The organism is Klebsiella sp. YJ, from assembly GCF_002108615.1.
In the GTDB taxonomy this organism is placed as follows: Bacteria; Pseudomonadota; Gammaproteobacteria; order Enterobacterales; family Enterobacteriaceae; genus Klebsiella; species Klebsiella planticola.
In genome coordinates this window covers 115,344-172,750 of sequence record NZ_MTEG01000013.1, presented here as the reverse complement: position 1 = coordinate 172,750, position 57,407 = coordinate 115,344, and the positions used below count along the sequence as shown (strand labels likewise).

Here is a 57,407-nt window from a genome sequence, read left to right as displayed (position 1 = left end):
TCGCCTTGCGGCTATCCGTTGGCATCTGAAGCTGCCGACTTTTGCTCTCGACGATAACGGGCGCTAAACGGGGAAATTGCCCCGGCGGAGAAGAGCTACCGGGGCGAGAATCCAGTGCGGGAATCAGACGCTGAATGAAGACCCGCAGCCGCAGGTGCTTTTCGCATTCGGGTTGGTCACGATAAAACGCGAGCCTTCCAGGCCTTCAGTGTAGTCGACGGCACCGCCGACCAGATACTGCAGGCTCATCGGATCGACCACCAGGCCTACACCCTGTTTTTCGATGGTCATATCGCCTTCGTTAACCTGATCGTCAAAGGTGAAGCCGTACTGAAAACCACTGCAACCACCACCGGTGATATACACACGCAGTTTCAGGTTTGGATTGTCTTCATCTGCAATCAGGAATTTTACTTTTTTGGCTGCAGCTTCAGTAAACTCCAGCGGCAACGCTACGTCATCACTCATTTTATGCTCCCATTGATACTTCTGACCGGTTAAAGAATAACCCGACCTTATGAGCCATTATCTAATACCCTGGTAAATCGTTCAAGTATTCTCCCCGGCAACCTGCTGCGCTTTTGCCGCCTGTTCTGCGGCCTGCTTCGCCAGCGTGCGCTCCAGGATCGTGGAATACAAAGGCTTACCGCCAAGGAATTGCGCCAGTAGTGTTGCGCCAAGACAGGTAATAATCATTGGCAAAATGAGCTGATAGTTATCGGTCATCTCCAGCACCAGCACAATCCCGGTCAGCGGAGCGCGGATTGACGCCGCCAGCAGGGCCCCCATTCCGGCAATCGCAAAGGTCCCGGCATCCAGATGATAGGCCGGCAACATCGGCGTGACCGCCATCCCGAAGGCGGTTCCCAGCAAGGTTCCCAGCGCCAGCATCGGCGCAAAAATGCCGCCGGGAGCCCCGGAGGAGAAACAGAGTAATGTGGTTATCACGCGGGCGATAAAGATAAACAGCAGCAGTCCCACGGAAAAGTTGCCCGCCGCAGCAATCGGAATCAGGTTAAAGCCGCCCCCCGCCGCCGCCGGTTGAATCAGCCCGAGAACGCCGCACATCCCGCCGATTAACCCGCCGATTAGCACCCACTTCTTCGTATTGCCGCCATGAATACGCTGGAACATATCCTGGGTGCGCAGCACCAGGCTATTAAACAGCGGGCCAACGCAGCCAAAAATCATCCCCAGGATCAGGTACAGCCACAGCGTATTCACCGGCGCATCGCTCAGCTTGCCGACCTCAATAATCGCCGATTCGCCATTAAAGATACGGAACACAATGCTCGACATGATCACGCCGGTAAAGACGGCTTTAATCGAAATCAGGTTGTAGCGAAACTGCGGGCGCATCTCTTCGATAATGAATAAAATCCCCGCCAGCGGCGCGTTAAATGCCGCAGAGAGCCCCGCCGCAGCCCCGGTGGCCAGCAACGTGTGGCGCGCTTCGGGGCTGCGCATGCGGAAAATATCCAGCACCATTCGCCCGACGTTGCCGCCCAGCTGTACCGTTGGCCCTTCGCGACCGAGCACCATGCCGGCGCCCAGCGTCCCCATCCCGCCGATAAATTTCACCGGCAGCACTCGCCACCAGCGAACCGGACGCAGCTCTTCCAGCGCCCCTTCGATCTCCGGTATGCCGGATCCCCCCGCCTCCGGCGCGAAACGGCGCACCAGAAAATAGCCCACCATCGCCAGCAACGCAGATAAAATAAAGGCCAGCGGCCAAATCAGGAACCCGTGATCCGCCACCTGCACCAGCGAACCGATGCGCATGTTCTGCACCCAGTTGACGCTCTTTTCAAAGGCGACCCCCACCAGCCCGGCCAGCGTGCCGACCACGGCGGCCATCAGCAGCACCGCCAGCGGCGTTTTGTCACGTTGAACTAATCGACGTACCACATCGCCACGACGCAAGCGCACGATTTGTTTTGCTTCAAAAGTAGAGGCTTCTGTTTTCATACTCTTATCGTCAATAGTCATACAAATACGAAGGGGACATTTTAGCCTTCTGAACGTCCTACGTCGCGGGAAAAATGCACCGGCTGCGCTTTGTTTCAATTGGGCAAAACTTTCATAACTATCCTGGAATAACTTAGAATAACCAGCAAAACATTTATCACGAACCAGGATCATGGCAATGAGCAAATCTGAAACACTCTATAGCGCCGCACGTGAACTCATCCCCGGCGGCGTGAACTCGCCGGTCCGTGCCTTTAGCGGCGTGGGCGGTACACCGCTGTTTATCGAACGCGCCGACGGCGCCAGACTGTACGATGTCGACGGTAAAGCGTATATCGATTATGTCGGCTCCTGGGGACCTATGGTGCTGGGCCATAACCATCCGGCCATTCGCAACGCGGTGATTGAAGCCGCGGAACGCGGCCTGAGCTTTGGCGCGCCGACGGAAATGGAAGTCAAAATGGCGGAGCTGGTGACCGAACTGGTCCCCACGATGGATATGGTGCGGATGGTGAACTCCGGTACCGAAGCAACCATGAGCGCCATTCGCCTGGCCCGTGGCTTTACCGGCCGTGACAAAATCATCAAGTTTGAAGGGTGCTATCACGGCCATGCCGACTGTCTGCTGGTGAAAGCGGGCTCCGGCGCGCTGACGCTGGGCCAGCCGAACTCACCGGGCGTACCGGCTGATTTTGCTAAACATACCCTGACCTGTACCTATAACGATCTGACTTCCGTTCGCGCCGCGTTTGAGCAGTATCCGCAAGAGATTGCCTGCATCATCGTCGAGCCGGTAGCCGGCAACATGAACTGCATCCCACCGCTGCCGGAGTTCCTGCCGGGCCTGCGGGCGCTGTGCGACGAATTTGGCGCGCTGCTGATTATCGATGAAGTGATGACCGGCTTCCGGGTGGCGCTGGCGGGCGCGCAGTCATACTACGACGTAGTCCCGGATCTGACCTGTCTGGGCAAAATCATCGGGGGCGGCATGCCGGTCGGCGCATTTGGCGGTCGTCGCGAGGTGATGGATGCCCTGGCCCCGACCGGCCCGGTGTATCAGGCCGGAACCTTGTCTGGTAACCCGATAGCCATGGCGGCCGGTTTTGCCTGCCTGACCGAAGTCGCGCAGCCGGGCGTCCACGAAACGCTAACGGATTTAACCAATCAGCTCTCTCAAGGGCTGCTGGATGCCGCACGCGAAGCGGGCATTCCGCTGGTGGTGAATAATGTGGGCGGCATGTTCGGCCTCTTCTTTACCGATGCCGAGACGGTCACCTGCTATCAGGATGTGCTGAAGTGCGACGTTGAACGCTTTAAGCGTTTCTTCCATCTGATGCTGGAAGAAGGCGTCTATCTGGCGCCATCGGCGTTTGAGGCCGGCTTTATGTCGATAGCCCACACCCCTGATGATATCAACGATACCATCGCCGCCGCCCGTAAGGCGTTTGCGAAGCTGTAATGCAATGCCGGGCGGCGCAAGCTTGCCCGGCCTGTGTTTGTGTCGCCCCGCTAAGCGAAACGCCAGCGGGGAAAATTATCGGCTCTGTTTCCTCAGCAGATAAATAAAGTACGGCGCGCCGATAAAGGTCGACAGCAGACCTGCGGGGATCTGATACGGAAACATCATCATTCGCCCGCACCAGTCGGCAAAGACCAGCAGCAACCCACCAATCAGCCCGGCCATCACCATCTGCGGCATCGTCCGGCGGAATCCCATCATGCGCGCAATATGCGGCGCCATCAGGCCAACAAAACTCAGCGGGCCAATAGTCAGCGTGGCGGCTGCCGTCAGGCCGGCGGCCAGCAGCAGCAGAGCGACCCGCGACGGCGTCAGCGCCATGCCTACCGCGCGAGCGGCTTCCCCCCCCAGCGGCAGAATCATCAGCCAGCGCCGACACAGCGGCACCAGAATCAGCAACAGCACCATCGCAATCCCGCTGCGCACCACCATCTCCGGCGTGGCGCTGTAGGTCGAGCCGGAAATCCACGTCAGAATCTGCGCCATTCGCGGATCGCCGCTGGCCTGCAGCATCATCAACAGCATAGTGAAGGCGGTGCTGAGCGCCATCCCCGCCAGCAGCATCCGGTGCGGTGAGAAACCGCCGCGCCCGGCAGCAACCAGGATAACCAGCAGCGTCGCCGCCGCCCCCAGGCTACCGGCAGGCAGCAGCCAGCCGAAAGCGTTGCCGGGAACGAAAAACAGCATCAGGACAATACCAAAAGCCGCGCCGGAGCTGATGCCCAGCACTTCCGGGCTGGCCATCGGGTTACCGGTCAGACGCTGGATAATACAACCCGCGACCGCCAGCATCACCCCGGCAAACAGCGCGGCGAGCACCCGCGGCCAGCGCCACGGCATCAGTTGATCCAGCAGCGTGCCGCTCGCCCAGTGCCAGCTCTGGGCATCTCGGCCAAAGGCCAGCGCCACGAGGAGCGCCAGCAGCAGAATCAGCAAGCCGCCAAACGCAAATCCCCGTACGTTTTGCCGTTCCACCAGCACTTTATCGCCGGCATTCATCACCGGCGCACTGATGCTGCGCAAGCGCGGCAGCAGCCACAGCAGCAGCGGCGCGCCGATCAGCGCCGTTACGGAACCAGTGGACACTTCCCGCCACACCCGGGTCAGCCACAGAATAATTTGGTCAGACAGCCAGAGAATGAGCGCGCCAATCACCGCCGCCAGCAGCAGTCGCGACAGCAGACGACGCGCGCCGAGCATTTTCGCCAGCAGCGGCGAAAACAGGCCGATAAAACCGATAATCCCCACCGCATTCACCAGCATCGCGCTGATCACGATAGCCAGCGTCAGCGTGGCCAGGCGCGCCAGAGAGAGCGCCAGTCCGAGATTACGCGCCACGCCATCATCCAGCCCCATCAGCGTGAGGGGGCGCAGCAGCAGCAGCGTTAAAATGAGGCCACCGAGCAGCTGCGGCCACAGCCGTTGCACCACGCTCCAGTCGGTTTGCGTCAGCGTACCGGTGCTCCACAGGAACATACTTTGCAGCTGATCGTGATGGAAAATGACCATTAGCTGGTTCAGCGCCCCGCAGTACAGACTGACCACCAGACCGGCCAGAATCAGGGTTACCGGCGACAGCCGTTTTCCCCACGAGACGCCGAAAACCAACGCCCCGACAAGACAGGCCCCCGCCAGCGCGGCGAACTGCGAAGCCAGAACGCCGGGAATCGCCCACAGCGTCGTCACCGTCATCCCCAGCTGAGCGCCGGTCGCGACCCCGAGGGTGGTCGGTTCCGCCAGCGGGTTGCGCAGCACCTGCTGGAACAGCACGCCCACCAGTCCGAGCCCCGCGCCAACCAGCAGCGACACCGCCAGTCTCGGCAGCAGGCTGTAGTGGAACAACATCTGCGCGATATTGTCGATATCCGGCTGCCACAGCGCCTGACGCCACTCGTGCTGCGGCAGCGCCGCCTGGAGATTGAAGAAGCTGAGCGCAAACGCGGCAATCGCCAGCACCGTCAGCAGCAGAGCCGCCAGAGGAGACAGTCGCGATCTCATGCCTCACCTCCCTGAGCATCCGCCAGTACGCGGGCAAAATGCATCGCCGACAGCGTCGCGCCGTAGAACCAGACCGCCGGCACGCGCTGGAAGCGCCCTTCGCGGACAAACGGCATCGCCTGCCAGAGCGGCGTACTCATCAGTTGGCTCATTTCGGCATGATTACCATGATCAAAGCAGATAACATCGGTCTCTTTGTAGGCGGCCAGCCGATCGATACCGACGCTGACGCTGCCCCAGAAGGCGGTTTCACCGCGCCAGGCATTTTTAATCCCCAGGCGATCGAGCACCTCCTGGAACAGGCAATTATTGCCGAAAACCAGGACATGGCGGGGATCGAGCAAGGTGATCATCAGCAGCGGACGATCGCCTCGACGGGCGAAACGCGGGCGCAGGTTCTCCATCAGCGCATCAAATTCCGCCAGATGGCGCTTCGCCGCCTGCTGGCGGCCAATCAGCTCGGCCATCTCGTTGAGTGACTGCTGCGCCATCAGCAGCGGTCGTTTACCGTCGCTGAAGGTGAATCCCCGCCCCGGGGCAATACGCGCCAGTTTCTCTGGCGACGGCCCGTATCCGGCCGACCAGACGATAAACGACGGTTTCATCTGCGTCAGCAGCTCGAGATTCGGCTCCGTACGCAGCCCGACATCAATCACCGAGGAGGGCAGCGCCGGTTCATTCACCCACAGGTTATAGTTCGGGATATCGGCCACGCCGTAGGGCGTCACGCCAAGCGCCAGCAGGAGTTCTGCCGGCAGCCACTCCAGCGCCACAATACGCTGCGGATCGAGGGTTGCGGCCTGGGCGCCGCGCATCTGCCACAGCAGGGGTGACAGGGCCATCGCCGCCAGCAGACGGCGACGGGTTATTAAAGGCGTCTTTTCCATCAATAGACAAAGCTTACCGGCGCGCTACCCGCCGGATGCGGCAGAATACCCATCGGAATACCGTAAATTTGCTCCAGCGTTTCGCTGCGCATCAGCTGCGCGGGCGTTCCCTGAGCAATCATCTCACCACCGCGTAACGCGACCAGATAATCACAGTAACGGGCAGCCATGTTGATATCGTGCAGGACGGCGATCACCGTTAACCCGCGCTGTTGACTCAAACGATGCACCAGTGCCAGGACATCAACCTGATGGGCGATATCCAGCGCCGAGGTGGGTTCATCCAGCAATAAACAGCGGCTGTCCTGCGCCACCAGCATGGCAATCCACGCCCGCTGCCGTTCACCGCCGGACAGGCTGTCAACCAGCCGGTGCGCCAGCGGCTTAAGACCGACCAGCGCAATCGCCTCTTCCACTTTCTCGCGGTCGGCGGCGCCAAAACGCCCCAGCGCGCCGTGCCACGGATAGCGGCCGATTGCCACCAGCTCACGCACCGTCATCCCTTCCGCCGGCGGTAACTGCTGCGGCAGGTAGGCCACTTTACGGGCAAAGGCTTTGCTGCTCCAGCTGTCCAGCGGCTGCCCGTCCAGCAGCACATCGCCTTCCGACGGCGGCTGATGACGGCCGAGCATTTTCAGCAGTGTGGATTTGCCGGAGCCATTATGGCCAATCAGCCCCGTCACTTGTCCCGCCGGGAAAGTTAAGGAGAGAGGATGCAGCAGCGTACGGCCAGGTACGCGGAAGGTAACGCGATTCAACGAAAACGTGGTATCAGAGTGCGGAGAGTTTTCCTGCATAGCGGCGACCTGGTGAACGGCGCGGCGAACCGCGCCCGGTAAGTGATTAGAAGCGGAAGGTTCCGGTCGCAATAACCTGACGTCCTGCGCCCCAGTAGCACGCGTATTCGCTGTAGCAGCTGGATACGTACTCACGATCGAACAGGTTGTTCACGTTGATCCCCACAGACGATCCTGGCAGACCAAAACGCGCCAGATCGTATTTCACCGTGGCATCCATCAAGGCATAGCCAGCCACGTTGAAGGAGTCGTTTTTCTTCCCGGTGTCCGTATCATTTTTGTAGTAGCTCACCGTCGAGCCGATATAACGCGCCCCGGCCCCAACCGTCAGACCGCTCAGCGCGCTCTCGTGGAAGGTATAATCCGCCCACAGCGACGCCATGTTGCGCGGAACTTCCGCCGGACGTTTGCCTTTGAATACGGTGTCTTCGGTGTACTCCGCATCGGTATAGCTATAGGCCGCCGTCAGGTTGATATTGGCATTGACCGCCGCTTTTGCTTCCAGCTCAAAACCGCGCGAGCGAATTTCACCTGTTTGAACGCTATAAATTCCGTACGGATCGTTGGGATCCGCGGTCAGGTTTTTGTCTTTGGTCAGCTGATAGACTGCCGCGGTCACCACCACCGGCATATCTTTCGGGACGTATTTCACGCCCGCTTCATACTGCTCGCCGCGGGAAGGATCGAACGGCTTGCCTTCGCGGGAAGAGCCGGAAACCGGTTCGAAGGACTGGCTATAGCTGAAGTACGGAGAAATTCCGTTATCGAACAGATAGTTAATACCGCCACGCCAGGTAAACTGCTGATCGTGGTTTTCCGCGAGATCGTTAGAAGAGCGCGTCAGGGTTGAAGCCATGGCGTAATCATAGCGGCCGCCCAGCGTCATCACCCATTTGTCCCACTCCATCTGGTCCTGAGCATACAGGCCGGTCTGCTCCATGCGGTTCAGCACCGCGTAGGGGAAGTTCACGTTGACGTTCGCATCACCGTATTGCGGGTTGCTCATGCTGATTGAATCGGCAGAACCGTATTCAGCATTCACATCGTTACGCATGCGCGAATAATCAACGCCGGTCAGCAACGTATGGTTGACCGCGCCGGTGGCAAAGTCAGACTGCAGCTGCGTATCAACGGTGAACGTATTGAGATGTTCATCAGAACGCACATAGGCGCGGTTGATTTGGCCCGGAGCCGAATAGCCGTTACCGTAAACGGAGCGATACAGCGTCTTCACGTCGGCATAGCGCAGGTTCTGGCGCACGGTGAAGGTGTCATCGAACTGATGCGAGAAGCTGTAGCCGACCATCTGCTGACGGCGGGACATCTTGTTATCCGGCTCGCCTTCGTTGTAATCAGTCGGCAGCTTATGGGCGTTGCCGTTGGCGTCGTAATACGGCACCACGGTCCCTTCGCGAGGCAGCCAACCGTAGTAACCGGCATACGGATCGTTCTGGAAGTTACTGAGGAAAGTGAAGTCGGTTTTATCATCCGGACGCCAGCTGAAGGAGGGCGCGACCGCGTAGCGAGTTGATTTCGCCATCTGCTGCTGCGCATCCTGACTGCGGCCTAAACCGGTCAGTCGATATGACCACACGCCGTTATCATCGATGGCATCACTGAAGTCAAAACCGGTCTGCCACAGATTATCGGTACCCATTTTGAACTGAATTTCTTTCAGCGGTTCGGTCGTCGGACGCTTGCTCACCATGCTGACGATACCGCCAGGGTTGCTGTTGCCGTACAGCACCGATGTTGGTCCACGCATCACTTCCACGCGCTCAAGGAAGTAAGGGTCCATCGACACTTCTGAATAGTTATTCCCCTGCAGCTTCATGCCGTCCAGATACTGGTTGGTATTGACCGTTGTGGAGGTCGTGAAGCCGCGAATGGTCACCACGTCATAGGTGGTAGAGCTGCCGCGGGTGGAGAAGACGCTCGGCGTATAGGACAGCGCCTCTTTTACCGTCGTCGGCTGCTTCATGTCCATCTCGGCGCGGGTGACGACGGAGACAGACTGTGGTGTTTTTTCAATCGGAGTATCGGTTTTGGTCGCCGTTGCCGAATGTTTCGCAGCGATCGTGGGCGCCGGCCCCCAGGCACTCTCTTGGGTGGCCGGTGCCGCGATAACGGTGATGGTTTCTTCTTTTTTCGGTTCAACTGCTGCCTGCGCATAGACAGACATGCCGCTAACCGCCGTGGCTACTACGACTGCGATTTTACGCAGCGAGTGATTTGGCTGAGCAGTTTTTGGACGCGCCATGGGTATATCTCTGATGAAAGTGAATGATAACGTAAACGAGAATTATTATTATGACCGTTGCATAATAGGCGAAACGCAGAATACAAGGCAAGTGGTATGCCCCGCGCTGGAGACTGAAGGACGAAATAATAACCAGGCAGTTATTGTGGGGTTAAGTGACTGTTAAGTAATGTGCAGAAATAAAAAAGCCCCCTGATACATCTGTATCAGGGGGCCTGGTGACGACGATCAGTTACCGCCGAACATATCCTTAATCCAGCCTGCTACGCCATCGCTCTTTTCCTGCTTCGCGGGCTGTTGCTGCTGCTGTTGCTGCTGCGCCGGCTGCTGCTGCCCGGACTGATTGAACGGATTGTTCTGCTGTTGCTGCTCCAGCTGCTGCTGTTGCATCTGCTCGCCCTGGCGACACAGCGCATCCGGCGTGGTTGTCCAGACCGGAAGCGAACGCATCCCCCCGCTACATACAAAGTTGCCATTGCTGTCCACGCCCATATCCACCACGTCTTCCGGTGCCGTCAACACCAGCGGCGTCGGCGTCTGGTTAGCCAGATAGCGCTGGTAAATAGACATGGCGCCGCTGGCACCGTAGAGTTTCGTCGGCTGGTTGTTATCGCGACCCACCCAGGTAATGGTCACCTGACCGCCGTCAATACCGGCAAACCAGGTGTCGACGTTATTGTTGGTGGTCCCGGTTTTCCCTGCCAGATGCAGGCCCGGATACTTCGCGCCAAGCTGACGACCGGTACCACGCTGCACAACCTGCTGCATGGTCCACAGCGTCATGTACGCCGCCTGCGCCGGCACCGCACGCTCTGCCTGCGGATAGCTCTGATACAGCACGGTACCATCTTCGGCGATGACCGAACGCAGCGCCGAAAGCGTCGCGCGGTTACCGCCGCTGGCGATGGTCTGGAACGCCTGCGCGACTTCGATCGGCGTCAGGTTCAGCGCCCCGAGAATCATCGCCGGTACCGGGTGCAGCTGATCTTTCGGCGCCCCCAGTTTGACCCAGGTGTCGGTTATCGCCGGCAGGCCCAGCGCCATCCCGAGGTTAACGGTCGGCACGTTCATCGAGCGCGTCAACGCATCCACCAGCATCACCTGACCGCTAAAGCGACGATCGTCGTTCTGCGGAGACCAGGTCTGACCGTTTGGCAGACGGATGGTGATCGGGGCATCGGCAATCGAAGTATTCAGGCGATACTGGTTCGGCAAGCTTAGCGCCGTCAGATAGGTCGCCGGCTTGGCCAGAGAACCGATTGAACGGCGGGCCTGCATCGCGCGGTTGTAACCGGCAAACTGCGGCTCCGCACCGCCGACCATCGCCCGCACTTCACCCGTAAAGCGGTCAACCACCACCATCGCGGTTTCCAGATCCGGTAGCTTACGCTGTTTCTTCAGGGCCGGAATGCCGTCGGTCGCCGCTTTCTCTGCCGCATCCTGCGCAACGGAGTCAAAGGTAGTAAAGATCTTCACGCCGGAGAGATCTTTCACCTTATCGCCCAGTTTCGCCTGCAGCTCCTGACGAACCATCTGCATAAATGCCGGCTGTGGAGAGATCACGCCGCCGCGCGGCTGCACGCCCAGCGGACGCGCGCTCAGCATGTCATACAGCTCCTGATCGATCACGTTCTGCTGCTGCAGCAGACGCAGTACCAGGTTGCGTCGTTCCAGCGCCAGCTTCGGATTACGCCATGGGTTGTAAATCGATGCGCCTTTCACCATCCCGACCAGCAGCGCCTGCTGATCGAGGCTGAGTTCTTCCACCGGGCGGCCAAAGTAATAGAGGCTCGCCAGCGGGAAGCCGCGAATTTCGTTGTCGCCGCTCTGACCGAGGTATACCTCGTTCATATACAGTTCAAGGATACGATCCTTGCTGTAACGCGCATCAACGATCAGCGCCATATAGGCTTCGTTCGCTTTACGCCAGTAAGAACGCTCGCTGGAAAGGAACAGGTTTTTCACCAGTTGCTGGGTCAGAGTACTGGCCCCCTGCACCGTGCGCCCGGCCGTCAGGTTCGCCAGCACCGCACGACCAATCGAGTACAGGCTGATCCCGTCGTGTTCATAGAAGTGACGGTCTTCGGTCGCCAGCAGCGTATCCACCAGCAGATCCGGGAAACCGCTGCGCTTCACAAACAGACGCTGTTCGCCATTTGCCGACTGCAGCATGGTGATCAGCCGCGGATCGAGACGGAAGAAGCCGAACTGACGGTTGTTCTCCATATTCTCAATCGTTTCCAGATGATCGCCGTCAAAGGTCAGACGCGCGCGCACCTGCCCTTCTTTACTATCAGGGAAATCAAACGGACGACGGATCATCTCAATGCTGTTGGCCTGCACGGTGTACTCGCCCGGGCGCGTCATTGCGCTGACCTGGCGGTACTGCGTGGCATTCAGCAGACGAACCATTTCATTTTTGCTGATCTGCATATCCGGTTCGAGGTTCACCATACGGCCATAGACCGCCGCCGGAAGCTCCCAAACTTTGCCGTCGATACGGCTACGGATTTTCTGATCGAGGTAGACACCGTAAGCGGCAACCAGCACCGCGACCACGATCCCTAGCTTGAACAGTAGCCATAGCCAGGTACGTTTACGCCGAGGCTTGTTACCTTTGCCTTTTGCTTTCTTCGGCATCGGCTCTTCATCCTCATAATCATAATCATCATCGTCGTAATCATCGTCGTAGTCCTCATCCCGGACCCGACGACGAGTCACTTTTTGTTTTGCCGGACGCGAGGGCTTTCCCTTACGTCCGATAGGCTCGCGGTCATCTCCCGCCATGCTTTTTCTCCGCAACTTTCAGGCGTAAAAGCCTGATTCTCAATACTTCCTCTTGAAAGAGGAAGAAGATATCTCTCAAATTCACGCCCGGAGGTCTCAACCCGCAGGCCACTACCTCGGTATCACAGCGCTTCGCGTCACAGGGCGCGGTCATGATGTATGCTTATGCACTCCTGGAGAATTCATAATATAAATCATCATGTTACACACATCGCCTGACGAGAATTTTGGGACATAGCACAAATAGTCCAGGTGACACAGGATAGCACTAAACCGGGACAGGCTTAACCAGCATTTTACTCCCTCACGACGTAACAAAAGCGAAAATATTATGTTTTTTAATAACATAAAAAATATCCTTCGCCGTTCATCGTCGCAGCGGTCTGCCTGAGGACCTCTGCAGCGATAAAAAACAAAAACCTCAGCGCTGGTTGAATATTATATTGTGAGTGTGACAACAAATATTCTGGTAAGAAGTAAAGAGAAACATTAAGCCATTTGACGATAAAAACGGGAGCGCCTTAACAAATATCTATAATAATATTTCCTGATGACAGCATGGAAATATTTGTTAAACTGTCCTCCAGTTAACCCGATCTGTTTAATATATTATGCGAACTTCCATTATATTTCCGCTGCTCATGATTGCCGTTCTCGCGGGTTGCCAGCAGAACCGTTCGTCTACGCTCAGCCCCACTATCAGCAACGAAGCGCAGCTGGAACAGCTCTCTTCCGTCGCCGCCGGCGCGCGTTATCTGAAAAACAAATGCAGCCGTAGCGATCTTCCTTCCGATGATGCTATCGACCGCGCGGCATGGAATGTCGGTAAAAAGAGAGGATGGGGTAATATTGATTACGCCACGCTCAGCCAGCGCAGCACGCAAATGTATCAGCAACTGCAGCAGGACAGTACGCCGGAAACCACAAAATGCAGCCAGTTTAATCGCCAGCTGGCGCCATTTATTGATAGCTTACGCAGTCAATAAAATGACGAAATAGCCCTACTGTTTTTTATTTCATACCGCTTTATTCCCCTTGAGGGCTATCTTCAATAATGCCTCCCGGCCAGTCGTCGAGAGCGGCAAGGGTAAATGTCTTACCGTTAAAACTGAACAGCGTGACATCCTGCTGAATTTGCTCAATCACCAGATTCGGCAGCGGCGACTCCCCCTCTTTCCAGGACTGACCATTTAAAACGATGCTGCGTTTCTCCGCCGACGACGCGTAAACATGCGCGCTATAGCGCAGCGCGGGCAGATTATCTTCATCAACGATAGCCTCGGGCTTCGCTTTCACTTTCTCAGGTTCCGCAGCGGCTACCGGCTTCGCCTCTTTTTGCGCTGAGGAAGCCATTGGCACCAGTGCCGCATGCGCCACCGGCACAACCAACGCTGACGTGACAGGGGGATTGCGCCACTGCTCGCCAGCAAACCAGCCGAGGGCAATCAGCAGTGCGGCATAGACTGGCACGATCGGATACGGCACCTGCACCATGCGTCCGATCACCACCGGCGGTTCGCCCTCATGCGCAATGGACGCGGGCAAACGGCACGCTTTGTCATCAGAAACGATCACGCTCTCTCCTTTCCCCATAAAACAATAGCCCGGCAACGTCTGCCGGGCTATCAGGCTCCCTTCGCAGAGAGCGGCACAAGCCCCGGCGTTACTTACTGCTCACCGGCAGCCCTGTCCCCTGGACATCGCCCTGAGGTTTTTCCAGTACCGCCACGGACCAGGCTGGCAGGGTAATCGCGCCATTGGCCGCAATCTCCACGCCGCTCGCCAACGATCCGTCACCGGCTGCCTGCTGGATTGTGCTCAGCTGCAGATTGTCGCCGGTGAAGTCATTGAGAGTCCGGCTCTCGGATGCGGCGTTGATCGCTACCACCAGTCCATCAACCCGGCTATCGAGACTCGCCCCTGCCTGCACGCCATCATCGATAGTCATGATCAGCAGACCAGCCTGCTGATCCGGCCCGGTATTACGGAAATCCACGCGCTTCATCACCGCACTGCCGTCACCTAAGGTGAACAGCGGGGAGGATTTACGCAGCCCGGTCAGCTCCCGGTAGAACGCGGTCATCTGCTTCAGCTCCGCTTCGCCAGGCGTGGCAACCATCTCTTTAACGCGAGAAATCACGTCATAGTTGCTGCCGTCATCGCTGATGCGCGGCATCCCGACATTAAAGTTATTGTCCTGCATGGCATAATCCACGCGGTTAAACCAGTCGCCGGAATCGTAGGAGTCGCGGGTAAAGGATTTCGAGCGCAGCAGTTCAGAACCCTGCTGGTCGAAAGCAATCCCCTGCCCCAGCATCACCGTCGCCAGCGATACTGCCTGCATCCGCACGCGCGTATTCAGGTCAGCCTGCTGCGCGGCCTTGTAGGTAATCATGTCCCACAGCGTCTGGTTGTCGTGCTTCGAAACATAGTTGACGACTTCCGTCGGGTCAGCGGCATAGCCGCCAGGCGCGCCGTTATAGTCAATTTCGCTGCCTTTCTTCACCGCACCGTCTTTATCGATCAAGATAAAGTCGGCAAGGTTACCGGCCATCCCCAGACGAGTCAGATCGGCCAGGTGATGAACCTGGTCGTCGTTCAGGGTGGTCAGCTCGTTTGGCAACACGCCCGCGCCGCTGCCAACCCCCTGGTTTTCACGCAGCGCATCGCCGGAATCGAACGGGCCGCCGCCGCGCACGGCGTCACGCAGACGATCGGAGAACGTACCGATGCCGGTGCCTTTCAGGTTGATCTGCGAGGCGATTTCAAAGCGATCGCTCTGGTTAGAGTCCCAGCCTTCGCCGAAGAAGTAGATATCCGGGTTCAGGGCCTTAATGCGATCCCACGCCGAGAGAATTTGCGCTTTCGGGTGATAGCCCATCAGGTCGAAGCGGAAACCATCGATTTTATAATCCGTGGTCCACACCGCCAGCGAATCGGCAATCAGCTTCGCAAACATACGATGCTCAGGCGCCGAATCCGAACAACAGGTGGCCGACTCAACGCTGCCGGTGCTTTCATTCAGACGCTGATAGTACCAGGGGACTATCTTATCCAGCACTGACGTACGGTCAGTCGGTCCCGCGGCATTGGTATGGTTGTACACGACATCCATAATGACGTTCATGCCCAGATCCTGCTTGATCGCCTGAATCATGGTGCGAAACTCTTTGATGCGCGTCGTGCCTTCCGGGTTGGTCGCGTACGAACCTTCCGGCACCGTATAGTGGAACGGATCGTAACCCCAGTTAAAGGAGTCGGTCTGCGCCACCAGGGTGTTCAGCGCCTGAACCTGCGGATTGTCCTGACTATCGCTCTGCTTCAGCTGATTGAGCACCTCTTCAACGGTGGAGCCGCTGGTGCAATACCCGGCAAACTCGCTGCTCTTCACCGCGCTATTAACTTCGCACAGGTGGCTGAACGACTGCTGGATATCGGCAACTTTATCGCTGAACTCGTTGACCGTCGCCAGATCGAAGACCGGCAGCAGCTCAACGTGCGTGACGCCTGAAGCGGAGAGCTTCTTCAGATGCTGCACCATATTGCTGTCGCCGGCGGTCAGCGCAAGGTATTTACCGCGCAGTTCAGCCGGAACGGTTTGATCCCAGGCGGAGAGATCGCGAATGTGCGATTCATGAATCGTCATTTTCGCCAGATCGGCTTTGGTTTTCTGGGCATGCGGCATCGTCAGACTATCCCAGCCTTCTGGCTTAAGATCGCTGTCGTTGAGGTCAACGACCTGACTGTATTCCGAGTTAGTGGATAAGCTATGGGAGTAGGGGTCGGTCACTTCATACTGTTCAACCTGGCGCGACTGCGGATGGTAAACCGTCAGCGCATAGCGATAGAACGCCCCTTTCAGGTCGCTACCGCCCTGCCACGTCCAGGAACCCGATGTGCTGTCACGGGTCATCGGATGGCTGGCCAGCACTTTTTTATCCGCGCTGTAGAGCACCAGATCGACCTGCTGCGCGGTGGGCGCCCACAGGCGGAAATTGACTCCGCCGTCGCTCACCTGCGCACCGTAGTTCAGCGCTTCCGCCGCCGGCGCATAGGTGTCATCCAGTACGCCCGCCGTCTGCACCTGGGTGGCGGAAATCAGGATCCCGTCCTCGGCGGCGGCAATGGCTACCGTTTCCCCCTGCAGCAACTCATCCGTTTTGGCGTCATCCGGCAGTTTAAACGCCGCATAGCCTGAAAGCTGCGGGAAACGCATGCTGACCTGCTGGCTGATGGTGGTTGGCGTCAGCTTCAGGTAACGGTCGGTAAATTTTCCTTCGCTATCGGCCGCCACTTTGCTGCTGTGGCTATAGTACAACCGTACGATTGGCTGGTCTTCGCCAGCCGGCCACAGCAGCGTCGTTTTATCAACCCAGTGAGCTTCGGCAAGCGCCACGCCGAAAGCGGCGCGGAAGGCATCAGCACGAGAGTCATAGATCGCGCTGTTACCCGCGATCACCGATACCGTGCGATCCGTGAAGTCGCCAAACGACACGCGCAGGTCGCTGTCGATCAACTTGTTGGTGCCATCTCTGACGATGACGTTGATACAACCGCTCTCTTTATTCAGCGGAATGACCCAGTACGGGCCGTATTTATCGCTACCGGCCGGCGTAGTGCTGACGTCATTCCAGTCGGCTACCGGCGCGCTTAATGCATCGCAGGTTTCATTATTCCAGAGATACAGGTTCTTACTGCTGTAATCCGCCGGGCTGGTACCGGTGATCCCGGCAATATCGACCAGATGGATAACGGCCTGATTCGCCGTCGCCATCACGGCTTCGCCAGGAACCGCCACATCGGGTAAACGAACAACGACATCCTGGTTATCAGGATTGCCAGGGTTATCAGGTGAACCAGAGGAAGAAGATGAAGAACTATTATCGCAGCCGCTAAGTAAAATCAACGAGCCAAGGAATAGGGCATTACAGGTATATCTGAGCATTCGATAGTCCCTAATATGCTTAATAATTTATGAAAGGTAAGAAAAGATGTTTATCTGTAAAGCATCGCAATTAGATATTTTTGTTTTCTCCGGTTCAATCATCCATTAACAATTAATGGGGGGGCGTAGGTGGCCGGGGGAGTAAAAATAAAAAGGGAATGACGACCCGGATAGCGAAACTCATTATGATTCACGACGACAAATCCGCTTTCTCGCAATAAAAGCTCGCAATATAAAAAAACCACCCACCAATATAGGTAGGGGTACTGTATCGCCTCGAGGGAAATAAAATGAGCAACGGAATAAAAAGATATATTTCTGTGATGCAGTTAACACTAATAAATAAAAAATACATGCATTACGCACCGCATATTGCCATGCTCGTCACCTTATTACTGATTGGCCAACAGCTGGCAAAATTAAGCTGGCGAATGATACTCCCTGCATACTCTCCGGCTATTGAGGTGAATGACGCGCCGGAGATCTCCCCGCTCATCCCGGCGCCAAAAACGGAATTACCGGTATTCACGCTATTCGGTCGCGCAGAAAAAAAACCGCAATCATCGGCCCATGACGAGAGCCTTGACCAGGCCCCGCTCTCGTCCCTTAAACTGCGGATTACCGGCCTGCTCGCCAGCAGCGACGCGGCTCGTTCGATTGTCATCATGGCAAAAGGAAATCAACAAGTTAGCCTGATGACCGGCGACAGCACACCGGGTAATGAAGCCCGGATTATCGCGATTCTGCGCGATCGCATTATTGTCAACTACCGGGGCAGAAATGAAGCGATTTTACTCGCGGATGACGGCTCGATGAAAGCCGCAGGCGCCCCTGACACCGCGCTTAATTCACCACTCAGCAAGATTCGCCAGCAGCCGCAAAATATCCTTAATTACCTCAATATTTCCCCGGTCATGGTTAACGAGCAGCTCAGCGGATATCGACTTAATCCCGGCAAAGACCCCACGCTTTTCCGTGAATCGGGTTTACATGAAAACGATCTGGCGGTCGCCTTGAACGGGCTTGATCTTCGCGATCGGCAACAGGCTCAGCAGGCATTAAAACAGCTCCCGGAGCTCAGTGAAATAACGCTAACCGTCGAACGCGAAGGCCAGCGACAAGATATCTATTTAGCATTGAGGGATGAATAATTGGCAAAGACAACGATTTTCCGCCTGATTTTCACCACTCTGATGATATTCAGTTCGCTGCTATTCAGGCCGCTGCACGCGGAAGAATTCTCCGCCAGCTTTAAGGGCACCGATATTCAGGAATTTATTAATACCGTCAGCAAGAACCTGAATAAAACGGTCATCATTGATCCCAGCGTACGCGGCACCATTACCGTCCGTAGTTACGATATGCTCAACGAAGAGCAATATTATCAGTTTTTCCTCAGCGTACTGGATGTCTATGGATTTGCCGTTATCAATATGAATAACGGCGTGCTTAAAGTGGTACGTTCGAAAGATGCCAAAACCGCCGCGGTCCCGGTCGCCAGCGATGCCGCCCCCGGTGAAGGGGATGAAGTCGTGACCCGCGTGGTTCCGCTGACCAACGTGGCTGCCCGCGATCTGGCACCGCTGCTGCGCCAGCTCAACGATAACGCCGGCGCGGGCAGCGTGGTGCACTACGAACCCTCTAACGTCCTGCTGATGACCGGACGCGCCGCGGTGATCAAACGCCTGCTGACCATTGTCGAACGCGTCGATAACGCGGGCGATCGCAGCGTAGTGACGGTCCCGCTATCCTGGGCCTCCGCCGCCGACGTAGTCAAACTGGTCACCGAGCTAAACAAAGACACCAGTAAATCCGCGCTTCCCGGTTCGATGGTGGCGAACGTAGTCGCTGACGAGCGCACCAATTCGGTACTGGTGAGCGGCGAGCCGAATTCGCGGCAGCGCATCATCACCATGATTAAACAGCTCGACCGCCAGCAGGCGGTCCAGGGCAATACCAAAGTCATCTACCTCAAATACGCCAAAGCCGCCGATCTGGTGGAAGTGTTAACCGGCATCAGCAGCACTCTGCAGAGCGACAAACAGAGCGCGAAACCGGTGGCCGCGCTGGATAAAAATATCATTATCAAGGCCCACGGTCAGACCAACGCCCTGATTGTCACCGCCGCGCCGGACGTGATGAACGATCTTGAGCGGGTGATCGCCCAGCTGGATATTCGTCGTCCGCAGGTGCTGGTGGAAGCGATTATTGCCGAAGTCCAGGACGCCGACGGCCTCAATCTCGGCGTCCAGTGGGCCAACAAAAATGCCGGGATGACCCAGTTCAACAACAGCGGTCTGCCGATGTCGACGGTGATTGCCGGCGCCAATCAATACAACAAAGACGGCACGGTCACCACTTCGCTTGCCAGCGCGTTAAGCTCGTTTAACGGCATCGCCGCCGGGTTTTACCAAGGCAACTGGGCGATGCTGCTGACCGCGCTCTCCAGCAGCAGCAAAAACGATATTCTCGCGACCCCCAGCATTGTCACTCTCGACAACATGGAAGCCACCTTTAACGTCGGCCAGGAAGTCCCGGTGCTCAGCGGCTCGCAAACCACCTCCGGGGATAACATCTTCAACACCGTTGAACGTAAAACCGTCGGTATCAAGCTCAAGGTCAAACCGCAGATCAACGAAGGCGATTCGGTGCTGCTGGAGATCGAACAGGAGGTCTCCAGCGTCGCCGACTCCGCCTCCAGCACCAGCTCCGATCTAGGGGCCACCTTCAACACCCGGACGGTGAATAATGCGGTACTGGTGGGCAGCGGCGAAACGGTGGTGGTCGGCGGACTGCTGGACAAAAGCGTCACCGATACGGCGGATAAAGTCCCTCTGCTCGGGGATATTCCGGTTATCGGCGCCCTTTTCCGCTCCAGCAGCAAGAAAGTCTCCAAACGGAACCTGATGCTGTTTATCCGCCCGACGATCATTCGCGATCGCGATAGCTACCGTCAGGCCTCTTCGGGCCAGTACAACGCTTTTAACGAAGCCCAGACTAAACAGCGCGGCAAAGAGAACAACGAGGCGTTGCTGAGTGACGATCGGCTGCATATCTACCCGCAGAAGGACACCGTTGCTTTTCGCCAGATAAGCGCCGCCATCGATGCCTTCAACCTGGGAGGCAAGCCATGACGCCAGCAACCGAGTCCCGCCCGCTGCTGCCCTTCGTCTACGCCCGCGCCCACAATATCGTGCTGCTCAGCGATGGCGCGGCCTCTCGGGTCCACTGCCTGCGCAGCACGCCCGCTCAGGCGTTGCTGGAGGCGCGGCGGGTCGCGGATGGGCCGATCGCCGTTGAACATCTCTCCGCTGAAGAGTTTGAAAAGCTGTTGGTGCTGAGCTACCAGCGGGACTCCGCGGAAGCCCGGCGCATGATGGCCGATATCGGTAACGAGCTGGATTTATACACCCTGGCCGAAGAGCTGCCGGATACCGACGACCTGCTGGACAGCGAGGACGATGCGCCGATCATTCGCCTGATTAACGCCATGCTCACCGAGGCCATCAAAGAAAAAGCCTCGGATATTCATATCGAAACCTACGAACGTCATCTGCAAATTCGCTTTCGGGTGGATGGCGTCCTGCGCGAAATCCTGCGCCCGCAGCGCCGCCTCGCCGCCCTGCTGATCTCCCGCATTAAGGTCATGGCAAGCCTCGACATCGCGGAGAAACGCATTCCGCAGGACGGGCGCATGGCGTTGCGCATTGGCGGGCGCGCCGTTGATGTTCGCGTCTCAACGTTGCCTTCCAGTTACGGCGAGCGCGTGGTTTTGCGTCTGCTGGACAAAAACAGCGTCAACCTCGATCTGCTCACCCTGGGGATGCCTCCCGCGCTGTTGCAGCAGGTCGACGATCTGATGGCTCGCCCGCACGGCATCATTCTGGTTACCGGCCCCACCGGTTCAGGCAAAAGCACCACCCTGTACGCCGCCCTCAGCCGGCTCGACGCCCGGGAGCGCAATATCATGACCATTGAGGATCCGGTCGAATATGAGCTGGAGGGTATCGGCCAGACTCAGGTCAACACCAAAGTGGAGATGACCTTTGCCCGCGGGCTGCGCGCGATTTTGCGCCAGGACCCGGACGTGGTGCTGGTGGGGGAAATTCGCGATGGCGAGACGGCGCAGATCGCCGTGCAGGCCTCGTTGACCGGACATCTGGTGCTCTCCACGCTCCATACCAACAGCGCGCTGGGGGCCATTTCGCGTCTGCAGGATATGGGCGTCGAGCCGTTTTTGCTCTCCACGTCGCTGCTGGCCGTCATGTCGCAGCGTCTGGTGCGCCGCCTTTGCCCGCACTGCCGCCAGTCGCAGCCGGCCGATGCGCAAACCGCCGGCCAAATGGCCATCGCCCGCGGAACGCCGCTGTGGCGGGCGGTCGGCTGCGCGGAGTGTAGTTTTACCGGCTATCGCGGACGCACCGGGATCCATGAACTGCTGCGGGTTGACGATCGGGTGCGCATGGCCATCCACCGGGGAGAAAATGAATTAACGCTGATTCAGCAGCTGGGGGCGGACTACACCACTCTGCGGGATGCCGGGCGGGACAAGGTGCTGGCCGGAATCACCAGTTGGGAAGAGGTGGTCAGAGTGACCGAACAGCGCACGGGAGAAGCAGACTAAAATGGCTATCTTTCGCTATCAGGCGCTCGATGAGCATGGCAAAACCCAGCGCGGCGTGCAGCAGGCCGATTCCGCCCGTCACGCCCGCCAGCTGCTGCGGGAAAAAGGCTGGCTGCTCCTTGAGATTCACGCCGTCGCGCAGGCAACGCCGGGCTCCCCTCGATCGCTGCTGACGCGGCGCACCAGTGCCAGCGATCTGGCCTTGCTGACCCGCCAGCTGGCCACGCTGGTGGCGGCCGCCATCCCGCTCGAGAAAGCGCTGGATGCCGTGGCGCAGCAGTGCGAAAAAGCCCCTCTCAGGACCCTGATGGCGGGCGTGCGCGGCAAGGTGCTTGAAGGCCATTCGCTGGCGGAATCCATGCGCGGTTATCCGGGCTGTTTTGATCAGCTGTACTGCGCCATGGTGGCCGCCGGGGAAACTTCCGGTCATCTTGACAGCGTCCTGAACCGACTGGCGGACTATACCGAACAGCGCCAGCAGCTGCGCGCCCGTCTGCTGCAGGCGATGATCTACCCTATCGTCCTGACGCTGGTCGCCATCAGCGTGATCGCCATTTTGCTCTCCACGGTGGTGCCCAAAGTCGTCGATCAGTTTGTCCATATGAAGCAGGCGCTGCCGTTCTCAACCCGCCTGTTGATGGCCCTCAGCGATCTGGTCCGCACCGCCGGCCCCTGGCTGTTGCTGGCGCTGATCGGCGGAGGCCTGCTGCTGCACTACGCCTTACGTCAGCCCGCGCGACGCCTGCTGTGGCACAAACAGCTGCTGCGCCTGCCGCTGATCGGTCGGGTCGCCCGCAGCATCAACAGCGCCCGCTATGCCCGAACCTTAAGCATTCTGAACGCCAGCGCCGTTCCGCTGCTGCTGTCGATGCGCATCAGCGCGGAAGTGCTGAGCAACGCGTGGGCACGCCGCCAGCTGGAGGCGGCCACGGAGTCGGTACACGAAGGCATTAGCCTGCATCGCGCCCTGGAAATGACCGCCCTCTTCCCGCCGATGATGCGCTACATGGTGGCCAGCGGCGAACAGAGCGGAGAACTCAACGGCATGCTCGAACGTGCCGCCGACAACCAGGACCGCGAACTGAGCGCGCAAATTCAGATGGCGCTCAGCCTGTTTGAACCTTTGCTGGTGGTGGCAATGGCTGGAATGGTGCTGTTTATCGTTCTGGCGATCCTGCAACCGATCCTGCAACTCAACACCCTTATGAGTATGTAATTGTCTTAATGGAGAAAAATATGCAACGGCAGCGCGGCTTCACGTTACTGGAAATTATGGTGGTGATTGTCATCCTCGGCATTCTCGCCAGCCTGGTGGTGCCCAACTTAATGGGCAACAAAGAAAAAGCGGATCGCCAGAAGGTGGTCAGCGATCTGGTGGCGCTGGAGGGGGCGCTGGATATGTACAAACTGGACAACAGTCGCTACCCCAATAGCGAGCAGGGTCTCCAGGCGCTGGTCAGCCGGCCTGGCGCCGAGCCGCAGGCGCGTAACTACCCGGAGGGCGGCTATATCCGCCGTCTGCCTCAGGATCCGTGGGGCAACGACTATCAGCTGCTCAGCCCCGGCCAGCACGGTCAGATCGACGTGTTTAGCGTTGGCCCTGACGGGATGCCGGATACCAATGACGATATTGGCAACTGGAATATCGGGAAAAAATAGTGCGACAGCGCGGCTTCACGTTACTGGAAATGATGCTCATTTTGCTGTTGATGGGCGTCAGCGCGGGCATGGTGATGCTGGCGTTTCCGACATCACGCGAGGATGACGCGGCGCACACTCTTGAGCGATTTCAGACGCAGCTGCGCTTTATCCGCGAACGCGGGCTCCAGACCGGCCAGTTCTTTGGCATCTCGATTCACCCCGATCGCTGGCAGTTTATGCTGCTGCAACCGCGCGATGACGCTGCGGCGAATCCCGCTACGGAGGAGAGCTGGTACGGTTATCGCTGGCTGCCGCTGCCGCCGGGCCGCGTCGCCACCGCAGGCCAGGTCGCATCGGGAAAACTGACCCTGAGCTTCCCGCATGATGCCCAATGGACGCCGGGCGAACAGCCCGATGTCCTGCTGTTTCCCGGCGGCGAAGTCACGCCGTTTCAGCTGCAGATCGGCAGCGCCGAAGGGATTGCCGTCGATGCCCGCGGCGCAATCCGCTCAGCCCGACAGGATGGTGGACGATGAAAGCACAATCCGGAATGACGCTTATCGAAGTCATGGTCGCCCTGGTGGTCTTCGCCCTGGCCGGGCTCTCCGTCATGCAGGCGACCCTCCAGCAGACCCGCCACATGGGGCGGATGGAAGAGAAAACCCTCGCCGGCTGGCTCGCCGATAACCAGCTGGTGCAGCTGAAGCTGGAAAACCGCTGGCCGGCGCTGAGCAGCTCGGAAACCGAGGTACAGGCGGCGGGAAGCCGCTGGTATATCCGCTGGCAAGGCGTGGAAACGGAGATCCCGCAGCTACGCGCGCTGGATGTCGAGGTCCGTCACGATAAGCGTGATAAGACCCCGATCGCTTCGCTACGTACCTACGTGACTCAGCCATGATGATACGCACGATGCGCGGTTTTACTCTCGTGGAGATGCTGCTGGCGCTGGCGATTCTGGCGGCGCTGAGCATCGCTGCGATGGCGGTTCTGCAAAACGTCCTCCGCGCCGATAGCCTGACCCGGGAAAAAACGCTGCACGTTGAGGCGCTGCAACGCACCTTCAGCCAGATGGCCGCCGACTTCAATCAGATTATCCCGCGTCGCAGCCGCGAGAGCGCCAGCCTCTTTTTTGCCGGACGTTTTCAGCTCAACAGCGATGACTGGGCGATAGCCTTCAGCCGCAACGGCTGGCCGAATCCGCTGGGGATGCTGCCGCGTTCCGAGATCCAGAACGTCAGCTACCGTCTGCGCCAGCAGCAGCTGGAACGGCTGAGCTATGATCAGCAGGACCCGCTCACCGGCGTCGAACCGACGGTGGACGTCCTGCAAGATGGCATCCAGGCCTTCCGTCTACGCTTCTATGCCAATGGCCGCTGGCAGGAGCGCTGGGACAACACGCAAAGCCTGCCCCTGGGCCTCGAAGTCACCCTGACGCTGGATGGCTACGGGGATATCACGCGCCTGTTTCTGATAACGCCCGGAGCCAGCCAATGAACCACCGACAGCGCGGCGTCGCGCTCCTGATGGTACTGCTGATCCTGGCCCTGATGATGGTGCTGGCAAGCGCGATGACCGAGCGTACGGCGCGCCTCTATCAGCAAACCGCCACCACCCTCGATAACCTGCAGGCGAAATGGTATGCGCTAGGCGCGGAAACCATGGCCGCCGCGCTGCTTCAGCGCGATGCGCTGGACTCCCCGAACCAAACCCATCTGGCGCAAAACTGGGCGCAGGAAGGACGCCGCTTCACGGTCAACGACGGCGAGATTAACGCGACCATCACCGATGGCCAGGCCTGCTTTAACCTCAATGCTATCAACCACGGCAGCGGCGAGGAAAGCGAAGCGATCCCCTGGCCGGCGCGCGCCTTTACCCGCCTGCTGGAAAACCTCGGCGAAGAGCCGCTACGGGCGCTTCAGCTCACCGCCGCGCTGCGCGACTGGATCGATGGCGACCGGGAACCGCGCCTCAACGGCGGCGAAGATGAGGTATACATGGCGCGCTCGCCGGGATACCTCGCCGCGAATCAGAAGATCCAGGACGTCAGCGAACTGCGGCTGATTGCCGGAATGGACGCCGCGCTCTATCTGCGCCTGCTGCCCTTTGTTTGCGCCCTGCCGGACGACGCCCTGCAGCTCAACGTAAATACGCTCAGGGCAGACCAGGCCCCGCTGCTGATGGCGCTCTTTCCTACCGGCGTCAATCTCCAGCAGGCGCGCCAGCTGCTGCAGGATCGCCCGCGCAGCGGCTGGAACAGCGTTGCCGCTTTCCTGGCTCTGCCAGCTTTACAGCAAAGCGATACCGCCGCCGCCCGCCCGTGGCTGACGGTTCACAGTCAACGGTTTGTGGCCGCCTTCACCGTAGTGATGGGCAGCACGCGTTATCAGCAGCGGAGTGTCCTGCAAAAAGAAGGTCGTACTTTCCGTATTATCCAGCGGCATTATGGACTCTATAGGGTGGCCGATGAATCACGATAAAACCGCGCAGCGAGAGATGCTCATTGTGCGTCTTGCTGCCCCCGAGCGCCCCGTCGCCTGGCGACTGGTCTGCCCGGGTGACCCGCAACGGGAAGCCTGCGGCGAGTGGTCCGCCACCGGCGCTGACGCTACGCTCCCCGAACTGGCGCAACGCTATCCCGCCTGGGTACTGGTCCCGGCCAGCGACTGCGCCTTCCACCACGTCACGCTCCCGGCGGGTCTGCGCAAAGCTCCACAACAGGTGGTGCCGTTTTTACTGGAAGAGCAGCTGGCCACCGACGTCGACGAGACCCACTTCGCCCTGCTCCACCGTCAGCGTGAGCGCTGTGCCGTCGCGGCGATAGCGCGGCAGAAGATGGCCGCCTGGCTCGCCCGCTGCGACGAACTACGGCTTCATATTCTCGCGCTGACGCCGGATGTATTGACGCTGCCCTGCCTCCCCGATCGCTGGAGCGCGGTACAGGCCGATGACCAATGGCTGATTCGCCAGGACGCCTGGTGCGGGATGGCGGTAGAAACCCCGTGGCTTGCGGAAGTACTCGCGGCCTGGGAAACGCTGCCGCCGATCGATTGCTATTCCCCACCGCCTGCCATCTCCGCCCCCTGGCGCGCGCTCGCACCGCAGGATGTGCTCGCTCTGGCGGCGGCGAACCCGGCGGCCCGGCAGATCTGTTTACGTCAGGGGACCTTTGCACCAAAGCGTCGCTGGCAGCCGGCCGGCCGGCGCTGGCGCCCGACGCTCGCCGCGGCGGCAGCGCTGATGCTGCTGTGGAGCACCAATGCCGTGCTTGACCACCTTGCCCTGAGCCGCCAGGCGGATGCGGCCCAGGAGGCCAGCCGGGCGTTTTATCACCAGTGGTTCAAAAACGATAAAAACGTTATCAACCCGCGCCTGCAGATGCAGCAGCACCTGCACCAGCTGGAAGCGACAACCGCCGCCTCACCGCTGGTCGCCCATATTCGCAGCTTGCAAAATATGGTCTCCGACACCCCGGGGATTCAACTGCGGTCGTTGACCTGGGATGCCGCGCGCAATGCGCTTCAGCTCGATATTTCGGCGGTTTCTTCACGGGCGCTGGAGCAGTTCACCACCCGCGCACAGGCCGGTTTTCGCGTGCGGACAGGAGAAATGAAGCCCCGCCCCGACGGAATTGAAGGGCGTCTGACGCTGGAGGGCAACGATGGCTGATTGGGTTATGTTATGGCAACAGCGCACCCGTCGCGAACAGCGCCTGTTAATCGGCATGGGCCTGCTGCTGGCGGTGGGCATCATCTGGTACGCGCTCTGGCAGCCGTGGCTCAGTCGGGAAGCCCGCTGGCAACAAACGCTCGTCAGAGAGCAGGCAACCCTGCGCTGGATGCAGCAGCAAACGCCCCGGCTCCAGCAGCTAGCCCGCCAGACACCGGGGGCCGCGACCGCGACGAAGGAGGATCTCTCCGCCGCCATCATGCGTGAAGCCACCCGCCTGGAGCTGGCGATTGTCCGGCTACAACCGCAGGGCGCCCGGGTGAACGTGACCTTGCCGGCCTGCACTTTTCAGGCGCTGATGACATGGCTGGACGCCCTCGCCCGCCAGGGCATCTTCGCCTCTTTTCTGGCCGTCAGCGCTCAACCGACGCAACCCGGTTGGGTGACGGTGACGACCCTGGTGCTGGAGCGTCCGCATGCCCCGTAAAGTCGCGTTCGGCCTGCTGCTCGCGGGAATTTATCTGTGTTGGCTGCTGTTGACTGCGCCGGCCCGTCTGCTGACTTTCGCCCTGCCGGACGGCGTCAGAGTCGGCGAGCTCAGCGGAACCGTTTGGCACGGTGAGGCCCGGCAGTTAGCCTGGCGCGGCGTTCGCCTCGCCCACCTTCGCTGGACGCTGACCTTCTCTTCCGGCCTTCCCGGCTGGCGGGTCACGCTCGACGATCCCGACGGCTTACGCGGACACGTCTCGCTCTATGGAATGACCACGCTCCGCTTGCAGAACGGCCTTTTGACCATCCCCGCCAACCTTGCCAGGCGCTGGCTCACGCCGGCGCTGCCGGCCGAGGCCAGCGGCCAGATCGCCCTGAACCTGTCGGAAGGTCGCTTTAACCAGGCCGGCTGCCAGCAGGTGTCCGGCGGCCGCCTGCAGTGGCAGGAAGCGCAGCTAAGCTCCCCGGCCGGCTCCCTCGAGCTGGCCCGCGTAAGCGGCAAATTTAGCTGCACGCCCGCAGGGGCGCTGGCGCTCACCCTCAGCCAGGACTCTCATCAGCTCAGCCTCACTGGCCAGGGCACCCTGAGCCCCGATGGTCGCTACGCCTTTCACGGCAAGCTGCAGACACGTCAGTCAACCCCAGCCCTCCTCACCCTGCTCGTTGCCCAACATCAGCGCCAGGATGAGCAGGGACGCATCCCCTGGCAGCTGCAGGGGAAATGGTAATCACAGGAGACATCATGACGCTACTTAGCGCATTTTCGTTGCAGTTCCCCCTGTTATGGGGCGGATTTTTGTTTATTTTCGGCCTGACGTTTGGCAGCTTTTTTAACGTGGTTATCCACCGTTTGCCGCTGATGATGCGGCAGGAAGAGTCCGCACGATTCAACCTGTGCGTTCCCGCCTCCTTCTGCCCCCAGTGCCAGCGGCCTCTCATCTGGCGGGATAATATTCCTCTGCTCAGCTATCTCTCACTCAAAGGACGCGCCCGCTGCTGCCAGGCGCCCATTTCCCAGCGCTATCCGCTGACGGAACTGGCCAGCGGACTGCTATTTGTGCTGGCCGGATATCTGCTGACGCCGGGGTTGCCGCTGTTGGGGGGGCTGATCCTGCTCTCCACGCTGCTGGTGCTGGCGATCATCGACGGCCAGACTCAGCTCCTGCCGGATCGGCTGACTCTGCCGCTGCTGTGGGCCGGTCTGCTGTTTAATCTCAACGGCACGTTTGTTCCGCTCAGCGAAGCGGTAATCGGCGCCATGACGGGCTATTTATCGCTGTGGACGGTTTACTGGCTGTTTCGCCTGTTGACCGGCAAAGAGGCGCTCGGATACGGAGATTTTAAGTTGCTGGCGGCACTCGGCGCATGGTCAGGCTGGCAGATCCTGCCGCAGACGCTGCTGTGCGCCTCGGCCAGCGGCCTGATCTGGACCTTGCTGCAACGGCGGATCACCCTCCAGTCCCTGGATCAGCCGCTGGCCTTCGGCCCCTGGCTGGCGCTGGCGGGCAGCGGCCTGTTTCTGTGGACTCAGACGCTGTAACCGGAGCTCGACAAGCCCGGCTACGAATACTTTTTGGTGCGCCGCGTCGGCGCGGTATTGGCCGGGTCATCCGGCCAGACATGTTTGGGATAACGCCCCTTCATCTCTTTTTGCACCTCGCGATAGGTCCCCTGCCAGAAAGCGCTGAGGTCGCGGGTAATCTGCAGCGGACGCTGCGCAGGCGACAGCAGCTCCAGCACCAGCGCGATCCGGCCCTGGGCTATCGTCGGCGTGGCGGCTTCGCCGAACATCTCCTGCATACGTACCGCCAGCGCAGGCGGATTATCGGCATGGTAGCGGATCGCTATCCGGCTCCCGGTCGGCACCGTGTAATGGGTTGGCAGTTCGCTGTCCAGCTTCTGTCGCAATGACCACGGCAGCCAGTTTTGTAGCGCCTGGCGTACATCCAACGCTTTCAGCGCGCGCAGCGAGTGTACTCCGCTCATCTGCGGTAGCAGCCAGGCTTCAAGCGAGTCCAGTAGCGAGGCGTCGTCGACGGCCGGCCACGCCTCTTCTGGCAGCCATTGTGCCGCGCAGAGCAGGCGCAGACGCAGCTGTTCGGCTTCCGGCGTCCAGTTAAGCACGCCGAGGCCCTTATCGCGGATGCCGTTGAGCATCGCCTGATGCAGCTCCTCTTCCGAGGGTTTCGCCAGCGGCTGGGTTTTTAACACCAGTTGACCGATACAGGTACGTCGCCAGGCCTTCAGCGTCCCCTGCGCCTCATCCCATTCGACGGTATCGGAACGCTGCGCCAACCCGGGGCACTGCGCCAGCAGCGCATTGACATCCAGCGGCAGCGCCAGGAGAATCCGCGCGTCCGGCGAGGCGCTTCCCTGCAGGAGCAGAGGCGCAATCAGCCATTCGTGGCGCCCGAGCGCATCGTCGGCGTCCAGCATCGCCCCCATCCCGTTGGCGAGCTGATAGCGCCCTTCCTGACCGCGGCGACGGGCGATCCGGTCGACAAATGCCGGCGCCAGCAGCGGCGCCAGGCGCTGTGCATCGGGCTGACCATCGCGGCTGCCCAGCCGCTTCAAAAGCTGCTGCGCCCGCTGCTGCCAGTTCGGCTGCTGGCGGGCAAACGCCGCGCCGAGATCGCTGTTTCCGCCGCGCGGAGGCTCTTCGAGGATCGCCGCCAGTTTCGCCACGGTCGCCGCATCATCCGGATCGGTTGCCGCCGTCAACATGGCCGCGAGACGCGGGTCGTTACCCAGGGTGGCCATTTGGCGCCCGCGCGCCGATAACCTGTCGCCCTCCAGCGCCGATAGCGCCGTCAGCAAGCGTCGGGCCGCTGCCAGGTTTGCCTCAGGCGGTAAATCGAGCCAGTGCAGCTGCGCCGGATCGCGGCATCCCCACTGTAAAAGCTCCAGCAGCAGCGCTGAGAGATCGCTGTGCAGTATCTCAGGATCGCTCTGTGCCGCCGCGCGTTCCGCCTGTTCTTTGCCGATCAAATGCAGACAAATCCCCGGCTCCAGACGGCCGGCGCGACCGGCGCGTTGGGTCATTGACGCCTGGCTGATGCGTTGCGTAATCAGTCGGGTTAAGCCGGTACGGGCGTCAAAGCGGGCGACGCGCTCCTGGGCGCTATCGACCACCAGCCGGATACCTTCGATGGTTAAGCTGGTCTCGGCGATATTGGTCGCCAGCACCACTTTGCGCTGACCTTCGGCGGCCGGGAGAATCGCTTTACGCTGCTCGCTCAGCGGCAGCGCCCCGTACAGCGGACAGAGCACCACATCGTCGGCCACCCGTTCGGCCAGCTGCGCCTGCACCCGCTGAATTTCCCCCACGCCCGGGAGGAACAGCAGCATCGAGCCGCGCTCCTGGCGCAGCAGTTCCGCAGCGGCGATGGCGACCGCTTCATCGAAACGCTGATGCGCGGCAAGCGCCTGAAAGCGTTTTTCCACCGGGAACGCACGCCCTTCAGAGCAGATTGTCGGCGCCGAAGGCAGCAGCCGCTGCAGACGATCGTTATCCAGCGTCGCTGACATAATCAGCAGTTTAAGATCCTCCCGTAGCCCCTGCTGGACATCCAGCAGCAGCGCCAGCGCCAGATCCGCCTGCAGGCTGCGCTCGTGGAACTCATCGAGGATCACCAGCCCGACGCCGCTCAGTTCGGGATCGTGCTGGATCATCCGCGTCAGAATGCCTTCAGTCACTACCTCCAGTCGCGTATTCGGTCCGATGCAGGTTTCCGCGCGCATCCGGTAGCCGACGGTCGCCCCCGGTTTCTCACCCAGCAGCTCCGCCAGACGTTGTGCCACGTTGCGGGCGGCTAATCGCCGCGGCTCCAGCAGAATAATGCGCCCGTCGATATGGCCATCGGCGAGTATTTGCAGCGGCAGCCAGGTCGATTTCCCGGCGCCGGTTGGCGCATTGAGCAATACCTGCGGCGCCTGCTGCAGTGCGGAAAGAAGTTCAGGGAGGACGGCGGCAACCGGCAATTGGGACACGAATGGCTCCGGAGGTTAACATTTGAGGGCAAGCATTGTAGCATCCTGATAATTCATTACCGAGTCTCTATCATGTCCGAGCCGAAAAGGCTGTTTTTCGCCCTTGAGCTGCCTGCTGAAGCCCAGCGGCAAATCGTTCACTGGCGCGCGGCGAACTTTCCGGAAGATGCCGGACGGCCGGTGGCCGCAGATAACCTGCACCTGACGCTGGCCTTTCTCGGCGAAGTCAGCGCGGACAAGCAGCGTGCGCTGGCGGCGCTGGCCGGGCGCATCCGCCAGCCCGGTTTTACGCTCACGCTCGACGATGCCGGCCAGTGGCTGCGTTCCCGCGTGGTGTGGCTCGGCACCCGCCGGCCTCCGCGCGGCCTGCTACAGCTGGCTAACATGCTGCGCGCCCAGGCGGCACGTAGCGGCTGCTATCAAAGCCCGCAGCCGTTTCATCCGCATATCACCCTGCTGCGCGAAGCCCGCCACGCGGTGCCCATTCCGCCGCCGGGCTTCAGCTGGACTTTTGCCGTCAGTGAGTTTGTGCTTTATGAATCCCGTTTTTCCCGCGGACGCACCCGCTATACCGCGCTGGAACGTTATCCCTTTAACAAGGAAAGCTGATGCAGTTCACTCCACCTTTACAATCCGCCATCCTGATTAAGCGTTACAAACGGTTTTTGGCGGATGTGGTCACCCCCGACGGTCGGGAGCTTACGCTACACTGCCCGAATACCGGCGCAATGACCGGCTGCGCAACCCCCGGCGATACCGTCTGGTACTCCACGTCGGATAACCCGAAACGCAAATACGCCCATACCTGGGAATTAACGCAAACCCAGCGGGGCGCAATAATTTGTGTTAATACTTTACGCGCGAATATACTGGCAAAAGAGGCGATACTTGCGGGGAGCATTGTCGAACTTTCTGGATATAACACGCTGAAAAGTGAAGTAAAATACGGCGAGGAAAAGAGTCGTATCGATATTATGTTACAGGCAGAAGAGCGACAAAACTGCTATATTGAAGTGAAATCGGTTACGTTGGCGGAAAATGAAAGCGGTTATTTCCCCGATGCTGTTACCGAGCGCGGTCAAAAGCACCTTCGGGAGCTGATGAGCGTGGCGGCGGCAGGCGACCGGGCCGTAATCTTGTTCGCCGTGCTCCATTCGGCGATCGACCGTTTCTCACCCGCGCATCATATTGATGCCAGATACGCACAGCTGTTGATTGAGGCGCAAACCAAGGGGGTAGAAATTCTCGTTTATAAAGCGGAACTTTCTACTGAAATGATGACTCTGAATAAGCCGATTACCGCGGTGTTAACCCCCGGTAAATAAACGGCTAAATTGTGTCCGGGTCGCGAGCGCAAATACGCTTTTCTTCACAGGGTTGTCAAGTGTAACGTTTAGATAATTGCTATCCGGAAAAGCATCTGCTATTTATAGCGGCCTGATTTTTCCCCCAACATGGGGATCGATAGTGCGTGTTAAGGAGAAGCAACATGCAAGAAGGGCAAAACCGTAAAACATCGTCCCTGAGTATTCTCGCCATCGCTGGGGTGGAGCCATATCAAGAGAAGCCGGGCGAAGAGTATATGAACGAAGCCCAGCTGGCGCACTTCAGGCGTATTCTTGAAGCATGGCGTAATCAACTCAGGGATGAAGTGGATCGCACCGTATCGCACATGCAGGATGAAGCAGCTAACTTCCCGGATCCGGTAGACCGTGCCGCTCAGGAAGAAGAATTCAGCCTGGAACTGCGTAACCGCGACCGCGAACGTAAACTGATCAAAAAGATCGAGAAAACGCTGAAGAAAGTCGAAGACGAGGATTTCGGCTTCTGCGAATCCTGTGGCGTTGAGATTGGCATTCGCCGTCTGGAAGCGCGTCCGACCGCTGACCTGTGCATCGACTGCAAAACGCTGGCGGAAATTCGCGAAAAGCAGATGGCTGGCTAATCCGCTTCGCTATCGTATCTCCGGCGGGAGTCTCTCCCGCCTACATGTTTTATTAGTCACCCATGAATGACTCACACTATATTGGCCGCTTTGCCCCCTCACCTTCCGGCGAACTCCACTTCGGCTCTCTGATTGCCGCACTCGGCAGCTATCTTCAGGCCCGTGCGCAAAACGGTATCTGGCGCGTACGCATTGAAGATATCGATCCGCCGCGTGAAGTCCCCGGCGCCGCCAGTACGATTCTGCGCCAGCTGGAGCACTATGGCCTGCACTGGGATGGCGAAGTGCTGTGGCAGTCGCAGCGTCACGAAGCCTACCGCGAGCGGCTGGCCTGGCTGCATGAACAGGGGCTTTGCTATTACTGCACCTGTACCCGGGCCCGTATTCACGCCGTCGGCGGCGTGTATGACGGCCACTGCCGCGATTTACGACTCGGCGCCAACGATGCCGCCCTGCGCTTACGTCAGACGCGGCCGGTCCTCGCGTTTTATGACCGTCTGCGCGGTACCCTCGTCGCCGATGAGGCGCTGGCGCGGGAAGATTTCATTATCCACCGCCGCGACGGTCTGTTCGCCTATAATCTTGCGGTGGTCGTGGACGATCATTTCCAGGGAGTCAGCGAAATCGTCCGCGGGGCGGATCTTATCGAACCGACGGTGCGCCAGATTTCGCTGTATCAGCATTTTGGCTGGCAGGCTCCGGACTATGTCCATCTGCCGCTGGCGGTGAATGCCCAGGGGAATAAACTCTCCAAACAAAACCACGCCCCGGCGCTGCCGGAGGGCGATCCGCGTCCCGAAATTATGCGGGCGTTAATGTTTCTTAATCAGGATATTGAGCAGGAATGGCGAGCGTTAAGTATTGAGGATTTACTGAAGAATGCGGTAGCCAACTGGGACCTGCAAAAAATCCAGCATTCTCAAATGACTCTCGCTGAGCTATGATTAGCCGCTATTTTTTGTCCTGAAGTCCGTCTGACACTACGAGGTGCAACATTTTTACCCGAGTCGCTAATTTTTGCCGTAAGGTGCTAAGCCGTGAAGAGCGCGACGCAGAAGCCGCCGTTGAACAAACGCATATGACGGTTATCCCGCGTGAACAGCATGCAATTTCCCGCAAAGATATCAGTGATAATGCCCTCAAGGTGCTCTATCGACTGAACAAGGCGGGCTATGAAGCCTATCTCGTCGGCGGTGGCGTACGTGACCTTCTGCTTGGTAAAAAACCTAAAGATTTTGACGTGACAACCAGCGCGACGCCGGATCAGGTTCGTAAACTGTTCCGCAACTGTCGTCTGGTGGGTCGTCGTTTCCGCCTGGCGCACGTGATGTTCGGGCCGGAAATCATCGAAGTCGCCACCTTCCGCGGCCACCATGAAGGGCACACCACCGATCGTGTGACTTCACAGCGCGGCCAGAACGGGATGCTGCTGCGCGACAACATCTTCGGATCGATCGAAGAAGATGCCCAGCGTCGCGACTTCACCATTAACAGCCTGTATTACAGCGTGGCCGATTTTACCGTGCGCGACTACGTCGGCGGCATGAAAGATCTGCAGGAGGGCATGATTCGCCTGATTGGCGATCCGGAAACCCGCTACCGCGAAGATCCGGTCCGCATGCTGCGCGCTGTGCGCTTTGCCGCCAAGCTGAATATGAACATCAGCGCGGAAACCGCCGAGCCGATTCCGCGTCTTGCCGCGCTGCTCCATGACGTTCCCCCGGCGCGTCTGTTCGAAGAAGTGCTGAAGCTGCTGCAGGCGGGCTATGGCTATGATACCTACATGCTGCTGCGCGAATATAACCTGTTCCAGCCGCTGTTCCCGACCATCACCCGCTACTTTACCGAGCGCGGCGATAGCCCGATGGAACACATCATTACCCAGGTGCTGAAGAATACCGATAACCGCATCCATAACGATATGCGCGTTAACCCGGCGTTCCTGTTTGCGGTCATGTTCTGGTATCCGCTGCTGGAAATGGCGCAGAAAATCACCCAGGAGAGCGGTCTGGCCTACAACGACGCTTTCGCGCTGGCGATGAACGATGTGCTGGATGAAGCCTGCCGTACGCTGGCCATTCCGAAGCGTATTACCACTCTGGTACGCGATATCTGGCAGCTGCAGCTGCGCATGTCCCGCCGCCAGGGCAAACGCGCCTGGAAGCTGATGGAACATCCGAAATTCCGCGCCGCCTACGATCTGCTGGAGCTGCGTGCCGGCGCCGAGAAAAATGGCGAACTGCAGCGTCTGACCAAATGGTGGGGCGAGTTCCAGGTTGCCGCGCCGCCAGATCAAAAAGAGATGCTTAACGAGCTCGATGACGAACCCGCACCGCGCCGCCGCCATCGTCGCCCGCGTAAACGCACCCCGCGTCAGGGTGGCGCATGACCCGCGTCTACATCGCGATCGGCAGCAATCTGGCTTCTCCTCTGGAGCAGGTCAACGCTGCCGTGACGGCGCTGGCTGCCATTCCAGACAGCCGGATGGTTGCGGTCTCCTCTTTTTACCGCACGCCGCCGCTGGGGCCGCAGGATCAGCCTGACTACCTCAATGCCGCCGTCGCCCTGGAGACGGAACTGCAGGCTGAAGCCTTGCTGGAGCATACCCAGCGCATCGAGCTGCAGCAGGGCCGTCAACGCAAAGCCGAACGCTGGGGCCCTCGTACGCTGGATCTCGATATCATGCTGTTTGGCGATGCCGTGATTAACAGCGAGCGCCTGACGGTACCGCACTACGATATGAAAAACCGCGGCTTTATGCTGTGGCCGCTGTATGAGATTGCCCCGACGCTTCATTTCCCCGACGGCGCCACTCTGCGCCAGGCGCTGGAAAACCTCGGCGCCGAAAAGCCGGCGATCTGGTAGTTCCCCCTTCCCCATTTTTAGCCATTACGGCGATCGTCGTTATCGGTTGCCTAAAACCATTGCCCCTCTGAATGCTGCTGTTAGAATGCCGGTTAATATGACTTTCATCATCAGGAAACGTTATGAAACCGACCACTATCGCCCTGCTGCAGAAATGCAAACAGGAGAAGCAGCGCTTCGCCACCATCACCGCCTATGACTACAGCTTTGCGAAGCTGTTTGCCGATGAAGGGATCAACGTGATGCTGGTAGGTGACTCGCTGGGTATGACGGTGCAAGGGCACGACTCGACCTTGCCGGTGACCGTGGAAGATATCGCCTACCACACCCAGGCGGTACGTCGCGGCGCCCCCCATTGCCTGCTGCTCGCTGACCTGCCGTTTATGGCCTACGCCACCCCGGAACAGACCTTCGCTAACGCCGCCATTGTGATGCGCGCAGGCGCCAACATGGTTAAGCTTGAAGGCGGCGCCTGGCTTGCGGAAACGGTGAAAATGCTGGCGGAACGCGCGGTGCCGGTTTGCGGCCACCTTGGTCTGACCCCACAGTCGGTCAATATTTTCGGCGGCTATAAAGTGCAGGGCCGCGGCGACGCGGCGCAGGCGCTGTTCGACGACGCGCTGGCACTGGAAGCGGCTGGCGCACAGCTGCTGGTCCTTGAGTGCGTCCCGGTCGAGCTGGCTCAACGTATCACCGAGGCGTTAACCATTCCGGTTATCGGCATTGGTGCGGGTAACGTCACCGACGGCCAGATCCTCGTGATGCATGACGCTTTCGGGATCACCGGCGGCCATATCCCTAAGTTCGCTAAAAATTTCCTCGCTGAAGCGGGCGACATGCGCGCCGCAGTGCGGCAGTATATTGCCGACGTGGAGTCCGGCGTTTATCCGGGCGAAGAACACAGTTTCCATTAAGGAGTCTTGTTGTGCTGATTATTGAATCCCTGCCGCTGCTGCGCCAACATATCCGCCGTTTGCGCCAGGAAGGTAAGCGTATCGCGCTGGTTCCCACTATGGGCAACCTGCACGACGGTCATATGCAGCTGGTGGATACCGCAAAAGCCAGCGCCGATGTCGTGGTGGTCAGTATTTTCGTCAACCCGATGCAGTTCGATCGTCCTGACGATCTGTCGCGCTATCCGCGTACGCTGCAGGATGATTGCGAAAAGCTGAACAAACGTAAGGTGGATTTTGTTTTCGCTCCCGCGCCGGCAGAGATCTATCCGCACGGTACCGAAAACCAGACCTGTGTGGATGTACCGGGGCTGTCGACCATGCTTGAGGGTGCCAGTCGTCCAGGCCACTTCCGCGGCGTATCGACCATCGTCAGCAAGCTGTTTAACCTGGTTCAGCCGGATGTCGCCTGCTTTGGCGAGAAGGACTTCCAGCAGCTGGCGCTGATTCGTAAAATGGTCGCCGACATGGGTTACGATATTGAGATAATCGGCGTGCCGATTATTCGTGCTAAAGATGGTTTGGCGCTGAGCTCACGCAACGGCTACCTCACCGCAGAGCAGCGTAAAATTGCGCCCGGCCTGTACAAAGTGCTGAGCGCCGTCGCCGATAAGCTTGCCGCCGGTGAACGTAACCTGGATGAAATCATTACCCTTGCCGGGCAGGAGCTGAACGAGAAAGGCTTCCGCGCCGACGATATCCAGATCCGGGATGCGGATACGCTGCTGGAGCTGACGGAAACCAGTCAACGTGCGGTGATCCTGATGGCCGCATGGCTGGGACAGGCGCGGTTGATCGATAACCAAATCGTCGAACTGGGTCAGTAGACAAGGGTTAAAAATCTGGCAATATTGCCGGACATTTACTCAAAGCGGATGTCATGTCCGCTTCGTATCATTTAAGGTATAGACCCTGACTAATCCGCTTGCAGACCGGCGGCAGGCAAGAGCACTACCGTCCCCCATCAGGGGAAAGTCGCTCGCCCGCCACGCCCCTGCACTCTGAAGCAGGACGGGAAGAAAGGTAGACATCATGATTCGTAATATGCTGCAGGGCAAACTCCACCGCGTTAAAGTCACGCAGGCCGACCTGCACTATGAAGGTTCCTGCGCCATTGACCAGGATTTTCTGGATGCGTCCGGTATTCTTGAAAACGAAGCGATCCACATCTGGAACGTGACTAACGGCAACCGTTTCTCCACCTATGCCATTGCCGCCGAACGTGGCTCGCGAATCATTTCGGTGAATGGCGCTGCCGCGCACTGTGCCAGCGTGGGTGACATTCTGATTATTGCCAGCTTCGTCACCATGCCTGATGAAGAAGCCCGCCGCTGGCAGCCGAAAGTGGCCTATTTCGAAGGCGACAACGAAATGAAGCGCCAGGCAAAAGCCATTCCGGTACAGGTTGCCTGATAGCCAATCGCTGACGGTGCGCCGCCCAGACGGGGCACCGTTTATTTATAACAGAATACTCAAGATAAACGTCTTTTAATCGCAGCCGTTATATAAACCACTATTGCCACGATGAACAGTGAAGCAATACAAAGCGACAGAAAGTAATACTTATCCCATATATCACCAGGTATAACTTCTGTATAGCGTCTGATCAGATAGTAGGTTTTGACTTCCGGCATAAATAAAAACATCAGTACGAACACTACTGTATATAGTAATGCTTCGCCAATCCATAATAGCGCGTATTGTATCGGTTTCATTAGTACACCTGTACGGTCCCGAAGGCAGTTAATGACGCTGTTACCTGTATTGTGGGCGTATTAAGTAATGCAGCACGTAACAACATAAAATCAGATAGTCGGGGTAGAGTAATACAACCTTCACTAACTCCCTTATAACCTGCTGGATGAAGTCTAAAATGTCCCCTCTGTACTTCTCCCACCCATGTTAGATCATCTATCTGTGAATCATGTCGATACAGGGCAAACCATATCGACCGCTCCGAGCCAGAAATAAATGACGCTATGGGATCAGTTAACGCCGTAAGCAACCCTCCGGTACCACGCGTAACGATATAGTACAGGCCAGTCGGTAATGGTCCAATAGAGGGTACAGCCACCGCATCAGGATCGTTACGTGATGTTCCGGTACCCGAATAGGCAGGGAAAAAACCGATTCCCGGGCAACTCAGGTTACTTAGCTGATTTCCGTTGAGACAGAAAGTACATCGAATCATCGCTCATTCCATGCGTCAGAAAAGAGAATGTTGCCATCACAATGTTTCCATGTAATTTTTTCATAACGTAATGAAACTGCTTCCAGGTGATTATATTTTTCAGTTGCCGGATTTTTACAATCATGCATCATTGGGCAAATAGAGATGACCTTAACGTTCTCAAGTAACATATTAAAGTATTCTTGTTCCTGTCCACAGTCGTTAATTTTATACCATTTAACTTCTACGCTTTTCAGCGTTTGCCCCTTTGCTACGGCTTTATAAATATATGGACTTGATGAATCAAACTCTTTTTGAAATATTAATGGTGAATGTAAACGTGTCCCCGAAATCTTACCGGTGCTGTTATCGGTGGGAAGATGTAAACCATGACTAAAACCGAGAACTTCAATACTCCCCTCACGATCCTGAACATCAACCGCGCCTTTGATATCAGCACCGCCATCATCTTTCATCCATAAATAAGCCGGAATTGCCATTCTGCACATCCTTTTTCTATGATTAGATCGAATAACCATAAATAAAAGATGGACTTTATGCTATCGAATAAATTCTAAAAATAAATAAGATTATTAATGGCATGATATAATAAAGAGCCTGCTCAGAAACTCACCTGTAGGGTATCTGATATCACATCACCGGCAATGGAATCTTATTCTTAGCGCTATTTTGCCGCTCCGTGAGTACGTGCAGCCAGAACTTTGCGCCTGCATTTTCCGCTACCGTACGAGTTTTCAGCCCCGGACCAGCCACCATTTATCCCTGCGGTTGGTTGCTGATCAGCCGTGACATCGTCTCCAGCGAATCGGTCCGCAGAATATAGAGTCTTTTCAGTAAGAACGGGTTATCGCCCGGCTTCACCTTGCCTCTCACCGTGGTCACCGCCATATGAAAACCGGCGTCGTTCGCCGCCCTGACCGCCGTCGCGTTATAGCCGCCAAACGGATAAGAGAGATACAGCACGTGCGGATTAAACTGGGCCAGCGCGCGTCGCGAACGCTCAAAATCGAACAGCACATTATGGTAGCTGCGGCTTAACAGAATCGGATGATGCTGGGCATCAACCCGGTGCAGGAAGTGCGTATGGGACTGTATATCAAAAACGTCCTGAATCTGCTTGAGCTCGGAAACGCTCATAAACTGCAGCGATTTCGGCTCCCACTTCTGCGGGTGACGTTTGATACGCGATGAGATAATAAATGCCGTCGCGTGAAAGCCATACTGCTTCAGTATCGGGTACGCGTAGCGGTTAACCGACTTCAGACCATCGTCAAAGGTAATCACCACCGAGCGGGCCGGCAGATTGATTTTATTACGCAGATAGCCTTCCAGCTGATACATCGTCAGCGTGGTGTAGCCCCGATCGCGGAGCCAGGTCATCTGGTTGCTGAAGGCGCGTACCGAAGTCGTGGTAGAGGTGTGGCGAAAACGGGTGTTCTCTTCATCGCGCAGAATGTGATGGTAGGTCAGCATCGGGATACCGCGATCTTCCTGAGCATCCAGGCTACTGACCCATGCCAGCCGGTTACCCATGCGAATTTGAAACCAGGTCTGGTTGAGACGGTCTTTCAGCTTGCTGATAATGGGATAGCGCAGATTATTCGCCAGGGTGCCAAACGGCGCGCTGCCGACGGAAGGCGCATCGTACACCGGCGTATCTTTCCAGGTGAGCAGGTTCTGGTTACTCAGCGGTTTATGCAAATCGCCGAGGTTGTCTTCAACCCGCTGCTTGCCCTGCACCGGTTCGAGGTGGCCTTTATCGATAAAGCCGGTGCCGAAACCGAAGCTGAATTCGTAATAATCGGCGGACGTCGGCACCACGGCGATAATTTGCCCGCCCCGAATGTTCCCCACGCTCACCACGTCATTCCCGACCTGCGCCCAGATAACCGCATCTTCCGTCGTCTGCATATAGCGGGCGGGAGTGCCCTGCTGGCTAAGCAGGCTGGCTGAAGCGCTGAGCGATGTCAGCAAAAGGAACAGGGCAACAATTCGGGCAAACATGCAGGTCGGACCGCTAGAGAAATCAGCCGCCATTGTAACAAAAGCGGCATCAATACCAATGCTTAATTGCCGAACGCATCATGGCGCAGGCGGAAAGGCGGATTTTTTTGCTGTTGGTGCCAGAGGCTGCTGACGACCGGGCCTCCGCTGCTCACGATCGCGTCGCGAAACGCTTCGCTGCTCAGGGTGTCGCGCAGAAGATACATCCGCTCAAGTAATGGATAGCTGATACCAGAGATCACTTCACAATGGGTATGTTTATGGCTCATCAGGGCCGCCACGCGATAGGGAGGTGCCCCGGTGTGGTCGGTCAAAAAAATCACGCCATCGCCGCTGTCCGTGGCGTGCAGCGCATCGCACATCATCCGGCTCAACATATTGCTGCTAAGGTTACGCCAGTAATTTACCGCCCGGCATTGCGCCAGCGGGCCAAACTTTTTTTCCAGACGATCCAGCAGCTCCTCCGCTTTCTCATCATGACAGGTAATCACCCAACCCAACATAGACAGCCTCCTTAGCAGAGAAACACTGTAACAAAGGGGATAAGGCAGATGAGTGATGGCAGTCAAGATTAGCAAATAGCGCCTGGTCTTCAGGCCAGACGCTATTTGCCGACGCGCGGTTAGCTGCGCAGACCGCGTCCACGCTGGATCAGATACCAGCACAGCGCGTAGAACAGAACAATAAAGACCACCAGTACGCCAAAGGTCGTAACCAGCGGAACATCGTTGATGCCGAGGAATCCGTAGCGGAAGCCGCTGATCATGTAAACAATCGGGTTGAGGTGCGACAGCGCCTGCCAGAATGGCGGCAGCAGGGTCAGGGAGTAAAACACCCCGCCGAGGTAAGTCAGCGGCGTCAGCACGAAGGTGGGGATCAGGCTGATATCATCAAAGGTCTTGGCAAAAACCGCGTTCAGCAAACCCGCCAGCGAGAAGAGGACCGCGGTCAGAATCAGCGTCAGTCCAACGAATAGCCAGGAATGCACCTGGAACGGCACGAAGAATAACGATATCGCGGTAACCAGAATCCCTACGCACAGCCCGCGCGCGACCCCGCCGCCAACATAGCCGGCGATAACCACGTGCGTCGGCACCGGTGCCACCAGCAGCTCTTCGATATTGCGCTGAAATTTCGCGCTGAAGAACGAGGAGGCCACGTTGGCGTAGGCGTTGGTGATCACCGCCATCATGATCAGACCCGGCACAATAAACTGCATATAGGTAAAGCCATGCATTTCACCGATCCGCGAGCCGATCAAATTGCCAAAGATGACAAAATAGAGGGTCATGGTGATCACCGGCGGTACCAGCGTCTGGATCCAGATACGCATAAAGCGGTGAATTTCCTTGGCCCAGATGCTTTTCAGCGCGACCCAATAAAGCTGCATCATGCTGATTCTCCTTTTCTGTCATGCACCAGCGTGACAAACAGCTCTTCCAGCCGGTTGGCTTTGTTACGCATACTTAACACCTGAACACCCTGAGCACTCAGCTGGGCAAATACGCTGTTAATCCCCTGCTCGCGCAGCACTTCGACTTCCAGCGTGGAGGTATCCACCAGCCGATACTGATAACCTTCCAGCGTCGGCAGCGGGCTTTTCGGCGCCAGATCGAGGATGAACGTTTCTGATTTCAACTTGGCAAGCAGCGCCTTCATTGAGGTGTTTTCCACCAGCTCTCCCCGTTGAATAATCCCGATATTGCGGCACAGCATCTCCGCCTCTTCCAGGTAGTGAGTGGTCAGGATGATGGTGGTGCCTTTATCGTTCAAATCCTTGAGAAAACCCCACATCGAGCGGCGAAGTTCGATATCCACCCCCGCAGTAGGTTCATCAAGGATCAGCAGTTTGGGTTCATGCATCAACGCGCGGGCAATCATCAGGCGTCGCTTCATCCCGCCGGAGAGCATCCGTGCGCGTTCGTTGCGCTTTTCCCACAGATCGAGCTGTTTTAAGTACTTTTCGCTGCGCAGAAGCGCTTCTTTATGCTCAACGCCGTAGTAGCCGGCCTGGTGAACGACGATCTGCTGGACGGTTTCAAACGGGTTGAAGTTGAACTCCTGCGGCACCAGTCCGAGCTGACGCTTGGCATTTACCACGTCCTTTTGCAGGTCGTAGCCAAAGACGTTGACCTCGCCGGAGGTTTTATTTACCAGCGAACTGATAATGCCAATCGTGGTGGATTTCCCCGCCCCATTAGGGCCGAGCAGCGCATAAAAGTCCCCTGCTTCCACCTGCAGATCGATTCCCCGAAGCGCCTGAACCCCACCGGGGTAGGTCTTGGTGAGCTGTTTTAATTCCAGAGCAATGGTCATTAAATATCTCTTCTCGTGTCATGACACGCGATGGGTTGTTTTAAATAAAGTGAGGTTAACCTATATTAGCCCAACGCACTTACTTGGTTACAGGCCGTAAACGTCCATGAATGATATAGATACACTCATCAGCAATAATGCACTATGGTCAAAAATGCTGGTGGAAGAAGACCCCGGCTTTTTCGCGACATTGTCGCAAGCGCAGAAGCCACGCTTTCTGTGGATTGGATGTTCTGATAGCCGTGTTCCTGCGGAACGCTTAACCGGCCTTGAGCCCGGTGAACTGTTTGTCCATCGTAACGTAGCCAATCTGGTGATTCATACCGACCTGAACTGTCTTTCCGTGGTGCAGTATGCCGTCGACGTGCTGGAAGTCGAGCATATCATCATCTGCGGCCACTACGGCTGCGGCGGCGTGCAGGCGGCGGTCGAAAACACCGAGCTGGGGCTTATCGACAACTGGCTGCTGCATATTCGCGATATCTGGTTCAAACACAGCTCGCTGCTGGGCGAAATGCCCGAAGAGCGCCGGCTGGATACGTTATGTGAACTGAACGTGATGGAGCAGGTTTATAACCTGGGCCACTCGACCATTATGCAGTCGGCGTGGAAGCGGGGGCAGAAGGTCACCATCCACGGCTGGGCCTACGGTATCCATGACGGGCTGTTACGCGATCTTGATGTGACTGCCGTCAGCCGCGAAACCCTTGAACAGCGCTACCGTCAGGGAATTTCCAACCTCAAGAGCAAACACATCAACCACAAGTAACCCGCCCGCTTCAGAAAACCCCGGCAGCGCAGTGCGCCATCGTCCGGGGTTGCATAAAACCTTACTCGTCCAGCAGCACCACTTTGCCGACGTACGGCAGATGGCGATAGCGCTGAGCGTAATCAATGCCGTAGCCGACCACGAACTCATCCGGGATAGCAAAGCCAACAAACTCTACCGGCACGTTCACTTCACGACGGCTCGGCTTGTCCAGCAGCGTACAAATCGCCAGAGATTTCGGCTCACGCAGGCTGAGAATTTCACGCACTTTAGACAGCGTGTTGCCGGAATCGATAATGTCTTCCACAATCAAGACGTCTTTACCGCGAATGTCTTCATCCAGATCTTTGAGGATTTTAACGTCACGGGTCGTCGACATGCCGCTGCCGTAGCTGGAGGCGGTCATAAAATCGACTTCATGCGGCACCTGCACTTCACGACACAGATCGGCCATAAACATAAATGAGCCGCGCAGCAGCCCCACCAGCACCATTTCGCTGCCGCTGTCTTTGTAGCATTCGTTGATTTGACGACCCAGTTCGGCGATACGCGCTTTGATCTCGGCTTCCGGGATCATCACTTCTACAGTATGTTTCATTAAACTAACCATTTGATTCTTAAGATAAATCATCAACACCGCTGCGAATGCACCGACATTGACCGGCAAGCTATGCAGTATACCAGTAAAAAGAAATATGCGATGCAGGGAATAATAAAGCCCATTTTGTGATTCCGATCACACTTGTTAAATCCTATAATTAATTGCAATTAAAAAATTAACAAACAACCGAGTGTCTTTCTATGGCAGAAACAAAGTCTCAACAATCACGGCTTCTCGTGACGCTGACAGCTCTCTTTGCAGCGTTCTGCGGCCTGTATCTTCTTATTGGTGGGGTATGGCTGGCAGCCATTGGCGGCTCCTGGTATTACCCTATTGCGGGCCTGGTCATGCTGGGCGTCACCGTGATGTTGTGGCGCGGCAAACGTTCAGCGCTGTGGCTCTATGCCGCACTGCTGCTCGCCACCATGATCTGGGGCGTCTGGGAAGTCGGCTTTGACTTCTGGGCGCTGACGCCGCGTAGCGATATTCTGGTCTTCTTCGGCATCTGGCTCATTTTGCCTTTTGTCTGGCGTCGTCTGCCGATCCCATCGGGCGGCGCGGTCGCCGGTCTGGTCGTTGCCCTGCTGATCAGCGGCGGTATCCTGACCTGGGCCGGTTTTCATGACCCGCAGGAAGTGAACGGTACCCTGAATGCCGATGCGACGCCGGCGGCGCCGATCTCCGCGGTAGCCGATGGCGACTGGCCGGCGTACGGCCGTAACCAGGAAGGCCAACGTTATTCACCGCTGAAGCAAATCAATGCCGATAACGTGAAAAACCTGAAGGAAGCCTGGGTGTTCCGCACCGGCGACCTGAAGCAGCCGAACGATCCGGGTGAAATCACCAACGAAGTGACGCCGATTAAAGTCGGCAATATGCTGTACCTGTGTACCGCCCACCAGCGTCTGTTCGCCCTTGATGCGGCTACCGGGAAAGAAAAATGGCACTTTGACCCACAGCTGAATGCGGATCCGTCCTTCCAGCACGTCACCTGCCGCGGCGTCTCTTACCACGAAGCGAAAGCGGATAATGCGCCGGCTGACGTCGTCGCCAACTGCCCGCGCCGGATTATTCTGCCGGTCAACGATGGCCGCCTGTTCGCCATTAATGCCGACAACGGCCAGCTGTGCGAATCCTTTGCCAACAAAGGGATTCTCAATCTGCAGACCAATATGCCGGTTACCACGCCGGGGATGTATGAACCGACATCGCCGCCGATTATTACCGACACCACCATTATCATCGCCGGGGCGGTCACCGATAACTTCTCTACCCGCGAGCCGTCAGGCGTCATTCGTGGTTTTGATGTCAACACCGGTAAACTGCTGTGGGTGTTCGATCCGGGCGCGAAAGATCCGAACGCCATTCCGGACGATGAACATCACTTCACGCTGAACTCCCCTAACTCCTGGGCGCCGGCGGCCTATGATGCGAAGCTGGACCTCGTGTACCTGCCGATGGGCGTGACCACTCCGGATATCTGGGGCGGCAACCGCACGCCGGAACAGGAACGCTACGCCAGCTCGATCGTGGCGCTGAACGCCACCACCGGTAAACTGGTATGGAGCTATCAGACCGTTCACCACGATCTGTGGGACATGGATATGCCGTCTCAGCCTACGCTGGCGGATATCGACGTTAACGGTAAAACCGTTCCGGTCATCTACGCACCGGCCAAAACCGGGAATATCTTCGTCCTCGATCGTCGTAACGGCGAACTGGTCGTCCCGGCACCGGAAAAACCGGTTCCTCAGGGCGCAGCCAAAGGCGATTATGTCTCTAAAACTCAGCCATTCTCCGACCTGAGCTTCCGTCCGAAGAAAGATTTGACCGGCGCGGATATGTGGGGCGCCACCATGTTCGATCAGCTGGTGTGCCGCGTTATCTTCCATCAGCTGCGTTATGAAGGCATCTTCACTCCGCCGTCAGAGCAGGGCACTCTGGTCTTCCCGGGTAACCTGGGGATGTTTGAGTGGGGCGGGATTTCCGTCGACCCGAACCGTCAGGTGGCGATTGCCAACCCGATGGCGCTGCCGTTCGTATCGAAACTGATCCCGCGCGGCCCGGGCAACCCGATGGAACCGCCGAAAGATGCGAAAGGTTCCGGTACCGAATCCGGTATCCAGCCGCAGTATGGCGTACCGTTCGGCGTGACCCTCAACGCCTTCCTGTCGCCGTTTGGCCTGCCGTGCAAACAGCCGGCCTGGGGTTACATCTCCGCGCTGGATCTGAAAACCAACGAAGTGGTATGGAAAAAACGTATCGGTACGCCGCAGGATAGCCTGCCGTTCCCGATGCCGATCCAGCTGCCGTTTAACCTGGGTATGCCGATGCTGGGCGGCCCAATCTCCACCGCGGGCAACGTGCTGTTTATTGGCGCTACCGCCGATAACTACCTGCGCGCATACAACATGAGTAATGGTGAAAAACTGTGGCAGGCCCGTCTGCCGGCAGGCGGCCAGGCTACGCCAATGACCTATGAAGTGAATGGCAAACAGTATGTGGTCATTGCCGCTGGCGGCCACGGCTCGTTTGGCACGAAGATGGGCGACTATATCGTCGCCTATGCGCTGCCTGATGAAGCGAAATAAGCCCTGAGTAAAAACGCAGTACCAAAACAAAAGGCCCGGTGAAAACCGGGCCTTTTTTACGCGAGCACAATCTCCCCGGCGAGGGGAAAACTAGACCGTAAAGCCGAGCATCATGCCGGTATCTTCATGTTCCAGCAGGTGGCAGTGCGCCATATAGGCATGCTCTTTCGACGCCTCGTGATCGAACTTCACCAGCACTTCACTGACGCCACCCTCAACCCGTACGGTATCTTTCCAGCCTGAACGATGCGCGGCAGGCGCAGCGCCATTCTCCGACAGGATACGGAACTGGGTACCGTGAATATGGAACGGGTGCAGCATCATGTCGCCTTTGCCGGAAATCACCCAGCGCTCATATTGCCCTTTTGCTGCGGCAAACATCGGCAGATTCATATCAAAGGCTTTGCCATTGATCCGGTTAGCATTATGGAAATCGAAACCGTCAGCGCCGTGGTTCATCTGCCCCATGCCGCCGTGGTTCATGTTCCCCATATCGCCATGATTCATCTGCCCCTTGTCGCTCATATTGCCCATCATGGAATGGCCCATATTGCCGTGCTCCATCATGCTGCCGTGGTTCATGCCGGACATCGCCTGGTTACCATATTTTTGCATCAGCGCCTGCATTCCCATCATATCCAGCATCGGATCCATCGACAGCTGGAGCGTGCGCTGAGTCAGCCCCTCCAGCGACGGCAGCGCCGGCATACTGACCAAAGAATCCGGCAGTTTGCCGGAGGCCTGGATAGTCAGCGGCTGGATGCGCAAGACCGGCTGCGGCTTATCAAACGGCGCGATTGCCATCCCCATCTGGCTCACCGGCAGAGTGATCAGATCGAAAGCTTTACCATCGCGGGTATCGATCAGCACTTCAAAGCGCTCGCCCATTAACATCGGCAGTTCATTCACCTTCACCGGCTCGGCAAGCAGTCCACCGTCGCTGGCGATAACGTACATCGGCCGGTTATCGCTGGTGGAAAAATTCAGCGAGCGGGCGTTACAACCGTTGAGTAAACGCAAACGCAGCCAGCCGCGCGGCGCGGCGTGTTCCGGGTAAAGTGCCCCGTTTGCCAGCAAGGTATCGCCAAACCAGCCGACCGCCGCGCTCATGATGTCGAGCTGATAATCGATCTCCCCGGCAGCGGTAAAGCGCTTATCCTGCACAATCACCGGTACGTCATCGATCCCCCACTGCTTCGGCAACAGCAGCTGCTCGCTTTCTTCATCAGAAATCAGTACCAGTCCCGCCAGCCCCATCGCCACCTGACGACCGGTTTTTCCATGCTGGTGCGGGTGGAACCAGCAAGTCGCGGCACGCTGGCTGGGGGTAAAGTTCACGCTGCGGGAGGCGCCAGGCGCAATGATCCCCTGCGGACCGCCGTCGACCTCACCCGGCACCTCCAGCCCATGCCAGTGTACGGTCGTCTCTTCGGCCAGGCGGTTGTGAATATCCACGGTCACCGCCTCCCCTTTTTTGAGCTTCAGCGCCGGCCCCAGCAGATTTCCGTTATAACCCCAGGTGGTCGCCTGATGCGGACCAAACTGAGTTTTTCCGGTCTGGATGGTTAATGTGATGCGATTACGTGCGTCGGCGGTCAGAAGATCGGGCACCGGCAGGGCCGGACGGCTGGCGGCGAAAACCGAACGGCTCCAGAGCGGCAGCGCGCTGAATACGCCGGCCGCCGCGGTTAATTTGATAAATTCACGACGTTGCATTTTCACATCCTTTTTATTCTGCTGGTGAACTTTTGAGCTTAAACCTTCCACCAACAGGAAGGTCAAGCAGAAGAGTAAGAATAAAGCTCTACGTAGTGTAAAGAAGTATGCTAACTTTGAGCGTCCGTGATTCAATGGTAGAGAAAATGAAGACGCTTTTCAGAACAATAGTGCTCGGCAGCCTGCTTGCTCTGTCCGCCAATAGCTATGCGTTAAGCGAGTCCGAAGCGGAAGATATGGCTGATTTAACGGCGGTATTTGTCTTCCTGAAAAACGACTGCGGTTACCAGAATCTGCCGAATACTCAAATTCGTCGCGCGCTGGTCTTTTTTGCTCAACAGAACCAATGGGATCTGAGCAACTACGACAGCTTCAATATGAAGGCGCTCGGTGAAGACAGCTACCGCGATCTCAGCGGTATCAAAATCCCCACGACCAAAAAATGCAAAGCGCTGGCCCGCGATTCGCTGAGCCTGCTCGCTTACGTTAAATAGTCCACCCGCCGGCCCGGACGCCATCCCGCCGCCTGTACAAGGTGGCCTGGTCTCCCCATCCCGCAGCCCGGCAATATTCCTGCCATTCAGCCCTGCGCCATGCGAATTGCTGAAATATCCACCGTGCATCATCATCTATAGTTGGCTATGATGTTGCGCTCGTTTTTTCGAGTGAACCGGACGTTCACAATGGAGGAATCCGCCCGTGGCTGATAACAATCTGTGGCATGAAACGCTGCACGACCATTTTGGTCAGTATTTTGCGGTTGATAATGTGCTGTATCACGAAAAGACCGATCACCAGGATTTGATCATTTTTGAGAACGCCGCCTTTGGCCGCGTGATGGCGCTGGACGGCGTGGTCCAAACCACCGAACGCGATGAGTTTATCTATCATGAGATGATGACCCATGTGCCTCTGATGGCCCACGGCCAGGCGAAACATGTGCTGATTATCGGCGGCGGCGACGGCGCGATGCTGCGAGAAGTCTCTCGTCACCGCACCATCGAAACCATCACCATGGTCGAAATCGACGCTGGCGTGGTCTCATTCTGCCGCCAGTATCTGCCAAATCACAACGCCGGCGCCTATGACGATCCGCGCTTTACGCTGGTGATTGACGATGGCGTCAATTTTGTTAACCAGACGACGCAAACGTTTGATGTGATCATCTCCGACTGCACCGACCCTATTGGTCCCGGCGAGAGCCTGTTCACCTCGGCCTTTTACGAAGGCTGCAAACGCTGCCTGAATCCCGGCGGCATTTTTGTGGCCCAAAACGGGGTCTGCTTTCTGCAGCAGGATGAAGCGATCGACAGCCACCGCAAGCTCGGCCACTATTTCAGCGATGTCAGCTTCTACCAGGCCGCGATTCCGACCTATTATGGCGGCATTATGACCTTCGCGTGGGCGACCGATAATGATGCCCTGCGCGACCTGTCCAATGAAATTATCCAGGCGCGTTTTCACAAAGCGAACCTGAAGTGCCGTTACTATAATCCGGCTATTCACAAGGCGGCATTTGCCCTACCGCAATATTTACAGGATGCGCTGTCCGCCAGCGATCTTCAGTAAGGGGGTGAACTAAATTGAAAAAACTGAAGCTGCATGGCTTTAACAACCTGACCAAGAGCCTGAGTTTTTGTATTTACGATATCTGCTATGTCAAAACGGCAGAGGAGCGCGATGGCTACATCGCCTATATCGATGAACTCTATAACGCCAACCGTCTGACCGAGATTTTGTCAGAGACCTGCTCAATCATCGGCGCCAACATTCTGAACATTGCTCGCCAGGATTATGAACCTCAGGGCGCCAGCGTGACGATTCTGGTCAGTGAAGAACCCGTTGACCCACAGCTTATCGACCAGACCGAACACCCGGGCCCGCTCCCGGAAGCCGTCGTCGCCCATCTCGACAAAAGCCATATCTGCGTGCATACCTACCCGGAAAGCCATCCGGAAGGCGGACTGTGCACCTTCCGTGCCGACATCGAAGTCTCCACCTGTGGGGTTATCTCACCGCTTAACGCGTTGAATTATCTTATCCACCAGCTGGAATCTGACATTGTCACTATTGATTATCGCGTCCGCGGTTTTACCCGTGATATCAATGGTATGAAGCACTTCATTGACCATGAAATCAATTCAATTCAGAACTTTATGTCCGAGGACATGAAAGCGCTGTATGACATGGTGGACGTCAATGTCTACCAGGAAAATATCTTCCACACCAAGATGCTGCTGAAAGAGTTCGATCTGAAGCACTACATGTTCCACACCAGACCCGAAGATCTCAGCGCCGCAGAGCGCAAGTCCATCACCGACCTCCTGTGGAAAGAGATGCGGGAAATTTACTACGCCAGAAATATCCCTTCCATCTGAACATCTGACGGCGCCTGCGGGCGCCGTTACTCGGGCTGAACCAGTTTGAGGGTAACGTTCTGCTCTTTGAGCGTGTTCTGAACCGCCTGCGAGAGATTAACGTCGGTCACCACTTCGCTAAAACCGGCAAGCGGCGCCACGGTAAATAATGAATGTGCGCCATACTTGCTGCTGTCGGCCAGCAACACTTTACGCTGGGCGTTGGCAATGATTTCCTGCTTCAATCCAGCCTTCTCTTCCGTCGGTGTAGTCACTCCGGTTTCCGCACTCCATGAGTTACAGCTCATAAAGGCAATAGTCGGGAAAACGCTACGCAACATTTTGCGGCCATACTCACCAATGCAAGACTGACTGCTGTCATCAATTCGTCCGCCGACGATGGTCACTTCAATTTGCCTGAATTCGGATAAAAACAGGGCAATATGCAAGTCGACGGTTATAACCCGCAGCGGCAGATGGGTTAAGCACTTTGCCAGCTCCAGCATGGTCGTCCCGGCATCCAGAACCACCGCATCCCCAGGATGTACCAGAGAGGCAGCATAGCGCGCAATGGCTCTTTTTTCGGCAGGCGATCGCAGCTGCTTTTCATTCGTAGTGGGCTGTACAGGTTCAAAGCGGCGTAACGCTACGCCGCCATGGCTTCGACTGATAACGCCCTGTTCATCCAGTTTGATCAAGTCACGTCGGATAGTGGCCGGGGATGCATCCACCGCCTCAACCAGTTGCTCTACCGTAACCAGCGTATGGTTTTTCAGATACGCCACTATTTTATCCAGACGGTGTTGTCCTTTCATAACAGGGAATTACGCCAGTTGCATTGCCAGTTTTATCGATATAGCCATGCTCTCAGATTTTGCTTTTCCCGTCCAGGCGATATCAAAAGCGGTCCCGTGATCGGCTGACGTCCGGATAAACGGCAGGCCGGCAGTAATATTAACGCCATCATAGAAACCTAATAATTTCAATGGAATATGTCCCTGATCGTGGTACATGGCGACCACCATATCGTATTGCCCTTCATAGGCCTGAAGAAAAATCGTATCCGGAGGGCAAGGGCCGTAAACCGCTATCCCTTTGGCCTTTGCGCTGGAAATGGCCGGCACCAGAAACCGGCCTTCTTCATCACCAAACAGGCCATTCTCACCCGCATGAGGATTGACTCCGGCGACGGCAATGCGCGGTTTCGCATAGCCGACGCGCTTGAGAAAAGTATCTGCAATCGCGATAACGGTTTCGACGCGGGACGTATTCAGGGTGTCCAGGAATGTGCGTAGGGCGATATGCGTCGACACATGGATAACTTTCAGCTTCTCCGTGAACAGCACCATGGCATAATCGCGGCTTTCGGTCAGCGTCGCCAGCAGTTCGGTATGCCCGGGATAGTTATGTCCGGCGAGATGCAATGCCTCTTTGTTCAGAGGCGCCGTGGCGATCGCCTGAACGTCACCTTTCAACGCCAGCGCCGTCGCCCGCTTGACACAACGATAGGCCAGATCGCCCGCCTGGGCCTGAACTTTTCCCGGCACCAGCGCCTGTGGATCCGCCAGCGGCTCATCAATCACATGGATTACTCCGGGCGTAAAGCGCGCAGCGGCCACCTCGTTGATAGCGCGAAACTCGACATCCGCTGCCAGACCTTTTTCCTGCAACCGCTTCAGGGTTTGCAGACAACCGACCACCACCACAGGCGTACCGTTCAGTGAATCTTCCGCGAGGGCTTTAACAATAATTTCTGGCCCAATCCCCGCGGGATCGCCCATCGTGATAGCAATAGTCTTAATGCCCACTATACATCTCCTCAATATAATAAAGCGCATCGCACAGCGTGCTGTCCGATCCAAATCCCCCGGCCTTAGTGATCACCGGCAAATCATCCAGTTCGCTGTTGATAAATGTCCCGCAAGGAATGCAGGGCGCAACCTCACTCTGAATCCGATATCCCTCCGCGCCCAACGCGTTGGCCACCGCAGTGGCGATGTCGCCCCCAGTCAGAAACAGGCCGCCGACTCGCGCCTGCCCGAGGATCTGCAATGTGATCGCCCCGATCCGTTGGCTTAGCATCTCCCCCAGTTGCTGGCGACTTATCGCGGCGGAACCACACAAACTCTCGATCAGATGTCGATCTTCCGCGCTGCGACTGGTACGCAAGATCGTATGATGCTGGCGACCGAGCTGGGCGCAGGCTTGCTCTGCCACCGAGGCTATCTCCAGGGCATATGAGGAAGAGATCAGGCGGGAGGCGTCGATATCCACCACCTCTGCTCTCCCTTCGTAAAGCGCACGATCCACCTGTCGGCGCGTGGCCTCACTCATTGAGCCTGCCACCACCAGCACAGGCAGAGTCTGCTGCTCTTGCATAAAGAAGCTGACAGGCAAGGCATTTGCAAGGCCCGCCGCTCCGACCATCAGCGGAAGCCGTTCTTGTTCCCCGAGAGCCTGAGCGATCAGCATCAGATCGCGATCCTCAACGGCATCAACGACCACCATGCACTCGCCTTCGGCGTCCAGGGCGCTCAAAACGGCGCTGAGTCCTCCGTGTCGGACCTCCTCCAGATGAACTTCGTAAACAGGAATACCGCTTTGCAGCGCGATCAGTTCAGCAATTCGGGACGACGTAACTGGCGTTTTCGGATCGCTGGCAAATTCGGTCTCCAGAAGCGGAACACCGTTGACCAGACACAGGCCGTTCTGCGTAGTGCGGCCGGCGGAAGGAATAGCCGCGGCAATCACCGCCATGCGACTACCGCTGGCTTGCATCGCCGCCACAACTTCAGCCCCGACGTTACCACGAAAGGTAGAATCAATTTTTTTGTACACCAGCGGCGGGGCTATCGTTTCACACCACGGCGCGAGTGCGCGACGCACGGCCTTTGCGGCCAGCTCTGCGGAAACAGCCCGGCTCTCGGTATTGATGATAAGCACATCGGCGCGACGTGAAGGCTTCTGCGAGGTACTGAGCATCACTTCCGTTCGTGCGCCTTTTTTCGCCAGCTGTACCCCGGTATCATTCGATCCCGTAAAATCATCGGCAATCACGATCATTTTCATGTGTTCTTTTCCTCCGGAAGCTGACGCACCTGCCTTTTTGCCACCCAGGAAGTCAGTATCGGCGTCAGGATTGCGGTCGTGATAACCGAGGCCGCTATGAGCGGGGCCGCCGCGGCAGCGACGGATGCCAGCGAAGGATCGGCCTGGGCAATCGCCAGCGGTGTAGCCACCGCGTTACCGGCCGTGCTGGATGCTGCAGCGCCAGCGATACCACTTCCTCCGACCAGCCGATCGGCACGAATATTAAAAAATCCGCCAATAAAGGTGGTCAGAATGCCGAGGAGAATGCCCGCCAGCCCGCCCTGGAGCAACATTTCCAGATTGATACCAGCCCCCAGAGCAAAAGCAAAAAATGGAATGAGCAGCGGTCCGCCTTTCGTCAGGAAGTCGCGCATGTGCACGTCAAGGTTGCCAAGGATCATGCCAACAATCAGAGGAATCAGTACCGCAACGAGTGCCATGATCGGAATGTTGGCCATACCTGCCGCCCCCAGCGCGATCATGGTGAAGAAAGGACCATCGTTCAGTGACAAAATAGAGATAGCGCCGACATCACGTTCATTGCCAAACTCCCCAACCAGCGCCGCATAAAGCCCGCCGTTGGAATTGCTCATGGCGGCAATAATCGCCAGGCCGCTCAAACCGAAGATCCCCTCGGCGCCGAAAAGATGTTCAACCCCCAGCCCTAGCGCGATGGCGATAAGGAGTTTGGTCAGCGTGATAGTCCCCCCCTGTAACAACGCCTGAGGAGCGGCTTTGATGCTAATCCCCGCCCCCATACACAGCAAAAATGCGCCAATCAGCGGTGCAGCACCGTTCTTAAAGAGCGCGGTTGTAAACCCGCCGACCTCCAGCGCATGAGGTGCAAACGTATTTATGACCGCACCGATGACCAGTGGCACAACCATCATGCCTCCGGGTACTCGCTCTATTGCTTTTTTGATGTTCATGTCGTGCCGCCTGTCATTAATATGATTAAATGAAATCACATTGATTATATTTAATCAACAACAAACGATAAACACGCGCGATCACAGTTTTAAAATGATTAAATAAAATCAATTAATCATTCAGGGCAAAAATAAGCCGGGAGTTCGGCTCCCGGCGTGAATGCATGAAGGGGGTTACGCTTTGCTGACAAACTCGCGGTACGCGGCCACCACCTGTAAAAAATCCTCAACGCCGCACAGAGAGAGGCTTTCTTCGTCGTAGTAGCTCATCCCCTCTTCGATTTCATCACCTGAAATCTCCAGCTGGTTGGCGCGAATCATCACCTCTTCGCCATCCAGCCATAGCGTGTATTCATGTCCGGCACGCTGCCAGGAACGCACGCTGCCTTTTACGGTGCGCGCGGCCTGTTCCACTTCATCCAGCAGGGCGAGGTTATCTTTCACCTCTTCGTTAAACCAGTGCCCCACCACCTCGTGGCCCATCGACATTCGCACCTTTACCACTCCGGTAATATCGCGCAGAAACTCGTAATCCATAGTGTCTTCCTCTGCAAGGGCAATGCGTCACCGCTACATTGTACCCATAGGGTAATTATCGCAGCCCCCGGGCAGAAAAAAAGTGGACCAGATAGAGCAACAGTAAATAAAAGCGCCTCAGTTGGTTAACCGGTCGTCTTGCCGCCAACTGGCGGGCATTATTCCACCATTCTTTGCCAGCTGCCGGTCTGTCGGCGTCAAATCCCTTGCGCCTTTACCAGATGCCGATGGTTATCGGAGTACGTTTAGCGCAGCAATAAAAAAGCCACTCCGAAGAGTGGCTTTGAGCAGCAAGATTCGCTTATACCGCGGTCTGGAAAATCACACCGTCAGCTTTATCAGTGTACTGTTCCAGCTGGTTGAAGTTCAGGTAGCGATAGGTATCCGCCGCAGTCTTATCCACCTGAGCGACGAAGGTCTGGTACTCTTCCGGCGTCGGCAGTTTGCCGAGCAGGGAAGCGACCGCAGCCAGCTCCGCAGAGGCCAGATAGACGTTAGCGCCGGTGCCTAAACGGTTCGGGAAGTTACGGGTTGAAGTGGATACCACCGTCGCACCGTCCGCCACGCGCGCCTGGTTACCCATACACAGGGAACAGCCAGGGATTTCAATGCGCGCGCCGCTCTTACCAAACACGCTGTAGTAGCCTTCTTCAGTCAGCTGCGCCGCATCCATACGGGTTGGCGGAGCCACCCACAGACGAGTCGGCAGCTGGCCTTTGTGGCTGTCCAGCAGTTTACCCGCCGCACGGAAGTGACCGATGTTGGTCATGCAGGAACCGATGAAGACTTCGTCAATCTTCTCACCCTGCACATCGGACAGCAGACGCGCATCGTCCGGATCGTTCGGTGCACACAGGATAGGCTCTTTGATATCCGCCAGATCGATATCGATCACCGCGGCATACTCGGCATCGGCATCGGCTTCCAGCAGCTGCGGATCCGCCAGCCATTTTTCCATCCCCTGGATGCGAC

General features: G+C 57.4%; 55 protein-coding genes (2 of these 55 cut by a window edge). 30 read left to right on the top strand and 25 right to left on the bottom strand.

Annotated elements, in window-relative coordinates:
- Positions 1-67, top strand: the 3' end of a protein-coding gene (locus BV390_RS15360; RefSeq protein ID WP_032689418.1) for a TRIC cation channel family protein. 557 nt of this gene lie to the left of the window's left edge; the window shows 67 of its 624 coding nt (coding positions 558-624); the start codon falls outside the window, past its left edge; it ends in the stop codon at positions 65-67.
- A gap of 56 nt (positions 68-123) precedes the next feature.
- Here the strand turns inward: BV390_RS15360 and erpA are convergent, their stop codons facing one another.
- Positions 124-468 carry an iron-sulfur cluster insertion protein ErpA gene (erpA, locus tag BV390_RS15355; RefSeq protein WP_004858085.1) on the bottom strand — a complete coding sequence of 115 codons (345 nt, stop codon included), beginning with the start codon at positions 466-468 and terminating at the stop codon, positions 124-126.
- Positions 469-549: 81 nt separating this feature from the next.
- Entirely contained in the window at positions 550-1,968 is a 1,419-nt protein-coding gene (gene clcA, locus BV390_RS15350; protein ID WP_049267597.1) for a H(+)/Cl(-) exchange transporter ClcA, read from the bottom strand.
- A gap of 178 nt (positions 1,969-2,146) precedes the next feature.
- Here clcA and hemL point away from each other — a divergent pair, with 178 nt between their 5' ends.
- A complete protein-coding gene (gene hemL, locus BV390_RS15345) occupies positions 2,147-3,427 on the top strand; it encodes a glutamate-1-semialdehyde 2,1-aminomutase (RefSeq protein ID WP_032689420.1) in 1,281 nt (426 codons plus the stop codon).
- Positions 3,428-3,502: 75 nt separating this feature from the next.
- Here hemL and fhuB read toward each other — a convergent pair whose 3' ends face one another.
- The 5 genes from fhuB to mrcB form a co-directional block, all read right to left on the bottom strand.
- Positions 3,503-5,485 carry a Fe(3+)-hydroxamate ABC transporter permease FhuB gene (fhuB, locus tag BV390_RS15340; protein ID WP_085397082.1) on the bottom strand — a complete coding sequence of 661 codons (1,983 nt, stop codon included), beginning with the start codon at positions 5,483-5,485 and terminating at the stop codon, positions 3,503-3,505.
- Positions 5,482-6,372, bottom strand: a complete 891-nt coding sequence (fhuD, locus tag BV390_RS15335; protein ID WP_032689422.1) for a Fe(3+)-hydroxamate ABC transporter substrate-binding protein FhuD — start codon at positions 6,370-6,372, stop codon at positions 5,482-5,484. Before fhuD ends, fhuB begins: the two co-directional genes overlap by 4 nt.
- Complete coding sequence (gene fhuC, locus BV390_RS15330; protein WP_032689423.1) at positions 6,372-7,169, bottom strand: Fe3+-hydroxamate ABC transporter ATP-binding protein FhuC; 798 nt, start codon at positions 7,167-7,169, stop codon at positions 6,372-6,374. The genes fhuD and fhuC overlap by 1 nt, the downstream gene beginning before the upstream one ends.
- Positions 7,170-7,215: 46 nt before the next feature.
- Positions 7,216-9,429 (bottom strand): ferrichrome porin FhuA, encoded by a 2,214-nt coding sequence (gene fhuA / locus BV390_RS15325; RefSeq protein ID WP_032689424.1) that lies wholly within the window; start codon positions 9,427-9,429, stop codon positions 7,216-7,218.
- A gap of 228 nt (positions 9,430-9,657) precedes the next feature.
- Entirely contained in the window at positions 9,658-12,216 is a 2,559-nt protein-coding gene (gene mrcB / locus BV390_RS15320) for a bifunctional glycosyl transferase/transpeptidase (protein WP_085397081.1), read from the bottom strand.
- 611 nt (positions 12,217-12,827) lie between these two features.
- Between mrcB and gspS the strand changes: the two genes are divergently transcribed.
- The gene (gspS, locus tag BV390_RS15310) at positions 12,828-13,202 is read left to right on the top strand and encodes a type II secretion system pilot lipoprotein GspS (RefSeq protein WP_032697290.1); all 375 of its coding nucleotides are present in this window, start codon (positions 12,828-12,830) and stop codon (positions 13,200-13,202) included.
- A gap of 40 nt (positions 13,203-13,242) precedes the next feature.
- Here gspS and gspB read toward each other — a convergent pair whose 3' ends face one another.
- On the bottom strand, positions 13,243-13,791 hold the full coding sequence (gene gspB, locus BV390_RS15305) for a type II secretion system assembly factor GspB (RefSeq protein ID WP_085397080.1): 549 nt from the start codon (positions 13,789-13,791) through the stop codon (positions 13,243-13,245).
- Positions 13,792-13,879: 88 nt separating this feature from the next.
- Positions 13,880-17,161, bottom strand: coding sequence for a pullulanase-type alpha-1,6-glucosidase (gene pulA, locus BV390_RS15300; RefSeq protein ID WP_085397079.1), 3,282 nt, complete (start codon positions 17,159-17,161; stop codon positions 13,880-13,882).
- Positions 17,162-17,451: 290 nt separating this feature from the next.
- Between pulA and gspC the strand changes: the two genes are divergently transcribed.
- Genes gspC through BV390_RS15235 form a run of 13 tightly spaced genes read left to right on the top strand, consistent with a single transcriptional unit; the run spans position 17,452 to position 29,121 of the window.
- The gene (gene gspC, locus BV390_RS15295) at positions 17,452-18,312 is read left to right on the top strand and encodes a type II secretion system protein GspC (protein WP_032697287.1); all 861 of its coding nucleotides are present in this window, start codon (positions 17,452-17,454) and stop codon (positions 18,310-18,312) included.
- A 42-nt stretch (positions 18,313-18,354) separates the two neighbouring features.
- Positions 18,355-20,295 carry a GspD family T2SS secretin variant PulD gene (pulD, locus tag BV390_RS15290; RefSeq protein ID WP_085397087.1) on the top strand — a complete coding sequence of 647 codons (1,941 nt, stop codon included), beginning with the start codon at positions 18,355-18,357 and terminating at the stop codon, positions 20,293-20,295.
- Entirely contained in the window at positions 20,292-21,785 is a 1,494-nt protein-coding gene (gspE, locus tag BV390_RS15285; RefSeq protein WP_047664071.1) for a type II secretion system ATPase GspE, read from the top strand. Before pulD ends, gspE begins: the two co-directional genes overlap by 4 nt.
- Before the next feature lies 1 nt (position 21,786).
- Complete coding sequence (gene gspF / locus BV390_RS15280) at positions 21,787-23,001, top strand: type II secretion system inner membrane protein GspF (RefSeq protein ID WP_085397078.1); 1,215 nt, start codon at positions 21,787-21,789, stop codon at positions 22,999-23,001.
- Between the two features lie 20 nt (positions 23,002-23,021).
- On the top strand, positions 23,022-23,444 hold the full coding sequence (gene gspG, locus BV390_RS15275) for a type II secretion system major pseudopilin GspG (protein WP_032689432.1): 423 nt from the start codon (positions 23,022-23,024) through the stop codon (positions 23,442-23,444).
- A complete protein-coding gene (gspH, locus tag BV390_RS15270; RefSeq protein WP_085397077.1) occupies positions 23,444-23,962 on the top strand; it encodes a type II secretion system minor pseudopilin GspH in 519 nt (172 codons plus the stop codon). The genes gspG and gspH overlap by 1 nt, the downstream gene beginning before the upstream one ends.
- Positions 23,959-24,324 (top strand): type II secretion system minor pseudopilin GspI, encoded by a 366-nt coding sequence (gspI, locus tag BV390_RS15265; protein WP_032689434.1) that lies wholly within the window; start codon positions 23,959-23,961, stop codon positions 24,322-24,324. The genes gspH and gspI overlap by 4 nt, the downstream gene beginning before the upstream one ends.
- On the top strand, positions 24,324-24,920 hold the full coding sequence (gene gspJ, locus BV390_RS15260; RefSeq protein WP_032697303.1) for a type II secretion system minor pseudopilin GspJ: 597 nt from the start codon (positions 24,324-24,326) through the stop codon (positions 24,918-24,920). The genes gspI and gspJ overlap by 1 nt, the downstream gene beginning before the upstream one ends.
- Complete coding sequence (gene gspK / locus BV390_RS15255) at positions 24,917-25,903, top strand: type II secretion system minor pseudopilin GspK (RefSeq protein ID WP_085397076.1); 987 nt, start codon at positions 24,917-24,919, stop codon at positions 25,901-25,903. Before gspJ ends, gspK begins: the two co-directional genes overlap by 4 nt.
- Positions 25,890-27,092 (top strand): type II secretion system protein GspL, encoded by a 1,203-nt coding sequence (gene gspL, locus BV390_RS15250; protein ID WP_085397075.1) that lies wholly within the window; start codon positions 25,890-25,892, stop codon positions 27,090-27,092. Before gspK ends, gspL begins: the two co-directional genes overlap by 14 nt.
- Positions 27,085-27,579 (top strand): type II secretion system protein GspM, encoded by a 495-nt coding sequence (gspM, locus tag BV390_RS15245; RefSeq protein WP_085397074.1) that lies wholly within the window; start codon positions 27,085-27,087, stop codon positions 27,577-27,579. Before gspL ends, gspM begins: the two co-directional genes overlap by 8 nt.
- On the top strand, positions 27,569-28,309 hold the full coding sequence (locus BV390_RS15240) for a type II secretion system protein N (RefSeq protein WP_032689438.1): 741 nt from the start codon (positions 27,569-27,571) through the stop codon (positions 28,307-28,309). Before gspM ends, BV390_RS15240 begins: the two co-directional genes overlap by 11 nt.
- A 14-nt stretch (positions 28,310-28,323) precedes the next feature.
- Positions 28,324-29,121, top strand: a complete 798-nt coding sequence (locus tag BV390_RS15235) for a prepilin peptidase (RefSeq protein WP_032689439.1) — start codon at positions 28,324-28,326, stop codon at positions 29,119-29,121.
- Between the two features lie 20 nt (positions 29,122-29,141).
- Here the strand turns inward: BV390_RS15235 and hrpB are convergent, their stop codons facing one another.
- Positions 29,142-31,571 (bottom strand): ATP-dependent helicase HrpB, encoded by a 2,430-nt coding sequence (gene hrpB, locus BV390_RS15230; protein WP_085397073.1) that lies wholly within the window; start codon positions 31,569-31,571, stop codon positions 29,142-29,144.
- A 72-nt stretch (positions 31,572-31,643) separates the two neighbouring features.
- Between hrpB and thpR the strand changes: the two genes are divergently transcribed.
- From thpR to panD, 9 genes are all read left to right on the top strand, one after another.
- The gene (gene thpR / locus BV390_RS15225; protein ID WP_032689441.1) at positions 31,644-32,180 is read left to right on the top strand and encodes an RNA 2',3'-cyclic phosphodiesterase; all 537 of its coding nucleotides are present in this window, start codon (positions 31,644-31,646) and stop codon (positions 32,178-32,180) included.
- The gene (gene sfsA, locus BV390_RS15220; RefSeq protein ID WP_032689442.1) at positions 32,180-32,896 is read left to right on the top strand and encodes a DNA/RNA nuclease SfsA; all 717 of its coding nucleotides are present in this window, start codon (positions 32,180-32,182) and stop codon (positions 32,894-32,896) included. Before thpR ends, sfsA begins: the two co-directional genes overlap by 1 nt.
- Before the next feature lie 164 nt (positions 32,897-33,060).
- Entirely contained in the window at positions 33,061-33,516 is a 456-nt protein-coding gene (gene dksA, locus BV390_RS15215) for an RNA polymerase-binding protein DksA (protein WP_032689443.1), read from the top strand.
- Positions 33,517-33,578: 62 nt separating this feature from the next.
- A complete protein-coding gene (gene gluQRS, locus BV390_RS15210) occupies positions 33,579-34,460 on the top strand; it encodes a tRNA glutamyl-Q(34) synthetase GluQRS (RefSeq protein WP_032698130.1) in 882 nt (293 codons plus the stop codon).
- A gap of 50 nt (positions 34,461-34,510) precedes the next feature.
- Positions 34,511-35,905, top strand: a complete 1,395-nt coding sequence (gene pcnB, locus BV390_RS15205) for a polynucleotide adenylyltransferase PcnB (protein ID WP_071824645.1) — start codon at positions 34,511-34,513, stop codon at positions 35,903-35,905.
- Positions 35,902-36,381, top strand: coding sequence for a 2-amino-4-hydroxy-6-hydroxymethyldihydropteridine diphosphokinase (folK, locus tag BV390_RS15200; RefSeq protein WP_032698131.1), 480 nt, complete (start codon positions 35,902-35,904; stop codon positions 36,379-36,381). The genes pcnB and folK overlap by 4 nt, the downstream gene beginning before the upstream one ends.
- Positions 36,382-36,503: 122 nt before the next feature.
- Positions 36,504-37,295 carry a 3-methyl-2-oxobutanoate hydroxymethyltransferase gene (gene panB, locus BV390_RS15195; protein ID WP_004858008.1) on the top strand — a complete coding sequence of 264 codons (792 nt, stop codon included), beginning with the start codon at positions 36,504-36,506 and terminating at the stop codon, positions 37,293-37,295.
- A gap of 11 nt (positions 37,296-37,306) precedes the next feature.
- Positions 37,307-38,161 carry a pantoate--beta-alanine ligase gene (panC, locus tag BV390_RS15190; RefSeq protein WP_032689446.1) on the top strand — a complete coding sequence of 285 codons (855 nt, stop codon included), beginning with the start codon at positions 37,307-37,309 and terminating at the stop codon, positions 38,159-38,161.
- A gap of 205 nt (positions 38,162-38,366) precedes the next feature.
- Complete coding sequence (gene panD, locus BV390_RS15185) at positions 38,367-38,747, top strand: aspartate 1-decarboxylase (protein WP_004858002.1); 381 nt, start codon at positions 38,367-38,369, stop codon at positions 38,745-38,747.
- A 59-nt stretch (positions 38,748-38,806) separates the two neighbouring features.
- Here the strand turns inward: panD and BV390_RS15180 are convergent, their stop codons facing one another.
- The 7 genes from BV390_RS15180 to BV390_RS15150 form a co-directional block, all read right to left on the bottom strand.
- Positions 38,807-39,049, bottom strand: a complete 243-nt coding sequence (locus BV390_RS15180) for a hypothetical protein (protein ID WP_047664052.1) — start codon at positions 39,047-39,049, stop codon at positions 38,807-38,809.
- Positions 39,049-39,525 carry a DUF2778 domain-containing protein gene (locus tag BV390_RS15175; RefSeq protein ID WP_074399006.1) on the bottom strand — a complete coding sequence of 159 codons (477 nt, stop codon included), beginning with the start codon at positions 39,523-39,525 and terminating at the stop codon, positions 39,049-39,051. Before BV390_RS15175 ends, BV390_RS15180 begins: the two co-directional genes overlap by 1 nt.
- On the bottom strand, positions 39,522-40,004 hold the full coding sequence (locus BV390_RS15170; RefSeq protein ID WP_032697274.1) for an Hcp family type VI secretion system effector: 483 nt from the start codon (positions 40,002-40,004) through the stop codon (positions 39,522-39,524). The genes BV390_RS15175 and BV390_RS15170 overlap by 4 nt, the downstream gene beginning before the upstream one ends.
- A gap of 277 nt (positions 40,005-40,281) precedes the next feature.
- Complete coding sequence (locus tag BV390_RS15165; protein WP_032689569.1) at positions 40,282-41,529, bottom strand: polysaccharide deacetylase family protein; 1,248 nt, start codon at positions 41,527-41,529, stop codon at positions 40,282-40,284.
- Positions 41,530-41,591: 62 nt separating this feature from the next.
- Entirely contained in the window at positions 41,592-42,032 is a 441-nt protein-coding gene (locus tag BV390_RS15160) for a PTS sugar transporter subunit IIA (RefSeq protein ID WP_032697273.1), read from the bottom strand.
- A gap of 119 nt (positions 42,033-42,151) precedes the next feature.
- Positions 42,152-42,922, bottom strand: a complete 771-nt coding sequence (locus tag BV390_RS15155) for an ABC transporter permease (RefSeq protein WP_032689450.1) — start codon at positions 42,920-42,922, stop codon at positions 42,152-42,154.
- Entirely contained in the window at positions 42,919-43,845 is a 927-nt protein-coding gene (locus BV390_RS15150) for an ABC transporter ATP-binding protein (protein WP_004857993.1), read from the bottom strand. The genes BV390_RS15155 and BV390_RS15150 overlap by 4 nt, the downstream gene beginning before the upstream one ends.
- A gap of 106 nt (positions 43,846-43,951) precedes the next feature.
- On the opposite strand from BV390_RS15150, the gene can reads away from it, so the two are divergent.
- Positions 43,952-44,614, top strand: coding sequence for a carbonate dehydratase (can, locus tag BV390_RS15145; RefSeq protein ID WP_032689451.1), 663 nt, complete (start codon positions 43,952-43,954; stop codon positions 44,612-44,614).
- Between the two features lie 61 nt (positions 44,615-44,675).
- Here can and hpt read toward each other — a convergent pair whose 3' ends face one another.
- Complete coding sequence (gene hpt / locus BV390_RS15140; RefSeq protein WP_015585135.1) at positions 44,676-45,212, bottom strand: hypoxanthine phosphoribosyltransferase; 537 nt, start codon at positions 45,210-45,212, stop codon at positions 44,676-44,678.
- Positions 45,213-45,415: 203 nt separating this feature from the next.
- On the opposite strand from hpt, the gene BV390_RS15135 reads away from it, so the two are divergent.
- On the top strand, positions 45,416-47,806 hold the full coding sequence (locus BV390_RS15135; RefSeq protein WP_032689452.1) for a glucose/quinate/shikimate family membrane-bound PQQ-dependent dehydrogenase: 2,391 nt from the start codon (positions 45,416-45,418) through the stop codon (positions 47,804-47,806).
- Between the two features lie 90 nt (positions 47,807-47,896).
- Here the strand turns inward: BV390_RS15135 and cueO are convergent, their stop codons facing one another.
- Positions 47,897-49,522 (bottom strand): multicopper oxidase CueO, encoded by a 1,626-nt coding sequence (gene cueO / locus BV390_RS15130; RefSeq protein WP_085397072.1) that lies wholly within the window; start codon positions 49,520-49,522, stop codon positions 47,897-47,899.
- Positions 49,523-49,668: 146 nt separating this feature from the next.
- Here cueO and BV390_RS15125 point away from each other — a divergent pair, with 146 nt between their 5' ends.
- The 3 genes from BV390_RS15125 (at position 49,669) to speD (ending at position 51,900) form a co-directional block, all read left to right on the top strand.
- Positions 49,669-50,016 carry a YacC family pilotin-like protein gene (locus BV390_RS15125; RefSeq protein WP_015585138.1) on the top strand — a complete coding sequence of 116 codons (348 nt, stop codon included), beginning with the start codon at positions 49,669-49,671 and terminating at the stop codon, positions 50,014-50,016.
- Positions 50,017-50,221: 205 nt separating this feature from the next.
- The gene (gene speE / locus BV390_RS15120; RefSeq protein WP_032689454.1) at positions 50,222-51,091 is read left to right on the top strand and encodes a polyamine aminopropyltransferase; all 870 of its coding nucleotides are present in this window, start codon (positions 50,222-50,224) and stop codon (positions 51,089-51,091) included.
- 14 nt (positions 51,092-51,105) lie between these two features.
- The gene (speD, locus tag BV390_RS15115) at positions 51,106-51,900 is read left to right on the top strand and encodes an adenosylmethionine decarboxylase (protein WP_032689455.1); all 795 of its coding nucleotides are present in this window, start codon (positions 51,106-51,108) and stop codon (positions 51,898-51,900) included.
- 26 nt (positions 51,901-51,926) lie between these two features.
- Here the strand turns inward: speD and BV390_RS15110 are convergent, their stop codons facing one another.
- From BV390_RS15110 to acnB, 6 genes are all read right to left on the bottom strand, one after another.
- Positions 51,927-52,694, bottom strand: coding sequence for a DeoR/GlpR family DNA-binding transcription regulator (locus BV390_RS15110; protein ID WP_032697270.1), 768 nt, complete (start codon positions 52,692-52,694; stop codon positions 51,927-51,929).
- Between the two features lie 9 nt (positions 52,695-52,703).
- Entirely contained in the window at positions 52,704-53,687 is a 984-nt protein-coding gene (locus BV390_RS15105; protein WP_123198885.1) for a D-threonate 4-phosphate dehydrogenase, read from the bottom strand.
- Complete coding sequence (dtnK, locus tag BV390_RS15100; protein WP_085397071.1) at positions 53,677-54,948, bottom strand: D-threonate kinase; 1,272 nt, start codon at positions 54,946-54,948, stop codon at positions 53,677-53,679. Before dtnK ends, BV390_RS15105 begins: the two co-directional genes overlap by 11 nt.
- Positions 54,945-55,898 carry a 2-keto-3-deoxygluconate permease 1 gene (locus tag BV390_RS15095; protein ID WP_032689458.1) on the bottom strand — a complete coding sequence of 318 codons (954 nt, stop codon included), beginning with the start codon at positions 55,896-55,898 and terminating at the stop codon, positions 54,945-54,947. The genes dtnK and BV390_RS15095 overlap by 4 nt, the downstream gene beginning before the upstream one ends.
- Before the next feature lie 174 nt (positions 55,899-56,072).
- Positions 56,073-56,435 (bottom strand): protein YacL, encoded by a 363-nt coding sequence (yacL, locus tag BV390_RS15090; protein ID WP_085397070.1) that lies wholly within the window; start codon positions 56,433-56,435, stop codon positions 56,073-56,075.
- A 301-nt stretch (positions 56,436-56,736) separates the two neighbouring features.
- On the bottom strand, positions 56,737-57,407 hold the final stretch of the coding sequence (gene acnB / locus BV390_RS15085) for a bifunctional aconitate hydratase 2/2-methylisocitrate dehydratase (protein WP_049267581.1). 1,927 nt of this gene lie beyond the right edge of the window; the window shows 671 of its 2,598 coding nt (coding positions 1,928-2,598); its start codon lies beyond the right edge, outside the window — the gene reads right to left on this strand; it ends in the stop codon at positions 56,737-56,739.

What these genes read in the sequence shown, in the direction of transcription:
- erpA (WP_004858085.1), bottom strand. Translation starts at nt 468, where the DNA reads ATGAGTGATGACGTAGCGTTGCCGCTGGAGTTTACTGAAGCTGCAGCC.
- clcA (WP_049267597.1), bottom strand. Translation starts at nt 1,968, where the DNA reads ATGAAAACAGAAGCCTCTACTTTTGAAGCAAAACAAATCGTGCGCTTG.
- hemL (WP_032689420.1), top strand. Translation starts at nt 2,147, where the DNA reads ATGAGCAAATCTGAAACACTCTATAGCGCCGCACGTGAACTCATCCCC.
- fhuB (WP_085397082.1), bottom strand. Translation starts at nt 5,485, where the DNA reads ATGAGATCGCGACTGTCTCCTCTGGCGGCTCTGCTGCTGACGGTGCTG.
- fhuD (WP_032689422.1), bottom strand. Translation starts at nt 6,372, where the DNA reads ATGGAAAAGACGCCTTTAATAACCCGTCGCCGTCTGCTGGCGGCGATG.
- fhuC (WP_032689423.1), bottom strand. Translation starts at nt 7,169, where the DNA reads ATGCAGGAAAACTCTCCGCACTCTGATACCACGTTTTCGTTGAATCGC.
- fhuA (WP_032689424.1), bottom strand. Translation starts at nt 9,429, where the DNA reads ATGGCGCGTCCAAAAACTGCTCAGCCAAATCACTCGCTGCGTAAAATC.
- mrcB (WP_085397081.1), bottom strand. Translation starts at nt 12,216, where the DNA reads ATGGCGGGAGATGACCGCGAGCCTATCGGACGTAAGGGAAAGCCCTCG.
- gspS (WP_032697290.1), top strand. Translation starts at nt 12,828, where the DNA reads ATGCGAACTTCCATTATATTTCCGCTGCTCATGATTGCCGTTCTCGCG.
- pulA (WP_085397079.1), bottom strand. Translation starts at nt 17,161, where the DNA reads ATGCTCAGATATACCTGTAATGCCCTATTCCTTGGCTCGTTGATTTTA.
- gspC (WP_032697287.1), top strand. Translation starts at nt 17,452, where the DNA reads ATGAGCAACGGAATAAAAAGATATATTTCTGTGATGCAGTTAACACTA.
- pulD (WP_085397087.1), top strand. Translation starts at nt 18,355, where the DNA reads ATGATATTCAGTTCGCTGCTATTCAGGCCGCTGCACGCGGAAGAATTC.
- gspE (WP_047664071.1), top strand. Translation starts at nt 20,292, where the DNA reads ATGACGCCAGCAACCGAGTCCCGCCCGCTGCTGCCCTTCGTCTACGCC.
- gspF (WP_085397078.1), top strand. Translation starts at nt 21,787, where the DNA reads ATGGCTATCTTTCGCTATCAGGCGCTCGATGAGCATGGCAAAACCCAG.
- gspG (WP_032689432.1), top strand. Translation starts at nt 23,022, where the DNA reads ATGCAACGGCAGCGCGGCTTCACGTTACTGGAAATTATGGTGGTGATT.
- gspI (WP_032689434.1), top strand. Translation starts at nt 23,959, where the DNA reads ATGAAAGCACAATCCGGAATGACGCTTATCGAAGTCATGGTCGCCCTG.
- gspJ (WP_032697303.1), top strand. Translation starts at nt 24,324, where the DNA reads ATGATACGCACGATGCGCGGTTTTACTCTCGTGGAGATGCTGCTGGCG.
- gspK (WP_085397076.1), top strand. Translation starts at nt 24,917, where the DNA reads ATGAACCACCGACAGCGCGGCGTCGCGCTCCTGATGGTACTGCTGATC.
- gspL (WP_085397075.1), top strand. Translation starts at nt 25,890, where the DNA reads ATGAATCACGATAAAACCGCGCAGCGAGAGATGCTCATTGTGCGTCTT.
- gspM (WP_085397074.1), top strand. Translation starts at nt 27,085, where the DNA reads ATGGCTGATTGGGTTATGTTATGGCAACAGCGCACCCGTCGCGAACAG.
- BV390_RS15240 (WP_032689438.1), top strand. Translation starts at nt 27,569, where the DNA reads ATGCCCCGTAAAGTCGCGTTCGGCCTGCTGCTCGCGGGAATTTATCTG.
- BV390_RS15235 (WP_032689439.1), top strand. Translation starts at nt 28,324, where the DNA reads ATGACGCTACTTAGCGCATTTTCGTTGCAGTTCCCCCTGTTATGGGGC.
- thpR (WP_032689441.1), top strand. Translation starts at nt 31,644, where the DNA reads ATGTCCGAGCCGAAAAGGCTGTTTTTCGCCCTTGAGCTGCCTGCTGAA.
- sfsA (WP_032689442.1), top strand. Translation starts at nt 32,180, where the DNA reads ATGCAGTTCACTCCACCTTTACAATCCGCCATCCTGATTAAGCGTTAC.
- dksA (WP_032689443.1), top strand. Translation starts at nt 33,061, where the DNA reads ATGCAAGAAGGGCAAAACCGTAAAACATCGTCCCTGAGTATTCTCGCC.
- gluQRS (WP_032698130.1), top strand. Translation starts at nt 33,579, where the DNA reads ATGAATGACTCACACTATATTGGCCGCTTTGCCCCCTCACCTTCCGGC.
- folK (WP_032698131.1), top strand. Translation starts at nt 35,902, where the DNA reads ATGACCCGCGTCTACATCGCGATCGGCAGCAATCTGGCTTCTCCTCTG.
- panB (WP_004858008.1), top strand. Translation starts at nt 36,504, where the DNA reads ATGAAACCGACCACTATCGCCCTGCTGCAGAAATGCAAACAGGAGAAG.
- panD (WP_004858002.1), top strand. Translation starts at nt 38,367, where the DNA reads ATGATTCGTAATATGCTGCAGGGCAAACTCCACCGCGTTAAAGTCACG.
- BV390_RS15180 (WP_047664052.1), bottom strand. Translation starts at nt 39,049, where the DNA reads ATGAAACCGATACAATACGCGCTATTATGGATTGGCGAAGCATTACTA.
- BV390_RS15175 (WP_074399006.1), bottom strand. Translation starts at nt 39,525, where the DNA reads ATGATTCGATGTACTTTCTGTCTCAACGGAAATCAGCTAAGTAACCTG.
- BV390_RS15170 (WP_032697274.1), bottom strand. Translation starts at nt 40,004, where the DNA reads ATGGCAATTCCGGCTTATTTATGGATGAAAGATGATGGCGGTGCTGAT.
- BV390_RS15165 (WP_032689569.1), bottom strand. Translation starts at nt 41,529, where the DNA reads ATGTTTGCCCGAATTGTTGCCCTGTTCCTTTTGCTGACATCGCTCAGC.
- BV390_RS15160 (WP_032697273.1), bottom strand. Translation starts at nt 42,032, where the DNA reads ATGTTGGGTTGGGTGATTACCTGTCATGATGAGAAAGCGGAGGAGCTG.
- BV390_RS15155 (WP_032689450.1), bottom strand. Translation starts at nt 42,922, where the DNA reads ATGATGCAGCTTTATTGGGTCGCGCTGAAAAGCATCTGGGCCAAGGAA.
- BV390_RS15150 (WP_004857993.1), bottom strand. Translation starts at nt 43,845, where the DNA reads ATGACCATTGCTCTGGAATTAAAACAGCTCACCAAGACCTACCCCGGT.
- can (WP_032689451.1), top strand. Translation starts at nt 43,952, where the DNA reads ATGAATGATATAGATACACTCATCAGCAATAATGCACTATGGTCAAAA.
- hpt (WP_015585135.1), bottom strand. Translation starts at nt 45,212, where the DNA reads ATGAAACATACTGTAGAAGTGATGATCCCGGAAGCCGAGATCAAAGCG.
- BV390_RS15135 (WP_032689452.1), top strand. Translation starts at nt 45,416, where the DNA reads ATGGCAGAAACAAAGTCTCAACAATCACGGCTTCTCGTGACGCTGACA.
- cueO (WP_085397072.1), bottom strand. Translation starts at nt 49,522, where the DNA reads ATGCAACGTCGTGAATTTATCAAATTAACCGCGGCGGCCGGCGTATTC.
- BV390_RS15125 (WP_015585138.1), top strand. Translation starts at nt 49,669, where the DNA reads ATGAAGACGCTTTTCAGAACAATAGTGCTCGGCAGCCTGCTTGCTCTG.
- BV390_RS15110 (WP_032697270.1), bottom strand. Translation starts at nt 52,694, where the DNA reads ATGAAAGGACAACACCGTCTGGATAAAATAGTGGCGTATCTGAAAAAC.
- dtnK (WP_085397071.1), bottom strand. Translation starts at nt 54,948, where the DNA reads ATGAAAATGATCGTGATTGCCGATGATTTTACGGGATCGAATGATACC.
- BV390_RS15095 (WP_032689458.1), bottom strand. Translation starts at nt 55,898, where the DNA reads ATGAACATCAAAAAAGCAATAGAGCGAGTACCCGGAGGCATGATGGTT.
- yacL (WP_085397070.1), bottom strand. Translation starts at nt 56,435, where the DNA reads ATGGATTACGAGTTTCTGCGCGATATTACCGGAGTGGTAAAGGTGCGA.